General features: G+C 74.1%; 41 protein-coding genes and 2 pseudogenes (2 of these 43 running past the window's edge). 21 read left to right on the forward strand and 22 right to left on the reverse strand.

The genetic code is table 11. The features are described from left to right. Positions 1-155, reverse strand: the 5' portion of a protein-coding gene (locus AB0J21_RS07035) for a transposase (protein WP_363144812.1). It extends 133 nt beyond the left edge of the window; the window shows 155 of its 288 coding nt (coding positions 1-155); the start codon lies at positions 153-155; the stop codon falls past the left edge of the window. A 436-nt stretch (positions 156-591) separates the two neighbouring features. Then, a complete protein-coding gene (locus tag AB0J21_RS07040; protein ID WP_363144813.1) occupies positions 592-1,380 on the reverse strand; it encodes a class I SAM-dependent methyltransferase in 789 nt (262 codons plus the stop codon). Positions 1,381-1,711: 331 nt separating this feature from the next. Between AB0J21_RS07040 and AB0J21_RS07045 the strand changes: the two are divergent. Both AB0J21_RS07045 and AB0J21_RS07050 read left to right on the forward strand, forming a co-directional pair. After that, positions 1,712-2,466, forward strand: a pseudogene (locus AB0J21_RS07045) (transposase family protein). Between the two features lie 366 nt (positions 2,467-2,832). Further along, positions 2,833-3,003: pseudogene (locus AB0J21_RS07050) on the forward strand (methyltransferase); the annotation flags it as partial. 21 nt (positions 3,004-3,024) lie between these two features. Here AB0J21_RS07050 and AB0J21_RS07055 read toward each other — a convergent pair. Further along, positions 3,025-4,500, reverse strand: a complete 1,476-nt coding sequence (locus AB0J21_RS07055; RefSeq protein ID WP_363144814.1) for a hypothetical protein — start codon at positions 4,498-4,500, stop codon at positions 3,025-3,027. Between the two features lie 241 nt (positions 4,501-4,741). Between AB0J21_RS07055 and AB0J21_RS07060 the strand changes: the two genes are divergently transcribed. After that, positions 4,742-6,187 (forward strand): S28 family serine protease, encoded by a 1,446-nt coding sequence (locus AB0J21_RS07060; protein WP_363144815.1) that lies wholly within the window; start codon positions 4,742-4,744, stop codon positions 6,185-6,187. Between the two features lie 107 nt (positions 6,188-6,294). On the opposite strand, the gene AB0J21_RS07065 is transcribed toward AB0J21_RS07060, so the two are convergent. After that, a complete protein-coding gene (locus AB0J21_RS07065) occupies positions 6,295-7,887 on the reverse strand; it encodes a hypothetical protein (protein WP_363144816.1) in 1,593 nt (530 codons plus the stop codon). A 172-nt stretch (positions 7,888-8,059) separates the two neighbouring features. Continuing rightward, positions 8,060-10,117, reverse strand: a complete 2,058-nt coding sequence (locus tag AB0J21_RS07070) for a glycoside hydrolase family 3 protein (protein ID WP_363144817.1) — start codon at positions 10,115-10,117, stop codon at positions 8,060-8,062. 271 nt (positions 10,118-10,388) lie between these two features. Between AB0J21_RS07070 and AB0J21_RS07075 the strand changes: the two genes are divergently transcribed. After that, positions 10,389-10,934 (forward strand): NADPH-dependent FMN reductase, encoded by a 546-nt coding sequence (locus AB0J21_RS07075; protein WP_363144818.1) that lies wholly within the window; start codon positions 10,389-10,391, stop codon positions 10,932-10,934. Between the two features lie 78 nt (positions 10,935-11,012). Here AB0J21_RS07075 and AB0J21_RS07080 read toward each other — a convergent pair whose 3' ends face one another. Together AB0J21_RS07080 and AB0J21_RS07085 are read right to left on the reverse strand one after the other, a co-directional pair. Continuing rightward, a complete protein-coding gene (locus AB0J21_RS07080; protein ID WP_363144819.1) occupies positions 11,013-11,813 on the reverse strand; it encodes a sugar phosphate isomerase/epimerase family protein in 801 nt (266 codons plus the stop codon). 266 nt (positions 11,814-12,079) lie between these two features. Then, a complete protein-coding gene (locus tag AB0J21_RS07085; protein ID WP_363144820.1) occupies positions 12,080-13,189 on the reverse strand; it encodes a LacI family DNA-binding transcriptional regulator in 1,110 nt (369 codons plus the stop codon). A gap of 187 nt (positions 13,190-13,376) precedes the next feature. On the opposite strand from AB0J21_RS07085, the gene AB0J21_RS07090 reads away from it, so the two are divergent. Genes AB0J21_RS07090 through AB0J21_RS07100 form a run of 3 tightly spaced genes read left to right on the forward strand, consistent with a single transcriptional unit; the run spans position 13,377 to position 16,578 of the window. Continuing rightward, positions 13,377-14,528 (forward strand): Gfo/Idh/MocA family oxidoreductase, encoded by a 1,152-nt coding sequence (locus AB0J21_RS07090; protein WP_363144821.1) that lies wholly within the window; start codon positions 13,377-13,379, stop codon positions 14,526-14,528. Further along, positions 14,525-15,721, forward strand: coding sequence for a dihydrodipicolinate synthase family protein (locus AB0J21_RS07095; RefSeq protein WP_363144822.1), 1,197 nt, complete (start codon positions 14,525-14,527; stop codon positions 15,719-15,721). The genes AB0J21_RS07090 and AB0J21_RS07095 overlap by 4 nt, the downstream gene beginning before the upstream one ends. Then, the gene (locus tag AB0J21_RS07100) at positions 15,718-16,578 is read left to right on the forward strand and encodes a sugar phosphate isomerase/epimerase family protein (protein WP_363144823.1); all 861 of its coding nucleotides are present in this window, start codon (positions 15,718-15,720) and stop codon (positions 16,576-16,578) included. Before AB0J21_RS07095 ends, AB0J21_RS07100 begins: the two co-directional genes overlap by 4 nt. Positions 16,579-16,770: 192 nt before the next feature. Here the strand turns inward: AB0J21_RS07100 and AB0J21_RS07105 are convergent, their stop codons facing one another. Together AB0J21_RS07105 and AB0J21_RS07110 are read right to left on the reverse strand one after the other, a co-directional pair. After that, positions 16,771-17,310, reverse strand: a complete 540-nt coding sequence (locus AB0J21_RS07105; protein WP_363144824.1) for a GNAT family N-acetyltransferase — start codon at positions 17,308-17,310, stop codon at positions 16,771-16,773. Between the two features lie 91 nt (positions 17,311-17,401). Beyond that, positions 17,402-18,838 (reverse strand): ATP-binding protein, encoded by a 1,437-nt coding sequence (locus tag AB0J21_RS07110; protein WP_363144825.1) that lies wholly within the window; start codon positions 18,836-18,838, stop codon positions 17,402-17,404. A 195-nt stretch (positions 18,839-19,033) separates the two neighbouring features. On the opposite strand from AB0J21_RS07110, the gene AB0J21_RS07115 reads away from it, so the two are divergent. Then, positions 19,034-21,304, forward strand: coding sequence for an ATP-dependent RecD-like DNA helicase (locus AB0J21_RS07115; protein ID WP_363144826.1), 2,271 nt, complete (start codon positions 19,034-19,036; stop codon positions 21,302-21,304). A 271-nt stretch (positions 21,305-21,575) separates the two neighbouring features. After that, positions 21,576-22,889: a citrate synthase gene (locus AB0J21_RS07120; protein WP_363144827.1), complete on the forward strand. Its 1,314-nt coding sequence runs from the start codon at positions 21,576-21,578 to the stop codon at positions 22,887-22,889. A gap of 815 nt (positions 22,890-23,704) precedes the next feature. Here AB0J21_RS07120 and AB0J21_RS07125 read toward each other — a convergent pair. Both AB0J21_RS07125 and AB0J21_RS07130 read right to left on the reverse strand, forming a co-directional pair. Beyond that, a complete protein-coding gene (locus tag AB0J21_RS07125) occupies positions 23,705-26,101 on the reverse strand; it encodes a heavy metal translocating P-type ATPase (protein ID WP_363144828.1) in 2,397 nt (798 codons plus the stop codon). Between the two features lie 112 nt (positions 26,102-26,213). Beyond that, the gene (locus AB0J21_RS07130; protein ID WP_363144829.1) at positions 26,214-26,459 is read right to left on the reverse strand and encodes a cation transporter; all 246 of its coding nucleotides are present in this window, start codon (positions 26,457-26,459) and stop codon (positions 26,214-26,216) included. 379 nt (positions 26,460-26,838) lie between these two features. On the opposite strand from AB0J21_RS07130, the gene AB0J21_RS07135 reads away from it, so the two are divergent. Further along, complete coding sequence (locus AB0J21_RS07135) at positions 26,839-27,867, forward strand: alcohol dehydrogenase catalytic domain-containing protein (protein ID WP_363144830.1); 1,029 nt, start codon at positions 26,839-26,841, stop codon at positions 27,865-27,867. Positions 27,868-27,873: 6 nt separating this feature from the next. Here the strand turns inward: AB0J21_RS07135 and AB0J21_RS07140 are convergent, their stop codons facing one another. Together AB0J21_RS07140 and AB0J21_RS07145 are read right to left on the reverse strand one after the other, a co-directional pair. Next, on the reverse strand, positions 27,874-28,071 hold the full coding sequence (locus tag AB0J21_RS07140) for a MerR family transcriptional regulator (RefSeq protein WP_363144831.1): 198 nt from the start codon (positions 28,069-28,071) through the stop codon (positions 27,874-27,876). A 383-nt stretch (positions 28,072-28,454) separates the two neighbouring features. Continuing rightward, entirely contained in the window at positions 28,455-29,369 is a 915-nt protein-coding gene (locus AB0J21_RS07145) for a sugar phosphate isomerase/epimerase (RefSeq protein WP_363144832.1), read from the reverse strand. A 163-nt stretch (positions 29,370-29,532) separates the two neighbouring features. On the opposite strand from AB0J21_RS07145, the gene iolC reads away from it, so the two are divergent. From iolC to AB0J21_RS07180, 7 genes are all read left to right on the forward strand, one after another. Then, entirely contained in the window at positions 29,533-30,507 is a 975-nt protein-coding gene (gene iolC, locus AB0J21_RS07150) for a 5-dehydro-2-deoxygluconokinase (protein ID WP_363144833.1), read from the forward strand. Positions 30,508-30,538: 31 nt separating this feature from the next. Then, positions 30,539-31,510 (forward strand): deoxyribose-phosphate aldolase, encoded by a 972-nt coding sequence (locus AB0J21_RS07155; RefSeq protein WP_363144834.1) that lies wholly within the window; start codon positions 30,539-30,541, stop codon positions 31,508-31,510. After that, the gene (iolB, locus tag AB0J21_RS07160) at positions 31,507-32,412 is read left to right on the forward strand and encodes a 5-deoxy-glucuronate isomerase (RefSeq protein ID WP_363144835.1); all 906 of its coding nucleotides are present in this window, start codon (positions 31,507-31,509) and stop codon (positions 32,410-32,412) included. The genes AB0J21_RS07155 and iolB overlap by 4 nt, the downstream gene beginning before the upstream one ends. Continuing rightward, positions 32,409-34,385, forward strand: coding sequence for a 3D-(3,5/4)-trihydroxycyclohexane-1,2-dione acylhydrolase (decyclizing) (gene iolD, locus AB0J21_RS07165; RefSeq protein WP_363144836.1), 1,977 nt, complete (start codon positions 32,409-32,411; stop codon positions 34,383-34,385). The genes iolB and iolD overlap by 4 nt, the downstream gene beginning before the upstream one ends. Before the next feature lie 65 nt (positions 34,386-34,450). Further along, positions 34,451-35,950: a CoA-acylating methylmalonate-semialdehyde dehydrogenase gene (locus AB0J21_RS07170; RefSeq protein WP_363144837.1), complete on the forward strand. Its 1,500-nt coding sequence runs from the start codon at positions 34,451-34,453 to the stop codon at positions 35,948-35,950. Between the two features lie 213 nt (positions 35,951-36,163). Then, positions 36,164-38,962 (forward strand): alpha/beta fold hydrolase, encoded by a 2,799-nt coding sequence (locus AB0J21_RS07175; RefSeq protein WP_363144838.1) that lies wholly within the window; start codon positions 36,164-36,166, stop codon positions 38,960-38,962. Beyond that, positions 38,959-39,876, forward strand: coding sequence for an ABC transporter permease (locus AB0J21_RS07180; RefSeq protein ID WP_363144839.1), 918 nt, complete (start codon positions 38,959-38,961; stop codon positions 39,874-39,876). Before AB0J21_RS07175 ends, AB0J21_RS07180 begins: the two co-directional genes overlap by 4 nt. A gap of 43 nt (positions 39,877-39,919) precedes the next feature. On the opposite strand, the gene AB0J21_RS07185 is transcribed toward AB0J21_RS07180, so the two are convergent. The 3 genes from AB0J21_RS07185 to AB0J21_RS07195 all read right to left on the reverse strand — a co-directional run bounded on the left by AB0J21_RS07185 (position 39,920) and on the right by AB0J21_RS07195 (position 42,984). Then, entirely contained in the window at positions 39,920-41,305 is a 1,386-nt protein-coding gene (locus AB0J21_RS07185; protein ID WP_363144840.1) for an FAD-dependent monooxygenase, read from the reverse strand. Positions 41,306-41,482: 177 nt separating this feature from the next. After that, the gene (locus tag AB0J21_RS07190; RefSeq protein WP_363144841.1) at positions 41,483-42,229 is read right to left on the reverse strand and encodes a hypothetical protein; all 747 of its coding nucleotides are present in this window, start codon (positions 42,227-42,229) and stop codon (positions 41,483-41,485) included. Continuing rightward, complete coding sequence (locus AB0J21_RS07195; protein ID WP_363144842.1) at positions 42,226-42,984, reverse strand: sigma-70 family RNA polymerase sigma factor; 759 nt, start codon at positions 42,982-42,984, stop codon at positions 42,226-42,228. The genes AB0J21_RS07190 and AB0J21_RS07195 overlap by 4 nt, the downstream gene beginning before the upstream one ends. 254 nt (positions 42,985-43,238) lie before the next feature. Here AB0J21_RS07195 and AB0J21_RS07200 point away from each other — a divergent pair, with 254 nt between their 5' ends. After that, positions 43,239-44,057 carry an SAM-dependent methyltransferase gene (locus AB0J21_RS07200; protein ID WP_363144843.1) on the forward strand — a complete coding sequence of 273 codons (819 nt, stop codon included), beginning with the start codon at positions 43,239-43,241 and terminating at the stop codon, positions 44,055-44,057. A gap of 20 nt (positions 44,058-44,077) precedes the next feature. Here AB0J21_RS07200 and AB0J21_RS07205 read toward each other — a convergent pair whose 3' ends face one another. The 3 genes from AB0J21_RS07205 to AB0J21_RS07215 all read right to left on the reverse strand — a co-directional run bounded on the left by AB0J21_RS07205 (position 44,078) and on the right by AB0J21_RS07215 (position 48,665). Next, complete coding sequence (locus AB0J21_RS07205; RefSeq protein ID WP_363144844.1) at positions 44,078-44,332, reverse strand: HU family DNA-binding protein; 255 nt, start codon at positions 44,330-44,332, stop codon at positions 44,078-44,080. A gap of 157 nt (positions 44,333-44,489) precedes the next feature. Continuing rightward, positions 44,490-46,352 carry a hypothetical protein gene (locus AB0J21_RS07210; protein WP_363144845.1) on the reverse strand — a complete coding sequence of 621 codons (1,863 nt, stop codon included), beginning with the start codon at positions 46,350-46,352 and terminating at the stop codon, positions 44,490-44,492. Positions 46,353-46,496: 144 nt separating this feature from the next. Continuing rightward, positions 46,497-48,665 (reverse strand): NB-ARC domain-containing protein, encoded by a 2,169-nt coding sequence (locus tag AB0J21_RS07215; RefSeq protein WP_363144846.1) that lies wholly within the window; start codon positions 48,663-48,665, stop codon positions 46,497-46,499. Between the two features lie 200 nt (positions 48,666-48,865). Between AB0J21_RS07215 and AB0J21_RS07220 the strand changes: the two genes are divergently transcribed. Next, positions 48,866-50,986: a hypothetical protein gene (locus tag AB0J21_RS07220; protein WP_363144847.1), complete on the forward strand. Its 2,121-nt coding sequence runs from the start codon at positions 48,866-48,868 to the stop codon at positions 50,984-50,986. 65 nt (positions 50,987-51,051) lie between these two features. On the opposite strand, the gene AB0J21_RS07225 is transcribed toward AB0J21_RS07220, so the two are convergent. Then, complete coding sequence (locus AB0J21_RS07225) at positions 51,052-52,881, reverse strand: translation initiation factor 2 (protein ID WP_363144848.1); 1,830 nt, start codon at positions 52,879-52,881, stop codon at positions 51,052-51,054. Between the two features lie 85 nt (positions 52,882-52,966). Here AB0J21_RS07225 and AB0J21_RS07230 point away from each other — a divergent pair, with 85 nt between their 5' ends. Further along, entirely contained in the window at positions 52,967-53,425 is a 459-nt protein-coding gene (locus AB0J21_RS07230) for a hypothetical protein (protein WP_363144849.1), read from the forward strand. A 24-nt stretch (positions 53,426-53,449) separates the two neighbouring features. Here AB0J21_RS07230 and AB0J21_RS07235 read toward each other — a convergent pair whose 3' ends face one another. Both AB0J21_RS07235 and AB0J21_RS07240 read right to left on the reverse strand, forming a co-directional pair. Next, the gene (locus AB0J21_RS07235) at positions 53,450-54,853 is read right to left on the reverse strand and encodes an amino acid permease (protein WP_363145209.1); all 1,404 of its coding nucleotides are present in this window, start codon (positions 54,851-54,853) and stop codon (positions 53,450-53,452) included. A 364-nt stretch (positions 54,854-55,217) separates the two neighbouring features. Then, positions 55,218-56,738 (reverse strand): diaminopimelate decarboxylase, encoded by a 1,521-nt coding sequence (locus tag AB0J21_RS07240; RefSeq protein WP_363144850.1) that lies wholly within the window; start codon positions 56,736-56,738, stop codon positions 55,218-55,220. Positions 56,739-57,272: 534 nt separating this feature from the next. Between AB0J21_RS07240 and AB0J21_RS07245 the strand changes: the two genes are divergently transcribed. Continuing rightward, positions 57,273-57,671: the start of a glycoside hydrolase family 64 protein gene (locus tag AB0J21_RS07245; RefSeq protein WP_363144851.1), read on the forward strand. Its footprint extends 588 nt past the window's final position; 399 of the gene's 987 nt are visible here — the first part of the coding sequence; it begins with the start codon at positions 57,273-57,275; its stop codon lies beyond the right edge, outside the window.

The following is a 57,671-nucleotide window of genomic DNA, read 5'->3' on the forward strand; positions in this document are numbered from 1 at the left end:
GGGATGAACTGCGAGGCGGTCTTCGCTGGGCCGTAGATGTGGCAGAACGCCCGGTCCGCCGAGCACGGCGCTTCCGAGCTGAGCCACGGCGACACATCGACCGCCAGGACCAGCCAACTACCGTCGAAACGCGGCAGCGACAGGCCGGCCAGCACCGTCTACAGGCGGCCGGCATCGAGCCAGCCGTGTTCAGTCGCCGTACATCGCTCCGTGCCCACGACGATGCTCGGGCAACAGTGTCAGGTCCCCGTGCCGGCTCATCGAACGGCTCGCGGAGGGGATACAGGCACGTGGGTTGATCATGTCCGAACGTCGGGGCACTAGCCTTTCGGCGGATGTGATTGCTGACCTGGCGGCGCAATTGGGGCACATGCTCGACCCCGCCGGATGGGTCGAGCCGCGACCACAGAGGCCCGCCATCACGCGTCACCTTGCAGGTCTGGCACTGTGAGCTGTTTCCAACCTCAGCTTGAGCAGGTCAGATACAGGGTGAGGACCGCACCCGCAGCAACCGCTTCAAGCGCTTAACACTTCGCGAAGCGCTGCAGGCGGTCGCGAGCCGGCAGGTCGGCAACGATGACGAAAGGCGGATCAGCGCGCCGGCTCCGACGTGCCTTGCGCCTGGTCGCGGCCGGCGACCACCAGGTATCCATCGCTCTCGGGGTCGAAGGTGGTGGACTGCACCGTGAGCCCGACACTTCGCAACTGCGCCACGAGGTCCTCGTACCGGTAGGGCCAGATGGACAACCGCTCCGAGCAGGCTCGCACTGCCCCATCCGGCTCGATCTGGGCGACCACGATCTCGAGGAAGTGTTCCTCCTCCCAGCGCTGCTCGATCTGCCAGTAGTAGCTGACGACCGCATCGCGGTCGTTGCGGCGGATGAGTCGATCACGGACGTCTACCCGTGAGCCGGCGGAGCGCACGAGCTCCCAGTTGCGTGAGTGGAGCACAAGGCGTCCGCCCGGTTTCAGCAGCCGCGACATCGCTTCCAGTGCGGTCAGGCGCCCGGCTGCGCCCTCGGCGTGCCCGAGCGAGTTGCCGACGCAGAACACCAGATCGAACGTGGAGTCCTCCAGGTGGTCGGGCAGCTCGTCCCAGCTCGCGCGGAGGGCTCGAAGCGAGACACCCTGCTCGTCGGTGACCTTCTCGGTCCGGCGAACCATCCCACTGCTGGCATCTGCGGCGACCACGTCCAGGCCAAGACTCGCCAGCCCGACGGCGAGCTGGCCGGTTCCACATGCGCAGTCGAGGACACGCGCGTTGGGCGGCACAGAGCCCACGACATCGCTGTAGTAAACCGCGGCTGCCTCGGCGGGGGTCAACCTGTCGTCCCCGATCAGCCACTCGTATACGTCGGAAAGCGCCCCATAACCAGCCACCGCGAAACCTCCATCACTCGACGACACGCGGGCGAGACAGCGCTGCGATTCGGACCTTGCGCCTCGCGCTGTGCCGGGCCGTATCAGCGAAGCATTGAGCAGGACCCAACCACCTCCGGCCGCTGAGACTCCACCGGATTTCGTGGGAAACCGCGGCACGCCGCACCGACGCAGGTCCCCACTCCACCAGCACCCCATCGGCCACGATGGGGACAACGAACCCTTCTCAAGCTGCGGTGCCTGACCGCGAGTTGGACTGTCCTGCGCAACGACGAAGCTCCTGGTAGACGGGTTCTCGTCCAAGATCACCCTTATCCGCCAGGAGCTTCGCGTGCTTGTCTACCCGTCCTCGATTGATCTGTCCAGCCGCACCCTGCGGTTCCTGACCGGACAACTGACAGCCCGGCGGCAGGAGATCGGAACGCGGTGGCGGCGCCTTCCCGCCGCACGTCAGGCACTGCTCGCCCTGGCCCATCTACGGTGCGGTGACACCTACGCCCAGCTCGCTGCCGGGTTCGACATCGGGATCGCGACCGTCTACCGCTACATACGTGAAGCCGTCGAGGCCCTGGCCGCCCTCGCCCCGTCCCTGGCCGAGGCGATGAAGACGATCCGGACGAAGGCGTTCGTGATCCTCGACGGCACCCTGCTGCCGATCGACCGCATCGCCGTCGACACCCCGTACTACTCCGGGAAACACAAACGCCACGGCATGAACGTCCAGCTCCTCACCGATCCGTTCGGACGGCTGCTCTGGGCCTCGCCGGCTCTGCCCGGCTCGGCTCACGACCTGACGCCGCGCGGCAGCACGGCATCATCGAAGCCCTCGCCGATGCGGAACTCAAATGCTGGGTGGACAAGGCATATCAAGGCGCCGGCGGACCCGTCCGCGTACCGTTTCGGGGCCGCCGCCTCAAGCGATGGAAGCGTCGCCACAACACCACCCACGTCAAGATTCGCTGCCTCGGCGAGCGGGCCGTGGCCACCAACAAGGGCTGGCGCCTCCTGCGGAAGCTCCGCTGCAGCACCAACCGAATCACCGACGTGGTGAAGGCCGTCCTCGTCCTTCACCACGCATCAGCGTGAGGTTGGAAAAGGCTCCTTGCAGTACGAGAGGTCTTCGCGCAGGGAGCAGGCCAGGGCCCAGTCACTCTGCTGGTGGAAATCGGACTGGCCGCTCTGTTTGAGTGAGTCCCACAGCCGCTTGGCGATCGGATGCAAGTCGCGGTCAGCCGCTTCCTCGTATTGCTCTTCTCGCTCACTATCTGTGACTGCTTCCTCCGGGACTCTCCGACCCGGTATCAAGCTGTCCGGCCCACGGGGGGAATGTCAGCCTGACGGGAACGGATGGCTGGAGGGTGTGTACCGCGACGACACGCCGGTCACTCAACTGGACGGCCGGATCAGGCCCGAGGACGTGACAGAGAGGCACGTGACCGGTTCGCCCTCGTCGTCGTCCAGCGGGGCCCTGTCCGCCTGTGGGACCGGGTCGAACGGGCCTTGCGATGCTGGCAGGCCGTCGGCGAACCTCATCAGGAGGGGTTCGGCATCACCGTGTCGGCCGCTGGTCAGCGTGTGTGGATCGGTGCCGAGGACGGGCCGGGCTGGGACCTGCCGATCTGACGGGCAGTGACCCGGCTCAGCTCACCCACCCGCCCCCGGCCCCACCCACGCCGTCAGCCCCGTCCCCGGCACCCGGAGAGGGCGCCAGTCCCGGGCGTAGGGCGGGGGGCCGCTGCGGGTCGCGGCCAAGGCGGCTGTCGGGAGGCGGGCAGCCGTCGCGGTGAGCTGGGCGCCGGTCAGGTTGCGGTTGTTGCCCTCCAGGTTGCCCGAGGCGCAGCCCGCGTAGTAGCCGACCGGCGGGGCCTGTGCGCCCGTCACCAGGCAGGGGGCCGTGACGCCGTGCGCGTTCAGGGTGTCCGCGACCTTCGCGTAGCGGGCGGTCGTGTCCCGGGCCACGTGGAGGTTGTGCCAGAAAGGGTTGGCCTGGGTCGCCAGGTGCAGGCACAGGACGGCGGTCACCGCCCCGGCCGCGTACCGGGGGCGGCGGCCGGCCACCGCGTCCAGGAGGCCCGAGGCCAACGGCAGCGCCAGCAGGGCGTACGCGGGGAGGAAGAAGCGGGGCGCCGAGTAGCCCAGCGTCAGGAGGTACGGGGCGCTCAGGGCGGTGGCGCAACCGGCCGGGAGCCAGGTCGCGATCCGGCGGCCGCGCCGGGCCCGTACGCACACCGCCGCCGCGAGCAGGGGCAGCGCGAGCCACCACCACGTCAGCCACGGCTGGGTCAGCTCCACCGTGCACGGGCGGCACAACAGCGGCCCGTTGAGGCTGCGCCAGGCGTCGCCGCCCGCCCAGCGCAGGCCCATGTCGCCCTGCACCGCGCTCGACACCCGCAGCCGCTCGGCGATCCCGCCCCACCGCGCGTACGCCTCCACGACCCACGGCGTCGCACCCGCCGCGAGGCCGCCCGCCACGGCCGCGAACGGGCCCGGGGCGCGCAGTGGGCGGTGCAGGACGCTCGCGAGGAGGAGGGGCAGGGCCAGCCAGCAGCCGTCCGGGAAGCGCAGCAGTGTCGCTCCGGCCACCGTGCCCGCGACCCCGACCAGCAGCGCCCGGCGTGCCGGACCGGACGCGGCCGCCGCGCGCAGCAGGCAGCCCGAGGCCGCCACCGCGCACATGGCGACCCACAGGTTCGGCATCGCCTGCGGCCCGTACAGCAGCGTCGACCACACCGTCGCGAAGAGCCCCGCCGCCAGGGCGCAGCGCCCGGCGCCCAGCAACGGCCGCCACACCGCGAACGCGCCGTACAGCGCCGCCGCCGCGAGCACACCGAGCCACAGGTGGACGGCCGGCGGCCAGTGCGTGAGCCACAGCGCGGGAGCCGCGAGGTAGCTGATGCCGCGTGAGCGCGGGGCGCTGAAGTAGGCGGCGGGCCGGTGCGGGTCCACCTGCGACACGTACACCGTCTCGTCCCAGCCGAGCCCCAGCCACGGCACCACCCCGGCGAGCTGCGCGAGCCCGTACGCGAGTGCGACGAGCCCGAGCAGCGGCAGCGCGCGCGTGCGCGGAGGCGTCGCCGGGCGGGGGAGGGCGGGGGGAGTCAGGGCTGCGGGGACGGTCATCGGCGGACACTCCACAACGGCTCAGAGCTGGTCGTCCCCCGCCCGACCACCCTCACCCAGCCCCGGGCCGCCCTCCCGGACGACGCGCCGCAATGCCCGCGTACGAGGGGGTTTCGCGGTGAATTCACCCTTCGCACGTGGCCCTCTGGCGTCACCCCGTCCCGTCGGCTACGTTCCGTCCGTTGCCTGTCGCCGTGCGCGTGACGGACGGCGACCGGCCCGTCGACGACAAGGAGGCCCGGTGGTCGGGAAGACGCTCAGGGGGCTGCTCGCCCTGCTGTTGCTCGTGGTCGGGGCGGTGGGCCTGAGTACCAGCGCCGCCGTCGCCCAAGGGGGAGCGGCGCGAAACACGGCCGGCATCGCCGACATCAAGGAACGGCTGCTGTCCGTTCCCGGGGTGAGCCTCATCGAGGAGAAGCCGTACGACGGGTACCGCTACTTCGTCCTCGGCTACCGGCAGCCCGTGGACCACCGGCACCCCTCGCGGGGAAGCTTCACGCAGCGCTTCACCGTGCTGCACAAGGACACCGCGCGCCCCACCGTGTTCTACACCGGCGGCTACAACGTCTCCACCAGCCCGAGCCGCTCCGAGCCCACCCGCATCGTCGACGGCAACCAGGTCTCCCTGGAGTACCGGTACTTCACGCCCTCGCGGCCGGCCAACGCCGACTGGTCCAAGCTCGACATCTGGCAGGCCGCGAGCGACCAGCACCGCCTGTACGAGGCGCTCAAGCCGGTCTACGGCAGGAACTGGCTGGCCACCGGCGGTTCGAAGGGCGGCATGACCGCCACGTACTACGAGCGTTACTACCCGAAGGACATGGACGGCGTCGTGGCCTACGTCGCCCCCAACGACGTCGTGAACGGCGAGGACTCCGCGTACGACCGCTTCTTCGAGCACGTCGGCACCGCCGAGTGCCGCGACCGGCTCGACGCCGTGCAGCGCGAGGCGCTGATCCGCCGCGAGCCGCTGGAGCGCAAGTACGCCGGCCTCGCCGCCGAGCAGAAGTACACCTTCACGACCATCGGCAGCCTCGACAAGGCGTACGAGGCCGTCGTCCTCGACCTCGTGTGGGGCTTCTGGCAGTACTCCGGCGAGGCCGACTGCGCCGACGTGCCCGACGCGCGCACCGTGAGCGACCAGGACCTCTTCGCCTACGTCGACGAGATCTCCGGCTGGTCCTTCTACACCGACCAGGGCCTTGAGCCGTACACGCCGTACTACTACCAGGCCGGCACCCAGCTCGGCGCGCCCACCATCGCCCTCCCGCACCTCAAGGGCCTCACCCGCTACGGCTACCAGCCGCCCCGGAACTTCGTACCGCGCTCCATCCCCATGCGCTTCGACTCCAAGGCCGTCCCCCAGGTGGACAACTGGGTCAGGCACCAGGCCCGGCACATGCTCTTCGTCTACGGCGAGAACGACCCGTGGGGCGCGGAACGGTTCTCCGTCGGCCGGGGCGCGAAGGACTCGTACGTCTACACCGCGCCGGGCGCCAACCACGGGGCCAACGTGGCCGGACTCGTCCCCGCCGAACGCGACAAGGCCACCGCCCGCATCCTCGACTGGGCCGGGGTCGCCACCGCCGCGACGGCCGCCGACCCCTCGACCGCCACACCCCTCGCCCGCTACGACGCGACCCTCGACCGCGGCCACCTGGAGCGGGAGATGACGCTGCGGCCCTGAGCCCGGCCCGCACCCGGAACCCCCGCAGTCGCGTGTAAGGGCCCCGCCCGTACGGAATCCGTTCCGTACGGGCGGGGCCTTCGCAGCTGTCGCGGCGGTACGCGCGCTCAGCGGGTGTAGCGGCTGCTCCACAGACGGCGCAGGACGAGGAGCACCGCGCCCACGCCGAGGGCGAGCAGCGCCGCGAGCCACAGCGGGAGCGGGGACCTCGCGCCCGCGTCCGCCAGGGGCTCGGCCGAGGGCGAGGGCGTCGCCCTGCCTTCCGCGTGGGTGGCGCCCGGACCCGGATGACCGGCCGCCCCCGGCCCCTTCGCCCCGGACGCCGAGGGAGAGGGAGAAGGGGAGGGGGACACGGATGCCGACGGGGATGCGGAGGCGGAGGCCGAGGGGGACGCGCCCTCCGGGGCGGTCGCTTCGGCGGACTTCGCCTTGCCGTCCGCCGCGGCGTCCGTCCCGCCCTTCGTCCCGCCCTTCGTCACTTCCGTTCCGCCTTTCGCGGCGTCCGTTCCGCTGCCGGTCGCCGCCGGTGCCGCCTTCTGCCGCGAGCCCGTCGAGCCGGCCGAGCCCGCAGAGCCGGTCGAGCCCGCAGAGCCCGCGGAGCCGGTCGAGCCCGCCGAGCCCGCGGAGCCGGTCGAGCCCGCCGAGTCACCCGAGCCCTTCGGGGCCTCCGCGTCCGCCGTGCCCTTCGGTCCGCCGGGCGCGCCCGCCGACTGCCCCGGCTCGCTCTGCCGGTGCGCGCAGCTTCCGCCGGGCGCGGTGCGCCACGTGAGTTTCAGGAAGCCGTCGCCGGTGCGGGCGCCGCCCACGTAGTGCGTGCCCGCGGGGCCGGTGCTGGAGCCGCCGCCCCCGCCGCCTCCCGGGAGAGCGCCCGCCCCGCTCGGTCCCGCCCCGCCGCCCCCGCCGACGAGTCCCGCCCCGCCGCCTCCGCCGTTGCCGTGGCGCGGGGTGACGGGGCCCCAGCCCGCGTCGCCGCCGCGCAACCGGCTGCCGTCGCCGCCCGGGGTGCCGTACGGTCCGGCGGGCGAGGTGCCGGTGACGCCGCCCCGTCCGCCCTCCGCGCCGCCCCGTCCGCCCCGGCCGTCCGCCGCGTGGACGCCGGTACCGCCGGGGGAGCCCTTCCAGCCGCCGTTGCCGCCCGCGACCGCGCCGTCCCCGGCCGCGTTTCCGCCGCCCGCACCGCCCCCGCCGGCCGCGATCACGAGGGGCCGGGCGCCCCGGCCGAGGACCGTCGCGCCGCCGCCCCCGCCACCGAGGCGGCCCGCGCTCACGCCGTGCGGCGGGGTACCGGCGCCCCGGCCGCCGCCACCGTGGCCGCCCTTCCCCGCGGCCGTCCGGCCGGCGTCGCCGCCCCGGCCCGCGACGTCCACCGTCAGCACCTCGCCCGGAGTGACCCGTACGGGGGCGACGACCTCGGCGCCCCGGCCGCCCAGGACGTTCCCCGAGGCGGAGCGCGCGTGGCCGCCCTGCGCGCCGAACGCGTCCACGGCCAGCTCGCACACCCCCGCCGGGACGGTGAACCGCCGCGCGGAACCAGTGAACGGGAAGGCCGCCGAACCGGCCGAGGCCCGGGAAGGGGAGGTACTGGAGGTGAGCGGTGACGTCGACTGCGCGGGGCCGGACAGCGTCGCGACCAGGGCGCCGGCGGACACCAGCGTCACCGCGCAGCGCGCCGACAGTGTTCTGAGAGGCCCGAAGGTCATACATGCGGTCATAAGGGAAAAATTAACCGAGCATCATCGTATCTTCGGGTAGTTCTGTCACCCTGCGTGTTGCGTGCGTAGCCGGCCGGTGGACCTCGCTGACGCGACCTCAGTTCCGCCGTCTCCCGCGTCCGGACGGGGTGACGTCCGGGCGCGGGACGCGGACACGCGCTCAGCGTCCCCGGTACGTCAGCCCGTACCCGACCGGGTACAGCTCCTTCGCCGGGTCGTCGGCGCGCGCCACCGGGACCGGGAGCTTCCCGCGCGGGGCGGTGCGGCCGGCCAGGACCCGGGCCGCCGCCCGTACCTCGATGTCCGTCCAGCCGTACGAGGCGAGCAACGCGCCCACGCCGTCCGGGAGATGGGCGGCGTCGTACGGATTGCGCAGCGCCACCGCGACGACCGGGACGCCGCTCGCGACGAGCGCGGAGAGCAGGGCGCGCTGCGGGCTCGTCGCGGTCAGGTTGTACGTCCCCACCACCACGGCGTCCTTGCCGGAGGCGGCCGCGACCGCCGCGTCCACGGTCGCCTTGCCGGGGGCCGTCCCGGTCGCCAGCGCCTGGGTACGGAAACCGAGCCCGGCCAGTTCGGCGGCGAGGACCCGGGTCGGCGGGCCGTCCGAGCCCGAGGGCGAGGCCGCGTCCGCGCCGACCACCAGCAGCTCGCGGTGGGAGCGGCGCGAGAGCGGCAGCAGACCCTTCTCGTTGACGAGCAGTGTCGTGGTGCGCTCCGCGATCCGGTCGGCGGCGGCCAGGTGCGCGCGCGTGCCGACCACCCGGCCCACCGCCCGGTCCTGAACGTACGGATCGTCGAACAGGCCCCTTCTGCGCTTGAGTTCGAGGATGCGGGAGACCGAAGCGTCGATCCGCTCCTCGGTCAGCTCGCCGGAGCGGACCGCCGCGAGGACCGAACGGTGGGCCAGGCCGATGTCCGGCGGGTCGAGCAACTGGTCCACCCCCGCCTTCAGCGCGAGCACCGGCACCCGGTCGTCGCCGTACTTCGTGCGCACCCCCTCCATGCGCAGCGAGTCGGTCACCACCACGCCCTCGTAGCCGAGCTCCCCGCGCAGGACGCCCGTGACGATCGGCCGGGAGAGGGTGGCCGGATCGCCGGAGTCGTCGAGCGCGGGCACCATGATGTGCGCCGTCATGATGACGTCGATCCCGGCGGCCACGGCGGCCCGGAACGGCGGGGCGTCCAGCTGCTCCCACTGCGCGCGGGTGTGGCCGATGACGGGGAAGCCGTAGTGGCTGTCGGTCGCGGTGTCGCCGTGCCCGGGGAAGTGCTTCGCGGCCGAGGCGACGCCCGCGTCCTCCTGATAGCCCCTGACCTGCGCCGCGACCAAGCGTGCGACGGACTGCGGCTGCGAGCCGAAGGAGCGTACGCCGATCACCGGGTTGGCCGGGTTCACGTTGACGTCGGCGTCCGGCGCGTAGTCCTGCCGGATGCCGAGGGCGGCCAGCTCGGCGCCGGAGATGCGCGCCGCCTCCCGGGCGTCGGCGACCGAACCGCCCGCGCCGAGCGCCATCGCGCCCGGCAGCTGCGTGGCGGGCTTCCCGACCCGGGCGACCGCCCCGTGCTCCTGGTCGGTCGAGACGAGCAGCGGCACCGGGACGCGCAGGGCGAGGCCCGCGCGCTGGATGCCGTTGGAGAGGGCGGCGGTCTGCGCCGGATCGCGCACGTTGTGCGCCCACACGAAGTAGATGATCCCGCCGAGGTGGTACTTCGCGACCAGCTCGGCCGGCGTGCGGACGCCGATCTCCTTGAGGTTCGCGTCGATGTCCGCCTGGTCCGGGTCGGTCGCCGAATGGCCGTAGACCCGCATCACGAAGAGCTGGCCGACCTTCTCCTCCAGCGTCATCCGCTCCAGCAGCCGCCGCGTCGAGCTGTGCGGCCGGGGCGCCGCGCCGCTGCCCCGGGCCGGTGCCGCCGCCGCGTCCGTCCCCGGGGCTGCCGCCACCGCGTGCGTCCCCGGGGCTGCCGCCGCCGCGCTGCCGCCGAGCACGGCCTGCGCCCCGAGGACACCCGCCCCCGCCGCCCCGGCCACGAGCACCCGGCGTCGGGCCGGACCCGGACCGCCCTCCTCGCGTCCGTCCTGACGTCCGCCCCGCGCCTCGTCCGCTTCCTGCCGCCTTCTGCGCACCCGCGTTCCCTTCGTGTGCCTGCCGTGGCCGTCGTGGCCGTCGTGCCTGTCCGCGCCCTGCCGCTCGTAAGGTCGTCGCACCGTCATTCAGTACGTCCGTATGCCAGTACGCCTGTACTGCCGTCCGACGATCTGAAAATAACTTTCGAAGCCTTACGGATAACCTGAAGGTAATTACCAGTCAAGAGGGCGTGCGCGAGCGCGTCCGGACGGAGTACAAGCCGTCCACGGACGTGGGCGTGTGCGAGGGCGGGGGCTTGTGCGGGGGCGGGCGAGCGGCAGGGGGCGCCCGCTGTGGAAAGCCGGAGTCAAGTCCGGTCATCGTCAGGAAGGATCATCCGTCCGTACGATCGGGTCCGTGACGCGACGCGAGAACCTGGCACTGATCAGCGGCAGTACGCGGGCCGGCTCGACCAACACGGCCGTGGTGCTGACCCTGCCGGAACTGCTCGGGGACGCGGTCCGTCCCCTGCCGTACCTCGATCTGGGGAAGCTCCCGCACTTCAGCCCGGACGACGACGTCGAACCCCTGCCGCCCGAGGTCGCCCGGCTGCGCGCACTCGTCGCCGAGGCCCACGCCATCCTGTTCTGCACCCCGGAGTACGCGGGAGACCTGCCCGGCTCGTTCAAGAACCTGCTGGACTGGACGGTCGGCGGGACGGAGATCGTGGACAAGCCCGTCGGCTGGGTCAACGCCTCCTCGTCCCCGACGGGGGCCCAGGGCGCGCACCGGGCCCTGCGCACCGTCCTCGGGTACACCGGCGCCGCCGTCGTCGACGCCGCGTGCGTGCGCGTCCCGGTGCCCCGGTCCGCCGTCGACAGCGGCACCGGGAAGATCAGTGATCCCCTCGTGCGCGAGGGGATCACCGAAGCCGCCCGCACGCTCCTCGACGCGTGTCGGTGAGGCGCGTGCCGGTGAGGCGCGTGTCAGTGAGGCGCGTGCGGTGCGGAGCGTGCGGGCGGTGCCGGGCCCGGCCGTGCGTCAGGCCGACTCGCTGAGCAGCCGTCCCAGGTAGAACGCGCCCGCGGCCAACTGCTCGGGCAGCGCGACCGCCTGCGGGTACCAGCGCTTCTCGTACTCCCAGCACAGCCAGCCGTCCCAGCCCTCACGGGTCAGGGTCTCCACGACCTCGGTCAGCGGCAGCACGCCCGCGCCGAGGGCCAGCGGGGTCGTGTCCTGCGCCGAGGCGATGTCCTTGACCTGCACGTACCCCAGGTACGGGGCGAGCGCGAGATAGGAGTCTGCGGGCTGCTCGCCGCCGAGCCACGTGTGCATGACGTCCCACAGGGCGCCCGTCGACTTGTGGCCCACCGTGCCGAGGACGCGGGTGGCCGCCGCCCCCGTGCGGTGCGAGTCGTGCGTCTCCAGCAGGATGCGGACGCCGAGTTCCGCCGCGTACTCCGCGCCGACGCCCAGCCGCCGCGCCGCCGTCGCGTCCGCCTCCTCCTCGCTCTGCTCGGTACCGCCGCCGGGGAACACCCGGACGAAGGGGGCGCCCAGGTCCCGGGCCAGTTCGAGGAGGGCGCGCAGCTCCGCGATCCGGGGCGCGTCCTCGCCCGGCTCGGCCATCGCGACGTAGCCCGCGACGCCGACGATCTCGATCCCGGCCGCCGCGAACTCGCGGACGGCGGCGGCCCGTTCCTCCGCCCCGACGCCCGGGTGCAGCGGCTCCTCGGGGTGGGCGCGCAGCTCCACGCCGTGATAGCCGTTGTCGGCGGCCAGCCGGACCACCTCGGGAATCGGCATCCCGGGCACGCCCAGGGTGGAGAACGCCAGTTTCATGCCACAGCTCCTCGCTCGTTCCATGTCCTGCCGACCGATCTGCCGACCGATCTGCCGACCGATCTGCCGGCCGGCCTGTCGACTGAACCTGCCGACCGGCCTGCCGCCTGATCTGCTGACTACTGAACTACTGACCCGCCGGCCGGCTCGCCGACACCCGCCGGGCCCTTCCGGGGGCGTGCCGATTCCTTCCCGGGCCGCGCGCACGTCACCCTACGGGCAGGTCAGAAGCGTCCGGGCCGCACCGGGCCCGCCCGCTCCCCGTGTCAGTCCCCTGCCCTCGGGGCGGCCGTCGAACCGCGTACCGTCAGCTCACCCGCGGCCAGGGCGACTCCGCCCTCCGGCGGCGTCTCGCGGCCCGTCGCGATGCGGCCCGCCCGCGCCCCCGCCTCGTGCAGCGGCAGCCGTACGGTCGTGAGCGCCGGGACCGCGTCGACACTGAACGGCAGATCGTCGAAGCCCGCGACCGACACGTCCGCCGGGATGCGCAGCCCGCGCTCGCGCAGGGCCGCGCACGCGCCGAGCGCGACCGTGTCGTTGGCCGCGACGACCGCCGTCATCCGGTCCGTCCGGCCGGCCGCCGCCCCCTCCTGCGAACGGTCGAGCAGCTCCAGCGCCGCCCGGTGGCCCGAGGCGCGGTCGTACGGCCCGTGCAGCAGGAGCGCGGGATCGTCGGCGAGAGCGGCGGCGGCCAGCGCCTCGCGGTGGCCCTCAAGGCGGTGCCGCGTCGTCGTGCGCTCCCTCGGGCCCGCGATGTAGCCGATCCGCCGGTGCCCCAGACCGATCAGGTGTTCCGTGAGGGCGCGGGCCCCGTCCCGGTTGCCGAAGGTCAGTGCGGTCAGCAGCCCGGACGTCTCGGGCGCGCTCTCCTCCTCGGCGGCGGGCAGCGGCGGACGGCCCAGCAGCACCACGCGCGTCCCGGCCGCGACCAGTTTGCGCAGCTTCCCCGCCACGGCGTCCCCGTGCTCGGCGGACTCGACCGCGCCGCCCGTCAGCACGACCGCCGCCGCCCGCTGCCGCTGGAGCAGCGTCAGGTACGTCAGTTCGCGCTCGGGGGAGCCGCCCGTGTTGCACACCACGGCCAGCCGCTCGCCCCCGGCCCGGCCGCCCGGACCGCCGATCTCCGACTGCACCGCGCTCGCCAGGATGCCGAAGAACGGGTCGGCGATGTCGTTGACCAGCACCCCGACCAGGTCGGAGGTGGCCGCAGCCAAAGCACTCGCGGGCCCGTTGAGCACGTAGTCCAGCTCGTCCACCGCTCGCAGCACCCGGTCCCTGGTGCTCGCGGCGACCGGGTAATTCCCGTTCAGCACACGGGAGACGGTCGCGGGGGAGACCCGCGCGCGGGCCGCCACGTCCGACAGGGTCACGGTCATCTCGTCCTCCTGGCCATCAGGAGGCCAGTCATACCAGGCATCGCCGGGGGTGTTGCCCACGGAGCCGTCCAGAGGTTAGCTTCAAGGCGTCTAGAAAGCGCTTGCTATCACCTTCGGCGCACTCCAGTACGCCCCTGCCGCCCGGCCCGGAGACCGGCGGGCCCGGGGGCCCCGGGAAAGGACCTTCGTGGAACGCAGGACGGTGCACATCGCCATGAACGGGGTGACGGGGCGCATGGGCCACCGTCAGCACCTCGTCCGCTCGATCCTCGCGCTGCGCGAGCAGGGCGGGCTCGACCTCGGCAACGGCACGGTGCTGTGGCCCGAACCGGTGCTGGTGGGACGCCGCGAGGACGCCCTGCGCGCACTCGCCGAACGGCACGGCCTCACGCGCTGGTCGACCGACCTCGACGCGGTGCTCGCCGACGACAGCGTCGAGATCTACTTCGACGCGCAGGTCACCTCCGCCCGCGAGGAGGCCCTGAAGAAGGCGATCGCCGCCGGAAAGCACGTCTACACGGAGAAGCCCACGGCGACCGGCCTGGACGGAGCGCTCGAACTCGCGCGGCTCGCGCGGGCGGCCGGCATCCGGCACGGCGTCGTCCAGGACAAGCTGTTCCTGCCGGGCCTGCTCAAACTCAAACGGCTCCTCGACGGCGGTTTCTTCGGCCAGGTCCTGTCCGTACGCGGCGAGTTCGGCTACTGGGTGTTCGAGGGCGACTGGCAGTCCGCGCAGCGCCCGAGCTGGAACTACCGGCGCGAGGACGGCGGCGGCATCGTCGTCGACATGTTCCCGCACTGGGAGTACGTCCTGCACGAACTGTTCGGCCGCGTCACCTCCGTCCAGGCGCTCACCGCGACCCACCTGCCGCAGCGCTGGGACGAGCAGGGCAAGCCGTACACCGCGACCGCCGACGACGCCGCCTACGGCGTCTTCGAGCTGGAGGGCGGCGCGGTCGCCCAGATCAACTCCTCGTGGGCGGTGCGCGTCCACCGCGAGGAACTCGTCGAGTTCCAGGTCGACGGCACCGAGGGCTCCGCCGTCGCGGGGCTGCGCGAGTGCCGCACCCAGCACCGCTCGGCGACCCCGAAACCGGTGTGGAACCCGGACCTTCCCGCCACCGAGAGGTTCCGCGAGCAGTGGCAGAAGGTCCCGGACAACGGGGAGTTCGACAACGGCTTCAAGGCGCAGTGGGAACTCTTCCTGCGCCACGTCTACGCCGGGGCGCCCTACCACTGGGACCTGCTGGCCGGGGCGCGCGGCGTGCAGCTCGCCGAACTGGGCCTGCGCTCCTCCGCCGAGGGCCGCCGCCTCGCCGTACCGGAGGTGACGCTGTGACCGGCGCCGTCACCCCGCGCGTCCTCCACCTCCCGGGCGCGGACGGCGCGCTGCGCCCGCACACGCCGGGGGCCGGGGCGCGCACCGCCCCTCCCGCGCCGGGGGCGGCGCCGCTCGCCTCCCGCATCGTCTTCTCCGCCGCGCACGTCGTCGCCGACCCCTACGCGGACATCAGCGCCGACGACCCGGCCGCCGTCGACTGGGACGCGACCCTCGCCTTCCGCCGCCACCTGTGGGCGCAGGGCCTGTCGGTCGCCGAGGCCATGGACACCGCGCAGCGCGGCATGGGCCTGGACTGGCCGGCCGCCGCCGAACTCGTACGCCGCTCGGGCGCCGAGGCACGCGCGGTGGGCGGCCGGATCGCGGCCGGCGCCGGAACCGACCAACTCCCCTCCCAGCCCGGCAAGTCGCTGAGCCTGAACGAGATCCGGGCCGCGTACGAGGAACAGCTGGAGGTCGTGGAGGGGGCCGGCGCCCAGCCGATCCTGATGGCCTCGCGCGCCCTCGCGGCCGTCGCGAAGGGCCCGGAGGACTACCTGTCCACCTACGCCCACCTGCTGCGGCAGTCCACGGCGCCGGTGATCCTGCACTGGCTCGGCCCGATGTTCGACCCGGCGCTGAGCGGGTACTGGGGCGCCGACGACCTGGACGCGGCCACCGACACCTTCCTCCAGGTCGTCGCCGAGCACCCCGACAAGGTGGACGGCGTCAAGATCTCCCTGCTGGACGCGGACCGCGAGGTCGACGTACGGCGCCGGCTGCCGAGCGGGGTGCGCTGCTACACGGGCGACGACTTCCACTACCCCGAGCTGATCGCCGGGGACGCGCGCGGCTTCAGCCACGCCCTGCTCGGCGTCTTCGACCCGCTGGGGCCGCTCGCCGCCCAGGCCGTCCGGGTCCTGGACACGGGGGACGTCGACGGGTTCCGGGCCCTGCTCGACCCGACCGTCGCCCTCTCCCGGCACCTGTTCCAGCGCCCGACCCGCTTCTACAAGACCGGAGTGGTCTTCCTGGCCTGGCTCGCGGGACACCAGGAGCACTTCACGATGGTCGGCGGCCTCCAGTCGGCGCGCTCGCTGCCGCACCTGGCCCGCGCCTACGAACTCGCCGACGACCTCGGCCTGTTCCCCGATCCCGAGCGGGCCGCGTCCCGGATGCGCTCACTCCTCGACGTGTACGGGGTGGCGCGATGACGCGCGAGGCGACGGACGGCGCCCCGGCCCTGGCGCACGAGCGGTTCAGTATCAACCAGATGACCGTCAAGCAGCTCTCGCTCCCGCAACTCGTCGCCGAATGCGGTGCGTCGGGGGTGCGCGGGGTCGGACTGTGGCGCGAACCGGTCCAGGCGTACGGGGTCGAGGCGGCGGCGAAACTCGTACGGGACGCGGGACTTGAGGTCACGACCCTGTGCCGGGGCGGCTTCCTCACCGCGCGCGAGGACGGGGCCAGGAAGGCCGCGCTCGCCGACAACCGGGCGGCGATCGAGGAGGCCGCGACGCTCGGCACGAAGGTCCTCGTCCTGGTCAGCGGCGGACTGCCCGAAGGGGACAAGGACCTCACCGCGGCCCGACAGCGGATCGCCGAGTCCCTGGCCGAACTCGGCCCGTACGCGGCCCGGTTCGGGGTACGGCTCGCGATCGAACCGCTGCACCCCATGTTCGCCTCGGACCGCTGTGTCGTCTCGACCCTGACCCAGGCCCTGGACCTCGCCGCGCCCTTCCCGGCCGAACAGGTCGGCGTGTGCGTCGACACGTACCACGTGTGGTGGGACGACCGGGCGCCCGGCCAGATCGAGCGGGCCGGACGCGAGGGCCGGATCTGCACGTTCCAGCTCGCCGACTGGATCACCCCGCTGCCCGCCGGAGTCCTCAACGGACGCGGCCAGATCGGCGACGGCTCGATCGACATGCGCGCGTGGCGGCGACGTGTGGAGGCCGCCGGCTACACAGGACCGATCGAGGTCGAACTGTTCAACGACGAGCTGTGGGCCACGGACGGCCGCGAACTGCTCGCGACGACGGTAAAGCGGTTCGCGGAACACGTCTGGTAGCGCCCGGGGAATTTTCCTTCCGCCCGTACAACCCTTTGCCCACCAGCCCTGTCGTACTGGGTGTCGGCAGAGCTTCGGGGGGATTCCGGGGGGGATCTGGAAGCGCTGCCACGGGGGTGGGGGAACACCCGAAGGAGCCCGGTTCGGTGACGAACCGGGCTTTTTCACGTCGCGGCGACCACCCCGGGACGCTCAGGCGGACAGCTCGATCCGGTAGTACCGCACCCGCTCGTCACTCCGGACGAAGCGCAGCCCCGCCGCCTCCAGCACGTACCGGGAGGGCGCGTTGCCGTGGTCGGTGTCGGCCTCCACAGCCCGTACGCCCTGGCGCCCGGCCAGCTCCAGCAGCGCGCGCAGCGCCTCGGAGGCGTACCCGTGCCCGCGCGCGGCGGGCACCAGCCCGTAGCCGACACGGACGGTGCCGTGGGCGTCGGCGGGGCCGTGGAAGTCGATCCCGCCGATCGCCGTCAGGGGGCCGCCGGGCGAGGTCTCGCGCAGCCGGATCTCGTACGCCCCGAGCGGCCGGGGATCGCGCCCCCGCGTGCACAGACCGAGGAAACGCCGTGCGGCGGACAGGTCCCCGCCGCCCGGATAACCGCCGTCCACCGCCTCCCCACCCTCCAGAAGACGTGTCGCCTCCTGAGGAGTGAGCGGGTGCAGCGCGAGGCGACGTGTCGTCAGGTCGACGGCTCGGGCGGGCAGGTGCGGGAGGTGGCGCTCGGTGTCGGACACGGGAAGCAGTGTGCCTTCGGGACGGGACCGCTCGCGAGCCGTTTCGGCGCCCGGGTGGGCGGGGGCCTCGCGGCCGGCGTCTCGTCCCGCCTCACCCCGACGTCCAGGCTCCCAGAAGCTCCTGCGGGCCCAGGTGGCGGACGTCGCCACCGGCAACGCACCCGCTGCGGGCCACGGCCAGCAGCGGCGTCGTGTCGTCCGCCCCGGGCAGCTGGGCGCGATGGGCCACCAGGCGCGAGAGATCGCGCCCGTCGAAGGGTTTGTCCTCCAGCCACTTCACCGAGCCGACCACACTGATCCTCTTCGCCACGGGGGAGCGGTCCGCGCCCACGAGGTCGATCTCCGGATCGTTGGTACGGGTCCAGTACCCGCCGACCACGTCGGTCCCTGGGGGCAGGAGCCCGTCATCCGCACCGAGGCGCCACAGGGCCTCCCGGACGACCGGCTCCACGGCCCGGCCCCGCCACGAGGTCCAGCCGGCGCGGACGGTGTTCAGGACGCGGTCGCCCCTGCCCCGCTCGACGGCCGGGATGCCCGGTCCGACGAAGGAGAGCCAGAAGCGCAGGTACGAGTCCTCGATGCGGTAGCGGGTCTCCCTGCTGGGACGGGTGGACAGGGGCAGTTCGGCCGCCACCAGGCGGCGGTCGGTCAGCGTGCCGAGGGACCGGGTCAGCGAGGTGGCCGGTATGTCACCGGCCGCTCGCCTGATCAGCGTGAAGGTGCGCTCTCCGTTGCCGATGGCGCCCAGCACCCCGCGGGCCTGGGTCTCGCCCGGGAACTCGGCCGCCAGCGCGCGCTCACCGCTGACCAGCAGGGCGGAGGTGGGCCTGCGCAGCGCCTGGCCGAGGTAGTCCCACAGCCCCGTCCCCGGCTCCCACTCCTCCAGCACCAGCGGAAGCCCGCCGGAGACGAGGTACGCGTCGAACGCCTCGGCGGCGGGGAGGCGCAGCATCGCGGAGACGTCGGCCGGGTTCAGCGGTGGCACCACCATCTCGGTGCCCCGCTGGTAGAAGGGGCGGCCATAGGTGTTGAGCTTCTCCATCATCGCGAGGTCCGAGCCGATGAGCACGAGAAGCACGGGCAGTCTGGACAGCGTCCGGTCGAAGACCTTCTGGAGAGCCCCCTCGAAAGCCGGGTCGTCCCGCACGAGACAGGGCATCTCGTCCAGCACGACGACACTCGGCCTGTCCGTGGGCAGTGCGGAGGCCACCAGGTCGAGAGCCGCGTCCCAGGTCCGGGGCGTGGGGAAGTCCTGTAGACGCGCGGCTTCCGGCAACGCGGAGCGGGACGCCTCCGCCAGGAAACCCGCCAGGTCCTCGCCCCTGGAGCCGCCCACCGCGGTGAAGAACAGGTGCGGGACCCCGGCCCGCCCCACGAACTCCTCGATGAGCCGGGACTTGCCGACCCGCCGCCGCCCCCGCACCAGGACCGCCCGGCCCGGCCGCCCCGTCCGTCCACCCGCCCGCACGGTGGAGAGCAGATCCCTCAACAGGCCCAACTCGTGATCACGCCCGATGAACCCGTTCACGGCACCCCTCCCTCGGTACGTGGTCATACCTGGCCGATCGAAGACGGATCGGATGGTATCACTGAGGATACTATCCTCGATGATAGTCTCCTGCGGGAACCGGAACGGTCCGCACTCGGCGTTCCGCTCCCCGGCGCTCTCCCGCACTCTCCGGCCGTGTCCCGCGCTGTCACCCCCCGGCGATACCGTCGCCCCATGGCCAGTACCGACACCTCCGGGACCTCCGGGCAGTCCGCCGGGTCCGCTCTCGCCGTGCTCGAAGCGACGCTGGAGCGGATCACGTACGCGAACGAGGAGACCGGGTACACCGTCGCGCGCGTCGACACCGGGCGCGGCGGCGGGGATCTGCTGACCGTCGTGGGGGCGCTGCTCGGGGCGCAGCCGGGGGAGTCCCTGCGGATGCGTGGACGCTGGGGCTCGCACCCGCAGTACGGGCGGCAGTTCGTCGTGGAGAACTACACCACCGTGCTGCCCGCGACCATCCAGGGCATCCGGCGCTACCTCGGCTCCGGGCTGGTCAAGGGGATCGGGCCGGTGTTCGCCGACCGGATCACCCGGCACTTCGGCACCGACACCCTCGACATCATCGAGCAGGAGCCGAAACGGCTCATCGAGGTGCCCGGGCTCGGGCCCAAGCGGACCGCGAAGATCACCGCGGCCTGGGAGGAGCAGAAGGCCATCAAGGAGGTCATGGTCTTCCTCCAGAGCGTCGAGGTGTCGACCTCCATCGCCGTGCGGATCTACAAGAAGTACGGGGACGCCTCCGTCGCCGTCGTCAAGAGCGAGCCCTACCGGCTGGCCGCCGACGTGTGGGGCATCGGCTTCCTCACCGCCGACCGCATCGCGCAGGCCGTCGGCATCCCGCAGGACAGCCCGGAGCGCGTCAAGGCGGGCCTCCAGTACGCCCTTTCGCAGTCCGCCGACCAGGGCCACTGCTACCTCCCCGAGGAACGGCTCATCAGCGACGCGGTGAAGCTCCTCGCCGTCGACACCGGTCTCGTCATCGACTGCCTCGGTGAACTGGCCGCCGATCCCGAGGGCGTCGTACGCGAACAGGTGCCGCCGGACACCGAGGACGGGGAGCCCGTGACCGGGGTGTTCCTCGTGCCCTTCCACCGCGCCGAACTCTCGCTCAGCGGGCAGCTGCGCCGGCTGCTCGACGCGGACACCGACCGGCTCGCCGCCTTCCAGGGCGTCGACTGGAGCGCCGCCCTCGGCTGGCTCGCCCGGCGTACCGGCGCCTCGCTCGCCCCCGAGCAGGAGGCCGCCGTGCGGCTCGCGCTGACCCGCAAGGTCGCCGTCCTCACCGGCGGCCCCGGCTGCGGGAAGTCCTTCACCGTGCGCTCCGTCGTGGAACTCGCCCGCGCCCGCCAGGCCAAGGTCGTGCTCGCCGCGCCCACCGGGCGGGCCGCGAAACGGCTGTCCGAACTGACCGGCGCCGAAGCCTCCACCGTGCACCGGCTGCTGGAGCTGAAGCCCGGCGGAGACGCCGCCTACGACCGGGACCGCCCGCTCGACGCCGACCTCGTCGTCGTCGACGAGGCGTCGATGCTCGATCTGCTGCTCGCCAACAAACTCGTCAAGGCGGTCGCGCCCGGCGCCCACCTGCTGCTCGTCGGCGACGTCGACCAACTGCCCTCCGTGGGCGCCGGGGAGGTCCTGTCCGATCTGCTCGCCGAGGGCTCCCCGGTACCCGCCGTCCGGCTGACCCAGATCTTCCGGCAGGCCCGGCAGTCCGGCGTCGTCACCAACGCCCACCGCATCAACTCTGGTGCGCAGCCGCTCACTCAGGGCCTGGACGACTTCTTCCTCTTCGTCGAGGACGACACCGAGGAGGCGGGCCGCCTCACTGTGGACGTGGCCGCGCGGCGGGTCCCCGCGAAGTTCGGGCTCGACCCGCGCCGCGACATCCAGGTGCTCGCCCCCATGCACCGCGGCCCGGCCGGAGCGGGAGCCCTCAACGGGCTGCTCCAGCAGGCCATCACCCCCGCCCGGCCCGGACTGCCCGAGAAGCGCTTCGGCGGCCGGGTCTTCCGCGTCGGCGACAAGGTCACCCAGATCAGGAACAACTACGAGAAGGGCGCCAACGGGGTCTTCAACGGGACCGTCGGCGTCGTCACCGGCCTCGACCCGGAGGAGCAGCGGCTCACCGTCCTGACCGACGAGGACGAGGAGATCCCCTACGAGTTCGACGAACTGGACGAGCTGTCCCACGCCTACGCCGTGACCATCCACCGCTCCCAGGGCAGCGAGTACCCGGCCGTCGTCGTCCCCGTCACCACGAGCGCCTGGATGATGCTCCAGCGCAATCTTCTGTATACGGCCGTCACCCGCGCGAAGCGGCTCGTCGTGCTGGTCGGCTCGCGCCGCGCCCTGGCCCAGGCGGTCCGGACGGTTTCCGCAGGCCGCAGGCACACCGCCCTCGATCACCGACTCGCCGGACGGCCGCTGACCGGCCTACGGTGAGGGAGTGTCGTGAAGATTCCGGGGCCCTGGGCGGGGGCTGCCGCGACCCCGCCGTGACCTCGCCGGACATCGTACGGAAAAATGATCGATCAAAGCGGTGGGAAACATCACCCCGCCCTTCCGCAACCGGAGACCAAGCGGCAGTATGGCAAGGCTCGACGGCACTGAGTGCCGCCAATAGGGCCAATGGTCGGCCCCGAGTGCACTTTCCTCGGCCATATGGGGGAAGGTAGAGACAGTCAGGGCACCTCGAAGAAGAGGCACTACGTCGGTGAGGGATGACGTGAGCGAGAAACGCGACAACGACGCGGTAGTACTGCGGTACGGCGACGGCGAGTACACCTACCCGGTGGTCAACAGCACCGTCGGCGACAAGGGCTTCGACATCGGGAAGCTCCGCGCCCAGACCGGTCTGGTGACCCTGGACAGCGGATACGGCAACACCGCCGCGTACAAGTCCGCGATCACCTATCTGGACGGTGAGGAGGGCATCCTCCGCTATCGCGGATACCCCATCGAGCAGCTGGCCGAGCACAGCAGCTTCCTTGAGGTGGCGTACCTGCTCATCAACGGTGAGCTTCCGCAGGTCGACGAGTTGTCGACCTTCAAGAACGACATCACGCAGCACACCCTGCTGCACGAGGACGTCAAGCGGTTCTTCGACGGCTTCCCGCGCGACGCCCACCCGATGGCCATGCTGTCCTCCGTGGTCAGCGCGCTGTCGACCTTCTACCAGGACAGCCACAACCCGTTCGACGAGCAGCAGCGCAACCTGTCGACGATCCGGCTCCTGGCCAAGCTTCCGACGATCGCCGCCTACGCGTACAAGAAGTCCGTGGGCCACCCGTTCGTCTACCCGCGCAACGACCTCGGCTACGTCGAGAACTTCCTGCGCATGACGTTCTCCGTGCCGGCCCAGGAGTACGAGCTCGACCCGGTCGTGGTCTCGGCGCTCGACAAGCTGCTCATCCTGCACGCGGACCACGAGCAGAACTGCTCGACCTCCACCGTGCGGCTGGTCGGCTCCTCGCAGGCGAACATGTTCGCCTCGATCTCCGCCGGCATCAACGCGCTGTGGGGCCCGCTGCACGGCGGCGCCAACCAGTCGGTGCTGGAGATGCTGGAAGGCATCAAGGAGTCCGGCGGCGACGTCGACACCTTCATCCGCAAGGTGAAGAACAAGGAAGACGGTGTGAAGCTCATGGGCTTCGGACACCGTGTCTACAAGAACTTCGACCCCCGGGCGAAGATCATCAAGTCCGCGGCGCACGACGTGCTCTCCGCGCTCGGCAAGTCCGACGAGCTGCTGGACATCGCGCTCAAGCTGGAGGAGCACGCGCTGGCCGACGACTACTTCGTCGAGCGCAAGCTCTACCCGAACGTGGACTTCTACACCGGTCTGATCTACCGGGCGATGGGCTTCCCCACCGAGATGTTCACCGTGCTGTTCGCGCTGGGCCGCCTGCCGGGCTGGATCGCGCAGTGGCACGAGATGATCAAGGAGCCGGGGTCGCGCATCGGGCGTCCGCGGCAGATCTACACGGGTGTCGTCGAGCGCGACTTCGTGCCGGTCGAGCAGCGCTGAGCGGGGTTTCCCCGCGGTAGTGAGGCGGCGTCGTTTCTCCCCTGGCGGGGGGGAGCGGCGCCGTTGGCGTTTCCCGGGTGATCGGCCCTCCGGGCCTCGTCCTCAATCGCCGGACGGGCTCCATGAATGGCCTTCGGCCTCGTCCTCAAACGCCGGACCGGCTTGATGAACGGCCTTCGGCCTCGTCCTCAAACGCCGGACCGGCTCCATGAACGGCCTTCGGCCTCGTCCTCAAGCGCCGGACCGGCTTGATGAACGGCCTTCGGCCTCGTCCTCAAACGCCGGACCGGCTTGATGAACGGCCTTCGGCCTCGTCCTCAAGCGCCGGACGGGCTCAATGGGTGACCGCCGTCCCTATCGAGCCCGTCCGGCGATTGAGGACACGCGGCCCGCAGGGCCAGGCGCGCCTCCGGGCCCGCGCGACAAGCGAAAGGCGCCTCGCCACTGGTCCCCCCACGGGCCAATGGTCGAGGCGCCTTCCCTGTGCCCCGGGATCGGATTCCCCCCACGGGATCCGGCCGGGCGTTTATGGGGTGCGGTCCGCCGGGACGCGTACGCGCGGGAGGGCCGCTCAAGCTCCCCGGCGGCACGTCGCCCCGGCTTGTCGCTGTCGAGAACGTCCCCCAAGACGTTCCCGGCCGCCGGAACACGCCCCCCAAGACGTCTTCCGGCATGCAGTTAGACCCATGAGCACGGCCCATGGTTACCTATGGATCTGTGTGATCTGCGTCTCTCTCCCTTCCGGGCGCGCGGCCTGAACCACGCGAAGACCCGGACCGTGAGATCCGGGCCTTAGCGTAAGGGGGTTGCGGGGGCTATGTGAAGGTCCTGAGGCGAAGACTGTTGGTCACTACGAAGACCGAGGAGAAGGCCATGGCGGCCCCGGCGATCATGGGGTTCAGCAGTCCGGCCGCCGCGAGCGGGATCGCCGCGACGTTGTAGCCGAAGGCCCAGAACAGATTGCCCTTGATCGTCCCGAGTGTCCGGCGGGACAGGCGGATCGCGTCCGCCGCGACCCGCAGGTCGCCCCGGACCAGCGTCAGGTCGCCGGCCTCGATCGCCGCGTCCGTGCCCGTGCCCATCGCGAGCCCCAGGTCGGCCGTGGCGAGCGCCGCCGCGTCGTTGACGCCGTCGCCCACCATCGCCACCGAGCGCCCCTGCGACTGGAGCCGGCGCACGACGTCCACCTTGTCCTCGGGCAGGACGTCGGCGACGACCTCCTCGATGCCGACCTCACGGGCCACGGCCTCGGCGACCGCCCTGTTGTCCCCCGTCAGCAGCACCGGGCGCAGGCCGAGCGCCCGCAGCCGCGTCACGGCCTCCGCGCTCGTCTCCTTCACCGCGTCCGCGACCGTCAGCAGCCCGCGTACGGTCTCCTTCTCCCCGTCCGGGGCGTCCGGGGCGGCCCAGGCCACGAGGACCGCCGTGGCGCCCCGGGCCTCCGCCGCCGCCTTCGCCGCGGCCACCGGCGCCGGGAGGTCCAGGTCCGCCATCAGACGGTCCCGGCCGACCCGTACGCGACGCCCCTCGACCGTGCCGCGCACCCCGCGACCGGCCAGGTTCTCGAACCCCTCCACGGGCGGCAGCGCGCCCACCCGCAGCTCGGCGCCCTCCGCCACCGCGCGCGCCACCGGGTGCTCCGAGGCGTGCTCCAGGGCGCCCGCGAGGCGCAGCAGTTCGTCCTCGTCCACGCCGGGGGCGGGCAGCACGGCCAGCAGCCGCATCCGGCCCGTCGTCACGGTGCCCGTCTTGTCGAGGACGACGGTGTCCACCGCCCGCGTCGACTCCAGGACCTCGGGGCCCTTGATGAGGATGCCGAGCTGGGCGCCGCGCCCCGTACCGACCATGAGGGCCGTCGGCGTCGCGAGGCCCAGGGCGCACGGGCAGGCGATGATCAGGACCGCCACGGCGGCGGCGAACGCGGCCGTCACGTCGTCCGTAGCGAGCAGTCGGCCCACGAGCGTGCCGAGGGCGATCACGAGGACCACCGGGACGAAGACCCCGGCCACCCGGTCGGCGAGCCGCTGGACCCGCGCCTTGCCGTTCTGCGCGTCCTCGACCAGCCGGGCCATGCGCGAGAGCTGGGTGTCCGAGCCGACCCGGGTCGCGCGGACCACGAGGCGGCCCGAGGTGTTGACGGTCGCCCCGGTGACCGCCGAGCCGGGCGCCACGTCCACCGGCACCGACTCGCCGGTGAGCATCGAGGCGTCGACCGCCGAGGCGCCCTCCTCCACGGTGCCGTCGGTGGCGATCTTCTCGCCGGGCCGTACGACGAAGCGGTCGCCGGTCCGCAGCGCCCCGACGGGGACCCGTACCTCGCGGCCCTCCCGCAGTACGCCGACGTCCTTGGCGCCCATCTCCAGGAGCGCCCGCAGCGCCGCCCCCGCGCTGCGCTTGGAGCGGGCCTCCAGGTAACGGCCGAGCAGGATGAAGGTCACGACCCCGGCCGCGACCTCCAGGTAGACCGTCGAGGAGCCGTCCGAGGGGCTCGCCGTGAAGTCGAAGCCGTGCCGCATCCCCGGCATCCCCGCGTGGCCGAGGAACAGCGCCCACAGCGACCAGCAGAAGGCGGCGAGGGTGCCGACCGAGACCAGGGTGTCCATCGTGGCCGCGCCGTGCCGCGCGGTGGTCCACGCGGCCCGGTGGAACGGCAGCCCGCCCCATACGACGACGGGCGCGGCCAGGGTCAGGGACAGCCACTGCCAGTTGTCGAACTGGAGCGGGGGGACCATCGAGAGCAGGACCACGGGGACGGACAGGACCGCCGAGACCGTGAGCCGCTGCCGCAGGGCCGCGAGCCGCGCCTCGGCGGGAGAGGCGGGCGCCTCGGGCGAAGCGGGCGCGTCGGCGGCCGGTGCGGTCCGGTCGGCCTGTGTCGCGGCCCCCGTCGCCGCGCCCCGCTCCGGCTCCGGCTCCGGTTCACGCTCCGGCTCGGGGCGCCGGACCGGCTCGGCGGTGTAGCCGGTCCTGACCACGGTGGCGATCAGGTCGTCCACGGCCGTCCCGGCGGGGTAGGAGACCTTCGCCTTCTCGGTCGCGTAGTTGACCGAGGCGACGACGCCGTCCATCCGGTTGAGCTTCTTCTCGACGCGCGCCGCGCACGCGGCGCAGGTCATCCCGCCGACGGTCAGTTCCACCTCGGCCACGGGGGTGCCCGGTCCTCCGGGCGGCGCTATGCCCGGCTGCTCGGTGTTCCTGAGCGACGTGCTCATGAGGCCGCCTTCCACTGGCGAGTCCGGAGACAATCGTTTGACAGGGGTACGGGGGAGGGGTATGCCGAACCGGAGGGGCGACCCGGTGTCGGCCGCCCCTGTCCGGGTCCCGTCAGACCGTGCCGGCCAGCTCGTAGCCGGCCTCGTCGACGGCGGCGCGCACGGCTGCCTCGTCCAGCGGGGCGGCCGAGTCCACCGCGACCTCGCCGGTCGCGGCCGAGGCGCGCACCCCGGTGACCCCGGCCAGCTCCTTCAGCTCCGCGGTGACCGCCCCCTCGCAGTGCCCGCAGGACATCCCGGTGACCTGGTAGACGGTGGTGACGGAGGCGGTGGTGTCGGCGGCTGACTGGGCGGTCATGGTGTGTCTCCTCGTCGGGCGGAGGCGGGGCGCGGGCCCCGCGCGGGAACGGCGTAGCGTGCCGGGAGTGACCCCTGGGGTACCCGGGATGTCCCCCGACACTCACCACACTATACCCCTAGGGGGTATCGATCCAGCGGCTGGGTGCCGCCGCGCGGTCCGGGAGCCGGGGCTGAGTCACCTCCGCCGAGGCCGGGAGACGAAGCGGGCGGCTGTGGCTGTTCCGGGGCGTTACGGGCGTGTGCCCGGATCTTAGGGCGGTCCGGGCGCCGGGTCCGGCCCCCTCGGCCCGCGCCGCGCCGTCGGGTTACGGTCGCGTCCCAGGAGCCCGGGACCCACGTGCGGACGGGCGGGCGAGGACAGGGACGGGCGGGAAGTCATGCGGGCAGTCGTGTTCGAGCGGTTCGGGGAGCCGGCGCGGGTGCGGACGGTCCCCGATCCCGCGCCCGCCCCGCTCGGCGTCGTGGTGCGCGTCGAGGCGAGCGGGCTGTGCCGCAGCGACTGGCACGGCTGGCAGGGCCACGACCCGGACATCCGGCTCCCGCACGTCCCCGGCCACGAACTCGCCGGTGTCGTGGCGGCCGTGGGCTCCGGCGTGGAGCGGTGGCGGGCCGGCGACCGGGTCACCGTGCCCTTCGTGTGCGCGTGCGGCACCTGCCCGTCCTGCGTCGCAGGGCGGCAGGAGGTGTGCGAACGGCAGAGCCAGCCCGGCTTCACGCACTGGGGCTCCTTCGCCGAGTACGTCGCCCTCGACCACGCCGACGTCAACCTCGTCGCCGTCCCCGAGGACCTGTCCTTTGCGACGGCGGCCTCGCTCGGCTGCCGCTTCGCGACCGCCTACCGCGCGGTGCTCGCGCGCGGCAGGACCGCGCCGGGGGAGTGGGTCGCCGTGCACGGCTGCGGCGGCCTCGGGCTGTCCGCCGTGATGATCGCCGCGGCGGCCGGCGCCCGGGTCGTCGCCGTCGACGTGTCCGGGGAGGCGCTGCGGCTCGCCGCCGCCTGCGGGGCCGCCGTGTGCGTCGACGCGCGCACGGGCGACCCGGCCGAGGCCGTGCGCGAGGCGACCGGGGGCGGCGCCCACGTCTCCCTCGACGCGCTCGGCTCCGCCGCGACCTGCGCCGCTTCGGTGCGCGGTCTGCGCCGCCGGGGCCGGCACGTCCAGGTCGGGCTGCTGCCCGAGGACCCCGCCGTCCCCCTGGGGCGCGCGCTCGCCCTGGAACTCGAACTCCTCGGCAGCCACGGCATGGCCGCGCACGCCTACCCGCCGATGCTCGACCTCGTACGCTCCGGACGGCTGCGCCCCGGGCTGCTCGTCACGGACACGATCCCGCTGGAGGCGGCCCCCGCCGCGCTCGCCGCGATGGGGGCGCCGGGCGGTCCGGGCGGGGTCCGCGTCGTCCTTCCGTAGGCTCGGTCAGCGCGAGCGGTGCCGGTTGCCGGGCCGGTTCGCGACCCACGTCCGGATGGTGTCGGGGTACCAGTACGGCCGCCCGCCGATCGTGCGGTCCGGCGGGGGCAGCACGCCCTGTGCGCGGTAGGAGCGCACCGTGTCGGGGCGCACCTGGATGTGCGCGGCGATCTCGTGGTACGACCAGAGGTCCGGGCCGGCCATGCGGGCACCTCCCTGCGTACGCCTCAGTGGCGGTCCGGGTCGAGCCGCCGGGGGACTGGGCGTGTGACGAGCAGCCAGCCTGGGCCGAACGGGTGGCCCGGGGCGCGGGCCCGGCGCGGCCGTGTGCGGGTCGTGGCCGAATCCGGATGCTCCCGGGACGGATGTGACACAAGCGGTTCTTTTGTCGTACGACCGTGACGGAGCGGGCGTATCGACTGATTATCCGCTCCGTCCGGGCCCAGGGGAACACCCGGGACGCCGCTCACCACGGACACCGGCGAGGCGCGCGCCCCCGCCCGCCCGCGGCAGACGCACCGGCGGCCCGGAACCCGGGCGCCGAATCCCGCGCGCCGAATCCCGCGCGCCGGGCGGACCGCGCACCGTCAGGCGCCGCAGGACCGCAGGAAGGCCCGGGTCCGCGCGGCCACCGGGAGCGGGCGGTCCGGCGGGCACGGGTACATGTCCTGCTCGACGATCGCGAACAGGTCGACGTCCAGCGCCCGCACCGCCTCCAGCACGGGCTCCAGCGCGGGCACCCCGAGCGGCGGCTCGCACATGACCCCGCGCCCCACCGCCGGGCCGAACGGCAGGTCCTCGGCGCGCACCGCCGCGAGCACCTCCGGGTCGACCTGCTTGAGGTGCAGATAGCCGATCCGCTCCCCGTACGTCTCGACGAGCTTGACGCTGTCCCCGCCGCAGTACGCGTAGTGACCCGTGTCCAGGCACAGCGAGACGAGGTCGGGCTCGGTCGCGTCGAGGAACCGCGCGACGTTCTCCTCGGTGTCGATGTGCGTGTCCGCGTGCGGGTGCACCACGACGCGCAGGCCGAAACGGGTCCGCACCTCGTGCGCCAGCCGCTCCGTCTGCCGCGCCAGGTCGTGCCACTGGGTCGCCGTCAGCGTCCGGTCCTCCAGGACCCGGCCCGTCTTGTCGTCCCGCCAGAAGGACGGGATGACCACGAGGTGAGAGGCGTTCAGGTCCCGGGCCAGGGCGGCGATCCGCTCGACGTGCTCCCACGTCGACTCCCACACGGCGGGCCCGTGGTGCAGGCCCGTGAAGACCGTTCCGGCCGAGACCTTCAGGCCGCGCGCCTGCGTCTCCCGCGCCAACAGGGCGGGATCGGTCGGCAGATAGCCGTACGGGCCCAGCTCGATCCACTCGTACCCGGCGACGGCCACCTCGTCGAGGAACCGGGTCCACGGCACCTGGTGCTCGTCCTCGGGAAACCACACCCCCCACGAGTCGGGGGCGGAACCGATCCGGAGACGGGACTGCGGGGGCACCTCGGTGTCTGCCATGCGGTCCACCTTCCCCAGCGCGCCGAAAACGTGTCAAGAACGGGGCGTACGGGGCCCCGGCGGGGCCGGGCGCCGCGTCCAGGTCCGTATGTCCGGACAAAAGGTTGACACGCCGCACCCGTGGCGGCTAGACCTGGGACCGGGCGAACCGAAGGGGTCATGGATGGAGCCCGAGCCGTACGAGCTGATCACCATGGGCCGCATCGGCGTGGACCTCTACCCGCTCCAGAGCGGGGTCCCGCTCTCCCGGGTCGAGACCTTCGGCAAGTTCCTCGGCGGCTCCGCGACCAACGTCGCCGTCGCCGCCGCCCGGCTCGGCCGGCGCGCCGCCGTCGTCAGCCGCACCGGTGACGACCCGTTCGGCGCGTACGTCCACGAGCAGCTGCGCCGCTTCGGTGTCGACGACCGCTGGGTCACCCCCGTCCCCGGGCTGCCCACCCCCGTCACCTTCTGCGAACTCTTCCCGCCCGACGACTTCCCGCTGTACTTCTACCGCCGCCCCAAGGCCCCCGACCTGGAGCTGCACCCCCACGAACTCGACCTCGACGCGCTGCGCCGCGCACGGATCTTCTGGATGACCGGCACCGGACTGAGCGAGGAACCCAGCCGTACCACGACCCTCGAAGCGCTCGCCGCCCGTTCGGCCGGGCCGCCCGGAGCGCGGCGCACCGCGACCGTCTTCGACCTCGACTGGCGCCCCGTGTTCTGGTCCGAGCCCGAGAGCGCCCGCCCGCACTACGCCGCCGCCCTCGCCCACGCCACCGTCGCCGTCGGCAACCTGACGGAGTGCGAGGTCGCCACCGGCGAGAGCGAACCGCGCGCCGCCGCCGAGGCGCTGCTCGCCGCCGGAGTCGAACTCGCCGTCGTCAAACGCGGCCCCGAAGGCGTCCTCGCCGTCCACCGCGACGGCACCGTGGTGGACGCCGCCGCCGTCGAGGTCGAGGTCGTCAACGGGCTCGGCGCCGGGGACGCCTTCGGCGGGGCGCTGTGCCACGGGCTGCTCGACGGGCTGCCCTTGGAGGAGACCGTGCGGTACGCGGGCGCCGCCGGGGCCATCGTCGCCTCCCGGCTGGAGTGCTCCTCCGCGATGCCCTTCCCGCACGAGGTCGCCGAGGCCCTCGACGGCGCCCGCCCGTGAGCCGCCGACCGGCCCCGGCGGGGGGACGCCCGTGACCGGGGTCGACCTCGCCGAGCTGGCCCGCGTGCGCGCCGAGCACCCCGAGGCGGTCGCCGAGGCCGCCGCGCGCCGGGTGCGCCGCCCCCTCGTCCTGCCGGGGCGCCGGCTGCTCGTCGTGGCCGCCGACCACCCGGCGCGCGGGGCGCTCGGCGTGGGCGAGGACCCCTTCGCGATGGCCAGCCGCCGCGAACTCCTCGGCCGGCTGTGCGTCGCCCTCGCCCACCCCGCAGTGGACGGCGTCCTCGGGACCGCCGACGTCCTGGACGACCTGCTGCTGCTCGGCGCCCTCGACGGGAAGGTCGTCATCGGCTCCATGAACCGGGGCGGCCTCGCCGGTTCCGTCTTCGAGGCCGACGACCGCTTCACCGGCCACCGCCCCGCCGACCTCGTCCGCTCCGGCTTCGACGCCGGGAAGATCCTGCTGCGCGTCGACCCCGCCGACCCCGGGACGCTGCGCACCCTGCACACGGCGGCCCGCACCGTGGACGAGATGGCGCGGGCGCGGCTGCCCGTGTTCCTCGAACCCTTCCTGTGCCGGCGCGAGGGCGGCGTCCTGCGCAACGACCTCGGCGCGGGCGCCGTCACCCGCTCCATCGCCGTCGCCTCCGGACTCGGCGGGACCTCCGCCTACACGTGGCTCAAGGTCCCCGTCACCGAGGACCCCGCCGACATGGAGCGCGTCATGGAGACCTCCGCGCTGCCCGCCGTCCTCCTCGGCGGGGAGAGCGCGACAACCCCGGCGGAGCAGGAACGCGCGTACGACAGGTGGCGGCGGGCGCTGCGGCTGCCGACCGTGCGCGGCCTCGTCGTCGGCCGTGCGCTGCTCTACCCGGCGGACGGGGACGTGGCCGGGGCGGTCGACACCGCGGCCGGTCTGCTCGCCTCCGCCTCCGGCGGGGTAGGGGCACCGCACGGGCCCGTCGGGGCCCGTGGTGTGCCCGGACGGCAGAAAGGCCCCGTATGACGACCAGCAGCGGCGGCGGACCACCCCTCAGTCCTCACGTGCCCGCAGGGGCTACCGCCGGGCAGGGGTACGCCCTCGACCTCGGACCGGGACGCACCGGGCTGCGCCACACCGCGCTGCGCGTCCTCGACCTGCCGCCGGGCGGACGTCACGAACTGTCCACCGGCGCGTACGAATGGGTACTCCTGCCGCTCACCGGCGGGGGTACCGTTCGCGTGGACGGGGAGGACTTCACCCTGCGCGGCCGCACCAGCGTGTTCGACGGGGTCAGCGACTTCGTCTATCTGCCGCGTGCGGCACACGCCCAGATCTCCTCCGGCGCGGGAGGCCGTTTCGCTTTGGCAGGAGCGAACTGCGGGCGAAGACTCCCCGCCCGTTACGGCCCCGCGCCGGAGGTCCCCGTCGAACTGCGCGGCGCCGGACCGTGCAGCCGCCAGGTCAACAACTTCGCCGCCGCCGGGGTCTTCGACTGCGACGCGCTCATCGCCGTCGAGGTCCTCACCCCCGGCGGCAACTGGTCCTCGTACCCCCCGCACAAGCACGACGAGGAGAAGCCGGGCCGCGAGAGCGAGCTGGAGGAGATCTACTACTACGAGATCGCCGGACCCGGCGGCCACGCCTACCAGCAGGTCACGCCCTCACGGCCCGGCGGCACCTCGCTGCTGACCGAGATCCACGACGGCGACACCGTGCTCATCCCCGACGGCTGGCACGGCCCCTCGGTCGCCGCACCCGGACACGACCTCTACTACCTCAACGTCATGGCCGGCCCCGGCGCCGCGCGCGAGTGGCTGATCAGCGACCACCCGGGGCACGCCGCGATCCGCGACACCTGGACCGGGCAGCCCCTCGACCCGAGACTCCCGCTCACCACCGCACCCGAAGCGGAGACCCCGGCATGAGCAGCAGCCCCGCACCCGAAGAGCCCGGCACCACCCCGCAGAAGCCCCGCGGGACCCGGCGGCTGACCGTCGCCCAGGCCCTCGTCGTCTTCCTGTCCCGGCAGTTCACCGAACGGGACGGCACCCGGCAGCGGCTCATCGAGGGCATGTGGGGGATCTTCGGCCACGGCAACGTCGCGGGCCTCGGCCAGGCCCTCGTGCAGTACGCCGCCTCGGAGTCCGCCGAGTACCCCCTGCCGTTCCACCAGGGCCGCAACGAGCAGGCCATGGTGCACGCCGCGACCGGCTTCGCGCGGCACCGCAGGCGGCTGTCCACGATGGCCGTCACGACCTCGATCGGGCCCGGCGCCACCAACCTCGTCACCGGCGCCGCGCTCGCCACCATCAACCGGCTGCCCGTCCTGCTGCTGCCCGGCGACGGCTTCGCCCGCCACCCCGCCGACCCCGTCCTCCAGCAGCTCGAACACCCGGGCGCCGGGGACATCACCGTCAACGACTGCCTGCGGCCCGTCTCCCGCTGGTTCGACCGCGTCAACCGGCCCGAGGCGCTGATCCCCGCCGCGCTCCAGGCCGTGCGGGTGCTCGCCGACCCCGCCGAGACCGGCGCCGTGACCCTCGCCCTCCCGCAGGACGTCCAGGCCGAGGCGTACGACTGGCCCGAGGAGTTCTTCGCCGAGCGCACCTGGCACGTGCGCAGGCCGCAGCCCGAAACCGCCGAACTCGACGCCGCCGCCGAGGCGATCCGCGCCGCGCGCCGCCCCCTGCTGATCGCGGGCGGCGGAGTGCGCTACAGCGCGGCCGAGGAGGCGCTGCGCGCCCTCGCCGACGCCACCGGCATCCCCGTCGCCTCGACCCAGGCCGGGAAGGGCGCCCTGCGCCACGACCACCCCGCCGACGTCGGCGGCATCGGCCACACCGGCACCGCGACCGCCGACGAACTCGCGCGCGCCGCCGACCTCGTGATCGGCGTCGGCACCCGCTACACCGACTTCACGACCGCCTCCGGGACCCTGTTCGAGGGCGGCGCCCGCACCGGCGGCGACGGGGTGCGCTTCGTCAACCTCAACATCACGGGCTTCGACAGCCACAAACTGGGCGCCCTGCCGCTGGTCGCCGACGCCCGCGCCGGACTCGAAGCGCTCACCGCACGGCTTGGCGACTACCGCGTGGACGAGGCCGAGATCGCCCAGTACACCCTCGACAAGGCGCTGTGGGAGGAGCGCGTCGACGGCTACACCCAGCCGCAGAGCGGGGACGTCTCCGACCTCGTACGCCCCAGCCAGGCGCATGTCGTCGGCGCGCTCCAGTCCGTCGTCGACGACACCGACGTCATCGTCAACGCGGCCGGCTCCCTCCCCGGCGACCTGCACAAACTGTGGCGGACCAGGTCCCCGCTCCAGTACCACGTCGAGTACGGCTACTCCTGCATGGGCTACGAGATCCCCGCCGCCCTCGGTATCGCGCTCGCCGCCCCCGGCACCCCCGTGTGGGCCCTCGTCGGCGACGGCACCTACCTCATGATGCCGACCGAACTGGTCACCGCCGTCCAGGAGAACATCCCGGTCAAACTCGTCGTCCTCCAGAACCACGGCTACGCCTCGATCGGCGGCCTCTCCCGCGCGGTCGGCGCCGAGGGCTTCGCCACCGCCTACCGCTACCGGCGCACCGACGGCTCCTACACCGGGGCCCCGCTGCCCGTCGACCTCGCCGCGAACGCCGAGAGCCTCGGCATGCGGGTGCTGCGGGTACGGACCGTGCGGGAGACCCGCGAGGCGCTCGCCGAGGCGCGCGAGGCGGACCGCCCCACATGTGTCTATGTCGAGACCGAAACGGCAGACAGAGTGTCCGGGGTGCCCACGGCCCAGGCGTGGTGGGATGTGCCCGTGGCCGAGACCGCGACCCTCCCGTCGACGGTCCGGGCCCGGAAGGAGTACGAACGGCACAGCGCCGACCGCCGCCGCCACCACCTGTAGTACGGGGTGCGGGCGCGGCTCCTCCGGCGCGCCGGCCGGCCCCGCTCGTCAGAAAGGTGACCGCAATGAAGACCGTCCACCACTGGATCGGCGGCAAGTCCGTCGAGGGGACCTCGGGCCACTCCGGGCCGGTGACCGACCCGGCCACCGGGGCCGTCACCACCCGCGTCGACTTCGCCTCGGCCGACGAGGTGGACACCGCCGTCGCCGCCGCCAGGTCCGCGTACGCGACCTGGGGCACCTCCTCGCTCGCGCAGCGCACGAGCGTCATGTTCCGCTTCCGCGCCCTGCTCGACGAGCACCGAGAGGAGATCGCCGCGCTCATCACCGCCGAGCACGGCAAGGTGCACTCCGACGCCCTCGGCGAGGTCGCGCGCGGACTGGAGATCGTCGACCTGGCCTGCGGGATCACGACGCAGCTCAAGGGCGAGCTGTCCACCGAGGTCTCCAGCCGCGTGGACGTCGCCTCGATCCGGCAGTCCCTCGGCGTCGTCGCCGGCATCACGCCGTTCAACTTCCCGGCGATGGTCCCGATGTGGATGTTCCCCCTGGCCATCGCCTGCGGCAACACCTTCGTCCTCAAGCCCTCCGAGAAGGACCCCTCGGCCTCCGTGAGGCTCGCCGAGCTTTTCGCCGAGGCCGGACTGCCCGACGGCGTCCTCAACGTCGTGCACGGTGACAAGGTGGCCGTCGACCGGCTCCTGGAGCACCCGGACGTCGCCGCCGTCTCCTTCGTCGGCTCGACCCCGATCGCCCGTCACATCCACCGCACCGCCACCGGGCACGGCAAGCGCGTGCAGGCGCTCGGCGGCGCCAAGAACCACATGCTGGTGCTGCCCGACGCGGACCTCGACGCCGCCGCCGACGCCGCCGTCTCCGCCGCGTACGGCTCCGCCGGGGAGCGCTGCATGGCGATCTCCGCCGTCGTCGCGGTCGGCGCGAGCGGCGACGCGCTGGTCGCGAAGATCAAGGAGCGCGCCGAGCGCATCACCATCGGCCCCGGCACCGACCCCGCCTCCGAGATGGGCCCGCTCATCACGAAGGCGCACCGCGACAAGGTCGCCTCCTACGTGAGCGGCGCCGCCGCCCAGGGCAGCGAGGTCGTCCTCGACGGCACCGGGTTCACCGTCGAGGGGTACGAGGACGGGCACTGGATCGGCCTGTCCCTGCTCGACAAGGTGCCCACGGACTCCGACGCCTACCGCGACGAGATCTTCGGCCCGGTCCTCGTCGTCCTGCGCGCCGAGACCTACGAGGAGGGCCTCGCGATCGTCAACGCCTCGCCCTACGGCAACGGCACCGCGATCTTCACGCGCGACGGGGGCGCCGCCCGCCGCTTCCAGCTGGAGGTCGAGGCCGGGATGGTCGGCGTCAACGTGCCGATCCCGGTCCCGGTCGGCTACCACTCCTTCGGCGGCTGGAAGGACTCGCTCTTCGGCGACCACCACGTCTACGGCAACGACGGCGTGCACTTCTACACGCGCGGCAAGGTCGTCACGACGCGCTGGCCCGACCCGGCCGACGCGCCCGCCGGAGTCGACCTCGGGTTCCCGAGCAACCGCTGAGGACCGGCGCCCGCCCGCCCCCGCGCGCCGGAACGTCCCGCCGCCCGGTGTGAGCCTTCGCACGCCGGGGCGGTGCGTACGGCCCGGCGGCACGGGCAGGCGGGTGCTGTCGCAGTACCCCCTGCACTCGTACGGGTGTACGGCGTGCGGGCCGGGGACGCGTTGTCCACAGGCGGTGCGGGGCTGTCCGGCGCGGCCCGTACCGTGGGCGCCATGGATCTGAGACCGCCCTGGCGGGGCGGGCCCCGGGCCGGTGGTGCGCCCCTGAAGCGGGGCCGCACCGCACGCCTGACGACCTGTCTGCTCGCCGCCCTCCTCACCCTCGCCGGAACGCTGCTGCCGACGGCGCCCGCCGCCGCCGACTCCGGCGTGCACCGCGTCGACGCGTTCCGGTCGATGCCGGGCGGGGTGCGGATCGACACCTCGTACTTCACCGCCGGGGACCCGGGCCACAAGCGGCCCGCCGTGCTGCTCGCGCACGGCTTCGGCGGCAGCAAGGCCGAGCTGCGCCCAGAGGCCGAGAAACTGGCCCGCGCGGGCTACGCGGTGCTCACCTGGTCGGCGCGCGGCTTCGGGAGGTCCACCGGCCGTATCGGCCTCGACGACCCGAAGGGCGAGGTCGCCGACGTCTCGCGGCTCATCGACTGGCTCGCGAAGCGCCCCGAGGTGCAGCTCGACGCGAAGGGCGACCCCCGGGTCGGCGTGACCGGCGCCTCCTACGGCGGCGCGGTCTCGCTGCTCGCGGCCGGCCACGACCGGCGCGTCGACGCGATCGCCCCGCAGATCACCTGGTGGGACCTGCGCGAGGCCCTGTTCCCGAACGGCGTGTTCAAGAAGCTGTGGGCCGGGATCTTCTTCACCTCAGGCTCCGCCGACATCGGCTCCCGCCCCAGCGCCGTCGGCATCGGCTGCGGGCGCTTCGAGGACGAGCTGTGCGCGATGTACCGCAGGGTCGCGGTCGCCGGGAAACCGGACGCCGCCGCCCTCAGGCTCCTCAAGGAACGCAGCCCCGTCGCGGTCGGCAAGAACATCAAGGTGCCCACGTTCATCGCGCAGGGCCAGAGCGACTCGCTGTTCCCCCTCGGCCAGGCCGACGAGATGGCCCGGCGGATCAAGGCCAACGGCGCCCCCGTGGCCGTCGACTGGATCGCGGGCGGCCACGACGGCGGCGACATGGAGGTCCCGCGCGTCTCCGACCGCATCGCCCACTGGTTCGACCGCTACCTGAAGAAGGACACCTCGGTCGACACCGGGCCCGCCTTCCGCATCTCCCGCAGCGGCGGCGTCGACGCGACGGACGGCGCCTCCCGGCTCAGCGGCGTCGACAGCCCGAAGTACCCGGGCCTGACCGGCGGCGTACCGGCCCGGAGCACCGGCGAGAGCGAGCAGGACACCCCGGGCGAGGCCGCGACCGGGCGGGAGACCGCGAGCGGCACCGGACTGCGCGAGCGGCGGATCAGGCTCGGCACGGCCCGCGAGGTCTTCACCAACCCGCCGGGCGGCTCCCCGCCCGCCATCTCCGCCGTCCCCGGCCTCGGCGGTTCGCTCGCCGAACTCGCCGACCGCGCCGGGCAGGGCCTCGCGCTCGACTTCCCCGGCCAGTTCGCCCGCTTCAACTCCGCGCCCCTGAAGGAGAACCTGCACATCACCGGGACCCCGACGGTGCGCGCCCGCGTGCAGTCCGGCACCGGCGAGGCCGTGCTCTTCGCGAAGCTCTACGACGTGAGCGCGGACGGGAAGCAGCAGGTGCTGCCCTCCCAGCTCGTCACCCCGCTGCGCGTCGAGAACGCCAAGGCGGGCCGGACGGTCGACATCACCCTGCCCGCAGTCGACCACGAGGTGCAGCGCGGCCACACCCTGCGCCTCGTCCTGTCCGCGACCGACCTCGGCTACGCCTCCCCGGACGCCCCCGCGACGTACGCGGTCACCCCGCTGAGCGCGCTGAGCGTGCCGAGCCTGCCCGACACCGAGACCGACGCGGCACCGCTGCCCGCCTGGGTGTGGGCGCTGCCCCTGGCCGGAGCCGTGATCGCCCTCGCCGTCCTGCTGCTCGGGCGCCGCCGCACCGCCGCGCCCGCGCCCGATCCGGCGCTCGCCGGGGTGCCGCTGCGCATCACCGGGCTGAGCAAGCGGTACGCGCGCTCCGCCGACCGGTACGCGGTGCGCGAGCTGTCCTTCGAGGTCCGGCGCGGCCAGGTGCTGGGCCTGCTCGGGCCGAACGGCGCGGGCAAGACGACGACGCTGCGCATGCTCATGGGCCTCATCACGCCCGACGAGGGCGAGATCCGGGTCTTCGGGCACGCGGTGCGGCCGGGCTCCGCCGTGCTCTCGCGGGTCGGCTCCTTCGTGGAGGGCGCGGGCTTCCTGCCGCACCTCAGCGGCCGGGAGAACCTGGAGCTGTACTGGCAGGCGACCGGGCGCCCCGCCGAGGACGCGCACCTGGACGAGGCGCTGGAGATCGCCGGTCTCGGCGACGCACTCAAACGCGCCGTGCGCACCTACTCGCAGGGCATGCGCCAGCGCCTCGCCATCGCCCAGGCCATGCTGGGCCTGCCCGACCTGCTGATCCTCGACGAACCGACCAACGGCCTCGACCCGCCCCAGATCCGCGAGATGCGCGAGGTCATGATCCGGTACGCGGCGGCCGGGCGCACCGTGATCGTCTCCAGCCACCTGCTGTCCGAGGTCGAGCAGTCCTGCACGCACCTCGTGGTCATGGACCGGGGCCGACTGGTCCAGGCCGGGCCCGTCGAGGAGATCACCGGCTCCGGGGACACGCTGTTCGTGGGCCTGGCCGGGGAGATCCCGGACGCGCTGGTGGAGAAGGTCGCGGCCGTCCCCGGCGTCGCCTCCGTGGCCCGCGCCGAGGGCGGACTGCTCGTCACGCTCGCCGGGACGAGCGCCGCCGCCCTCGTCCCCGAACTCGTACGGCTCGACGTGCCGGTGGCCTCGGTGGGGCCGCACCGGCGCCTGGAGGACGCCTTCATGCATCTGATCGGAGCACGGGCATGAGTGAGGTCACCGAGCTGCCAGGAGGCGCGGCACCCGGCGGCGGCGCCTCTCCCGCCCCCGCGCCCGCCGCCGCACCCGGCTACCGGGCACGGCACACGCTGCCGCTGCGCGTCGAGGCGCGACGGCAGGTGAAGAGACGGCGGACCTACGTGGTCGCGGCGGTGCTCCTGCTGCTGCCCTTCGTGCTGGCCGTCGCCTTCGCGGTCGGCGGCACCCCCGGCGGCGGGGAGAGCGGCTCGACCCGCATCAACCTGATGGACACGGCGACCAGCTCCGGGGCGAACTTCGCCGCCGTGTGCCTGTTCGTGTCCGCCGGGTTCCTGCTCGTCGTGCCCGTCGCCCTGTTCTGCGGGGACACGGTCGCCTCGGAGGCCGGCTGGTCCTCCCTGCGCTACCTGCTCGCCGCCCCCATGCCCCGGGCCCGGCTGCTGCTCAGCAAACTCGTGGTCGCGCTGACCTTCAGCCTCGCCGCGATCGTGCTGCTGCCGCTCGTGGGCCTGGTGCTGGGCGGGCTCCTGTACGGCTGGGGGCCGCTGGAGCTGCCGACCGGGGGCGCGCTGACCGGCTCGGCCGCCGTGGGGCGGCTCGGGATCGCCGTCGCATACCTCTTCGTCTCCCAACTGGTCACCGCCGGCCTCGCGTTCTGGCTGTCCACCCGGACGGACGCGGCGCTCGGCGCGGTGGGCGGAGCGGTCGGGCTGACCATCATCGGCAACGTCCTGGACGCCGTCACCGCCCTCGGCCACTGGCGCGAGTTCCTGCCCGCGCACTGGCAGTTCGCGTGGGTCGACGCCCTCCAGCCGGACCTGTCCTGGGACGGCATGGCGAAGGGCGCCTCGGTCTCCGTGGCCTACACGCTCGTACTCCTCGCCTTCGCGGTACGGGGGTTCGCGCGCAAGGACATCGTGTCCTGAGCCCAGGGGTGGGGGGTCTCGCCCCCCACCCCCGCTCCCGCCGCTACTCCGGCCCCGTGAACGGCGGTTCGGCCGGGGTCGGTCCGATGGAGGGCCGCAGGGCGCGGACCGCGACGCGCGGGTGGAAGAAGTACGCGGGCGGGGCCTGGAGCGTCAGCACCCTGCGGTAGGCGTCGCCGAGGGCGCGGTCACCGGGCACGCGCTGCTGGATACGGGCGAGATAGCGGCCGGTGAGCGCGTCCAGCGGGCCCTGCCGGGTGCCCGACAGTTCGGCACCGGGCACCGCGCGGTCCGCGCCCGCCGAGATGTCCCACGCCGGGCCCGCGACCGCCGCCAGGGCGCGCTGGACCCTGCGGGTGCTCGGCACCCGGGAGGGGTCCGCGAGCGCGTCGCGCAGCGCGAGGGCGCCGAGCGCGGCGACCGCCATGCCCTGACCGTAGATCGGGTTGAAGGTGCACAGCGCGTCCCCCATGGCGAGGAAACCCGCCGGGGTGCCGCCCTCGGCGTAGTGGCGGCGGACGTTCGCGGTGCGGCGCGCCCCGTGGACGGGGGAGTCGGGCACCGCCCTGCTGATCCAGTCGCGCAGATGCGGGTGCGGGTAGCGGGACGCGAAGTTGAGGAGCCCCGCCTCGTCCGTCGGGGGACGGCTGCCGCGCGGCCCGGCGAGGCTCGCGAACCAGCGGCCGTCCTCGACGCGCAGCACCACGCCCGTCAGCGGCTGCCGCGCGTCCGGCAGTACGTAGAGACAGTCGTAGGACGGATCGGGCTGACCCTCCGGGATCCGGAACACACGGCTCGCATAGGCGAGTCCGGTGTCGATGGACTCCTCGCGCGGGCGGTCGGCGCCCAGTTCGGCGAGCCAGTCCGGGGCCGGGGAGGACCGGCCGGAGGCGTCCACGACGAGGTCGGCGGCCAGTTCGCGGACGGGGGCGTCCGCCGTGCCCCGGGCGCGCAGCCGGACCCCGGTGACCCGGCGCGCGTCCCCGAGGAGGCCGACGACCTGGGTGCCTTCGAGCACGTCCACGCCGCCCGCCGCGCCGACCTGTTCCCGCACGGTCGCGTCCAGCAGCGTGCGGGTACAGGCGAACAGGTGGGTACTGGCCGGGAATCGCCGGTACCAGCGGCCCGACTGCCACTGCACCATGTCCTGCGGCATGCCGACGAGGTGGGCGCCCCGCTCCCGCAGCAGCGCGATCGTGCCGGGCAGCAGCTCCTCGACCGCCCGCCTGCCGCTGGGCAGGAGCACGTGCACGTGCCGGGACTGCGGGAGGCCGGGGCGGGGCGCCGGGACGCTCGGCCAGTGGTCGCGCTCCACCAGGGTCACCCGGTCCGCGTGCCGGCTGAGCACCCGGGCCGCGAGCATCCCCGCCATACCGCCCCCGATGACGACGGCGTGCCGCCGCCCCGGTCCGTTCTGGTTACCTGCCATGCGCGGAGTGTAAGGGGCCGGGGGTGCCCGCCACGAGCACCGGCCGCGCGGATCGCACAGGTTCCGGCCACGGCGCGACGGGCCCGGACCGACACCACCGGACGCGTCAACTCCGCACCAGGCGGGCCTCATCGGCAGCAACGCGGCGCGCGCCCCTGCTGCGGGGCGGCCCGCCCCTCAGGGGCACGAAGGGGTGGAAGGGGCGGAGGGGGTGGCCGAAGCGGGACCCGGAGAGGTGAGCAGCCGGTTCAGGGACGCGTCGGGGCGCGGCACCACCCCGTACTCCTCGTCGGCCGGGGCGGTCGGCAGCCGGTTGACGACGCTCTCCAGGGCGGCCGGCAGCGAGGGATGGCGCCGCTCCCTGCACTGGGCGAGCAGCCGGTTGCGCACCTCCTCCGACAGTCCGGGCGGCGCGCCCCGGCCCGCCACCGCGGGCCGGCGCGAGCCCGGGGCCGGGGGCGCCGTCCGCCGGGAGCGCTCGCGCCACTGCTCGGCGTCCCGGAACTCGGCGCGCGAGCGGTGCAGCAGGGCCAGGCAGAACGCGGCCGTACGGCTCCCGCCCTCCGCCGCGAATCGCCACCAGTAGGCCGCCGCGTCCCCCGCCCGCGTCAGATGCAGCAGCGCACCGAAGACCAGGGCGCCGTGCGGGTCGCCGCCCTCCGTGTCCAGCAGCCGGCCCAGACTCGGCGCCGCCGCGGGCGCGTCCACGACCAGCGCCACCGCGAGATCCAGATCGTGCGCGGCCTGCTCGTGCGCCGAGGGGTACAGGTCGGGGGCCGGGCGGACGGCCGAGGCGGGCGGGGGCGGCGGCACCGGTGCGCCGCTCAGCCTGCGCCGGGCCTCGGCCGCCGGGTACGCCCCGTGCAACACCTCGGCGCCCGCGAGCAGTTCGTCCACCTCCGCGCGGCCCCGCAGCCCGCTCATCGCCCCGCCCCGCCCTCCGCGTGCGGACGTCCGGGCCCGGTGTCCCGGTCGTCGCGCGCGGGCATGCCCAGGTCGGTGGCGATACGGCGCCGGGCCCGCCGGGCCTGGATGCGCACCGTCGCCACCTCCGCGCCCAGATAGTCGGCGACGTCCTCGACCGGGGCCCGCAGCACGTACAGCAGGACCACCAGGTCGTACTGGCGCTCCGGGAGCCGCGCGATCACCCGGTACAGGCCGAGCGCGTCCTCCAGGGCGTCGAAGGGCTCCTGCCACTCCTCGCGCACGAGCCCGTCGACGGCGCTCAGGAAGGCCGAGGTGTGCACGAACGCCGGTTCCCGCTCGTGCAGTTCGAGCCAGGCGTGGATCTCGGCCTTCAGCACCCGCCAGGCGTAGCGGGACACCGAATCCTGGCCGAGGACATGCGTCCAGTTCGCCCGCAGCCGCGCGCAGACCGAGCGCACCACGTGGTCCGCGTCCGCCTCGCCGACCTGCGTGTGCGCGTACCGCAGCCACAGCGACAGATGCGAGTCGGCGAAGGCGTCGAAGGTCAGGTCGGGGCGGCGCGGCTCCAGCAGGGCCCGCAGTTCGTCCAGGACGCGGGCGCGGTCCTTGACCGCCTGGCCGCCACCGCGAGCGGGTGGGACCGGGCCGGGAGCGGCCACGGCGGGCCCGGGCAGGACGGGACCGGCCAGGGCGGCGTCGGCCGCCTGGGGCCCGCCCCTCACGGGCCGGCCCGTGGGCTGTTCACAGTTCACCGGCGTGACGCTCCGTTCGCCTGCGGGGCCTCGCCGGGGGTGGGGCGAGGATCTCGGCTCATTCAGTTGCCTCGGGTACCCGTATTTCTCTCGCGGTCCGGCCTCCGAGGGAAGTACCGGCCTGCCGGTACCACCCCTCGACATCCTGTCCGGTTCCGCCAACTTCCCTCACACGCAGAGGTGGTGACCGCCCGTGCGGACGGGCAGACTGAGGGCGACCAGCTTAGGCCGTACGGGTGAAGGAGGGGGCACAATTGCCGGAGAACTACGCGGTCGACCTCGAACTGGACCGGGCGCACTCCGCCCGGATGTACGACTACTACCTCGGCGGGACGACCAACTTCCCGGCCGACCGGGAGGGCGCGGGCCGCGCGATGTCCGCCTTTCCCTCGATTCTCGCGACCGCCAGGATCAACCGCAGCTTCATGCACCGCTCGGTGCGCCTGCTCGCCCGTTCGGGGATGGAACAGTTCCTCGACATCGGCACCGGCATCCCGACCTCCCCGAACCTGCACGAGGTCGCCCAGGCCGAACGGCCCGCCGCCCGCGTCGTCTACAGCGACAACGACCCGATCGTGCTGGCCCACGCGCGCGCCCTGCTGCACAGCACCCCGCAGGGCCGCACCGCCTACGTGCAGGCGGAGGCCACCGACCCGGCCGGGCTGCTCGCCGACCCCGGACTGCTCGCCACGCTCGACCTGGGGCGGCCCGTCGCGCTGAGCCTCAACGCGCTGCTGCACTTCGTGCCCGAGGACAAGGAGGCGTACGCGCTGGTCGAGCACCTCAAGTCGGCGCTCGCGCCCGGCAGTACGCTCGCGATCAGCCATGTCACCCCCGAGTTCGACCCTGAGGGCATCGCCCGGCTCACCGAGGCGTACGCCGCCTCCGGCACCCCCGGGAAGGCCCGCAGCCGCGAGGAGATCACCGCTCTCTTCGACGGCTGGGACCTCCTCGACCCCGGGCTGGTGCCGAGCCACGAGTGGCGCCCGGAGCAGGGCGACAGCTTCTCGTCCTTCGGTGAGGTCAGCGCCAAGGAGGCGGCCTGCTACGCGGGGGTGGCGCGCAAACCCTGAGCCCGCGCGGGCCGTTCGCCTCAGCCGACCTCGTCGTGCAGGAACTCCTCCAGCGCCCGGCCCGGCCGCAGGGCCGCCGCGCCGTCCTCGGACGCGAAGGCGCCGAACCCGACGAGGGTCACCGTGTGGCCCGCCTTCAGCGCCTGGGCGATCGCACCGGACCGCTCGACCGTGCCGAACAGGGCGTCGACGACGGCGCCGATCTGCCCGGGCGAGGGCGCGCCCTCGCCCGCCGTCCCGCGCGCGACCGCCTCGATCAGCCCGGACCTGTCCATACGACCCACCCACTCTTCCCGACGACTCGGAGCGAGGCGCCCGCGGCCCGTGCGGGCCCGCCGCCGCACGACGCCCTCAGCCTGGCATCCGCCCGCCGGGTCGGCACGCCGCAGGGGGCCGGGCGGGCGCCGCCGGGCGCGGGGGCCCAGGGCCGGCTCAGCGCGGGTTCTCGTCCGGGCTCTCCTGCGGCGGGGCAGTGAACTCGACGGTCAGGCGGGGGCCGGGGCCGGGACCGGCGCCGTCCTCCGGGCCCGCGCACCGCACCCGCAGCCCCTCGGCGAGCAGCCGGGCGGTCGGGTCCGGTTCGACGTCCCGTGAAGTGTCGTACATCCAGGCCAGGTTGACCGCCGAGCCGAGCAGGACCGGGTCGAGTGCGGGCACCGGCTCGCCCCAGTGGCGTACCGCCCGGGCCTCCAGGAGCCGGCCGCCCCGCAGCCGTACCAGACAGCGGTCGCGGTCCAGACGGGACACCAGGACGTTCAGGTGCGGGTGTGCGAGGGCCTTCGCGGCGAGCCAGGCCACGGGCGACAGCTCGCCCTCCAGCACGGTCCGCGCCATGACCTCCCAGCTGTTCGGGCGCAGGGTGTGCCGGTCCAGGTCGGTCACCGCGAAGAAGCCGTCCTCCGCGTCCTGCCAGTCGCCGAACGCCGGGAACCTGCGCACCGTCACCGCGCCCCCGGGCAGGACCGCGCCCGTCACCGCGTACGCCACCGGCTCCCGGCGCGGGAGCTCGGGGGGCGGCGGGACCGGACGCGGCTCGGGCGGCGCGGCGGGGGCCGGGAGCCCGCACGGCGCGAGGAAGGCGTACATGCGGCGCCGCAGCAGCGTCCCCGCCTCGCCCGGCGCGCCGAGCTGCGAGGCGGCCACCGCGCGCAGGGCCGTCCGCGGATCGCCGGGGCCCCCCGCCGGCCCCGGGACGGCCGGGCCCTCCGCCGTCCGGGCGTCCGCTTCCCGGCCGCCCGTCTCGAAACGGTCGAAGGCCGCCGTGATCTGCGCGAGCGGGTCCGCGTCCGGATCGAGCCGGGGCGCCGCCCCGCCGAACGCGAAGGCCGGTGACCGGGGGTCGAGTTCCTCGGCGCCGGTCGCCGCGAGCAGCGTCACACGGTCCAGCGCGGAGCCGTAGAAACTCGTACTGCCGTGGTCGCCCACCACGACGTCCCCGGCGATGATCGTGGCCCGCCAGCCCTCGTCCGGCGGAATCAGCGTCAGGCCCGCGTCCACCTCCTCGGCCAGGCGCCGGAACACGGCGTACCTGCCCGCCCGCGCCCACACGTTGGGGTGCAGCACGGCGGCCACCGCGTACTCGTCCACGGGCAGCGCGGACAGCAGCCGCCGGGGCAGTTCCGGGCAGCGGCCCAGCAGCGAGTGCTCGCCCCACGTCGAGTGCAGGACGACCAGCCGGCGCGAGCCGACACCGAGCCGCTCCCGGAAGACGTCGCGCAGCGGGAGGCTCGCCCGGACCCGGTCGAAGCACCAGTCGCCGACCACGAGGGCCCGCCCCGCGGCGGGCGGGCAGGAGCCGGCCAGTCGCCGCAGCTGCTCCTCGTGCGAGACCCCGATGGCTGCCGGGACCACCTGGCCCCGGTGCGTCAGTTCACGCCTGGACAGCCCGGCGGGCGAGGCCCCGTCACCCGTGCTCTCGCGCACCAGCCGGTTGTAGCCCGCGCCGTGCGGCAGCACCATGAGCGGCCCCCGCACCCTGCGCATCGAGGGGTGCACGGCGCAGGCCAGCGCGAGGTCCCAGCGGCGGCGCACCGCCTCCTCCCACGGCACGACCGGCACCCCCAGCTCGGCGAAGTACGCGGGCAGCCCGTCGGCGAAGACCGAGCCGGGGTTGACCGTGCAGGACACCTCGATGCCGTCCGCCGGGTCCAGCAGCGTCAGGACGTCCATGAGCCGGGTCGCCGAGGTCAGGGTCCGCGCGATCCCCAGGACCCGCGCGCGCGGCGGGGACCAGGTGTGCCAGCGCGGCGAGGCGGCGCGCCGCGCACCGCGGAAGAGGGAGGAGGCCAGGGCCATGAGGCAGGAATCCCGGACGGACGATCGGGCCCCGGAGGGCGGCGGACAGGGGCGCGTGGAATCGTACTCAGCCCGGACGCGCGGAGGGCGCCCGCACGCGCGGGTCACCGCCCGTAAGCCCCCGGCGGGCCGCGCCGGGGGCGGTCACGCGGGCCCCCCGGGCGTGCCGGAGCCGCCGGCCCGGCTGCCTTGCCCACCGGCCCCGCTGCCTTCCCCACCGGACGCGCTGCCCTGCCCACCGGCCCCGCCCACCTCGCCGTCGGCGGACGGGCCGCGCACCGGGTCCAGCGCGGCGCGGCACCTGGCGAGCAGGTCCGGATCGGCCGTCTCCTCGGCGAGAGCGGCGAGTTCGGCGAGGAAGCGGAGGATCTGGTCGAGTTTGGCCCGCTGTTCCAGCTCCGAGGCCAGCTCCTTGGCCTCCAGCGCGTACGTGAGCGCCGACTCCACCTCGCCGAGCGCGCGGTACGCGGCGGCCTCGGTCAGCCGCAGCCGCATCAGCAGCGCCCGCTCGCCCTGCGCCTGGGCGGCGAGCGCCGCGCCCGCCAGCGTCTCCAGGGCCTCCGTGGGCCGCCCGGCCCGGGTCAGGGCCGCCGCGAGCTGGTTGCGCTGCACGAGTTCGCCGCGCGGATCGCCCTCGTTGGCGGCCAGCGCGCGGCGCAGCAGCTCCACCGCCTCCGCGTGACGCCCCTGCGCCCCGTGCAGCAGCGCCTGCGACTCCCACACGACGCCCCGCACCTGACGGTCCCCGACCAGGGGCAGGACCTGTTCGGCCCGCTCCAGCTCCGCCCGCGCCTCCTCGAACTCGCCCAGGTCCAGGTGGGCGCGGGAGAGCTGATTGCGCATCCGCACCTCGACGTCGGGGCGTGCGAGGTGCTGCGCGGCCACCACGCCGAGCCGGTGCGCCTCGATCCAGTCGCCGTAGTGCTTGAGGCTGTGGTAGAGCGCCCACAGCGACTCGCACAGCCACCACACCTGCTCGTACCGGTCGCGGGCCGCCGCCTCGCGCACCACGGCGAGCAGGTTGGCCCGCTCGGCGTCGAGCCACGCGAGGGCCTGGGCCGCGCCGGTGAAGGGCTGCGGACCGGCGGGCGGCGGCTGGAGGCGCAGGCGGCGGGCGCCGAGCACCATCCGGTCGGCGTGCGCCGCGCGCTCCACGTAGAAGTCCAGCAGGCCGTCGTCGACTTCGGCGCGCAGACCGGCCCCGGCCCGTCCCCGGGCCCAGGCCCGCGCGTGCGCGCGCACCACGTCGTGCAGGCGGTACCGGGGGCCGTCCGGGTCCCCGGCCGCCGTGCCGTCCGTGCCGTTCCCGCGCGTCGCCGGGGCCACCGCCGTCGCGAGATGCCCCACGAGCAGGTCCCGCAGGCCCGGCGCCGCGTTCGGGGCGCCGCTCGCGGTGGCCGTCGCACCGGTGAACGCCTCGCACGGGGAACAGCCGAGCCGCAGGTACAGATCGGCGGTCGCGGGGGCGAACTCGGCGACCACCCGGTCCAGTACGGCGTCCGCGCCCGCCTCGGCGCCCTCCAGTTCCGCCACCAGGTCCTCCAGGGGACGGTGATCCGCGTCCAGCAGGCGTTGCGCCACCAGCCGCAGCGCGAGCGGCAGTCCGCCGCACAGCCGCACCAGCCGCCGCGCGGTGTCCTCGTCGGCCCGCTCGTCCCACCGGCGCAGCAGGGCCGTGCCCGCCCGTTCGTCCAGCGGGTCGACGGTGATCAGGTCCGCCCCGTCCAGCCGCAGCGCCCGCAGTTCGCGGCGGCTGATGACGAAGACCTGGGTGCCCAGTTCGAGGAAGGGCCGCGCCTCCGGGGCGTGCCGCACGTTGTCCAGGAAGACGACGGGGCGCCGCTGCCGCATCAGCGACCGCAACCGGGCCGCGCGCGCCGCGTCCGAGGCGGGCACCTGCTCGCCCGGCACCCCCAGCTCCCCGAGGAAGTCCCCGAGGACCGCGCCCACGTTCGCGGCGCCGTCGCGGCGGTCCGCGTCCAGGTCCGCGTAGAGGATGCCGTCCGGGAAGGACTCGGCGTGCAGGTCGGCGAACCGGGCGAGCAACTGGGTCTTGCCGACCCCGCCGGGCCCCGACAGGGCGATGTGCCCGCGACCGGGGAACAGCCCTTCCAGCCGGGCCAGTTCACTCACCCGGTTCTCGAAGCCGGGCAGCGGCGCCGGGCAGCCCCACGGGACGGGCGGGGGCGGGGCGGCGGCCGGCAGGACCTCGAAGCGCTCGATCGCGATGCGGTCGGCCTGGAACACGTTCCCGTTCACGACGGCCCGCCCGGCCAGGGAGTTCCGCGTTCCCGTGTCCAGCCGCTCCTCCACCGGTCCCCCTCGCCTCGTGGCGGCCAGGGATGCCGCCCGGCGGCCAGCGTATGCCGCGCCGGGCCGCGCGGGGAGCGGAACGGGCCGATGCGCCCCCGTGTGCTTCGGCGTGCCGCGTCCCGCGGGTACACCGCGCGCCGCGCGGTGTCTAGGGTTGGTACGACGTCACCAAGCTGCCGCCGACCAGGGAGCCAGGGCCCGTGATCTACCGCATTCCCGCCGCGCCGGCGCACTTCGTGGACCGCGAGAAACAGACGACGCAGGCCCGGCTCGCGGTGACCCAGTGGGCCAAGCCCTTCGCCCCGCTGTGCCTCGCGCTCACCGGGCCCTGGGGCATCGGCCGCACCGAACTCGCCAACACCCTGGCCCGTACCGCGTGCGCCTCCGGCCGCTATCCGGACGGGGCGCTGCGCATCGACCTGGACGACCTGCGCCGGGAGGGGAGCGTCGCCTCGCAGGACGTGCTCGCCCACCTGCTGCGCTCCCTCGGGGTGAGCGCGGGCGAGTGGGTCGAACTGTCGCTCGCGGGCCGCGAGGGGCAGTACTGGCAGCAGACCAGGGACAAACGCTTCGTCCTGGTCGTCGACAACGCCCGCACGGCCGCCGAGGTCAGACCCCTGCTGCCGCCCACCGGCGGCTGCCTCGTCATCGTCACCAGCCGCGCCCCGTTGTACGACTTCATGGACGGCACGGCGCTGACCATGCCGCTGCCGCCGCTCCCGGACCACGAGGCGAGCCGGCTGCTGGAACTGCTGAGCGCCGACGAACGCCTCGCCCACGAACCCGAGGAGCTGGCCCGGCTGCTGACCGTGTGCTCGGGGCGGCCCGCCCTCGTCCACGACCTCGCCAAGCGGCTGCGGCGCCACCGCAACCGGCCGCTGTCCCGCCTGCTGCCCGACTTCCGGGCCGCCCTGAAGGACGGAGACCTCGACGTGCTCACCCGCCTGCACGACGAGTCCTACGCCGAACTCGGCCCCGACGCGGCCCTCCTGTACCGCCTGCTGCCGCTGGCCCCGGGACCCTCGGTCTCCGCCGCCGCGTGCACGGCGCTGCTCGGCCGCGGCCCCTGGGCGGGCGGTGAGGCACTCGACGAACTCGCCGAGAAGGGCCTGGTCACCCCGCTGGACGAGCCGCAGGAACCGGTCGCCGCCCGGCTCGTGACCCTCACCGGGACCCGGGTGCGCCTCGACGAGGTGCTGCGCGCGCACGCCGAACGCTGGGCCGACCGGGAGGGCGCCGCCGACGACCGGGACGCCGCCCGGGCCCGGCTGACGCGCTGGCTGCTGCGCCAGGCCCAGCACGCCCGCCTGCTGTTCGCGGGGCGGACCCTCACCCGCGCCCCCGCCACGCCCGCCCTGCCCGGGGTGCCCGACCTCGACTTCGAGAAGGCCGCCGCCGCCGGGACGGGCGAGGAGGTCAGGACCTCGGTGTCCGACTGGTTCTGGGCGGAGGCCCCCGTCCTGTACCGCACCGTCGAGACGGCGTACGCGCACGGCCTGGACGCCGAGTGCTGGGCGCTGTGCGAGCCGCTGTGGACCTTCCACTTCGACCGCCCCAGCCCCGTCGAGACCCTGTCCGCCTTCGCCACCGGGGCCGCCGCCGCGCTGCGCAGCGGCGACGTACGGGCCCTCGCCCGGCTGCTGTCCATGGCGGCCCGCATCCACTGGGAGCAGGGCGAGTTCGCGGCGGCCGACACCGAACTCGGCCGGGCCGAGGGCGCGGTGGGCGCACTCGAAGCGGCGGGCCCGGACGCCGAGGGCGAGGACCGCAAACTGCTCGCCTCCGTGCGCGAGGCGCGCGGCATGTGGCACGGCGCCCTCGGCAGGGCCGCCGCCGCCCAGGGCCGCGAGGAGGAACGGGCCCGGCAGTGGCGGTCCGCGTTCGGCAGGTTCGAGGAGGCCCGGCTCCTGCACGCCACCATCCCGAACGACTACGGCGTCCACCTCCAGACCTACCGGGAGGGCGAGGCCCTGCTGCACCTCGGCGACCACGCGGGCGCCGCCGCACGCCTGACCCGGGCGCACGCGTGGATGCGGGAGGACAACCGGCTGCGGCTCACCGGCCGGACGGCCTTCGCGCTCGCGGGCGCCGAACGCGGCCTCGGGCACCGCGCCGAGGCCGAACGCCTCTACAGCGAGGCGCTGGCCAACGCGGGGCTGCGCAACGCGGGTCGTGAACAGGAGGAGGCCCTGCTCGCCCTCGCCGCGCTGGCCGAGGAGTCGGGGGAGCCGGGGCGGGCCGCCTCCTACCGTGAGCGCGCCCGCGACCTGCGCCGCAGCAACGGCGGACTGCTTCCCGAGGAGGACACGGCGGCGGGCTGATCCGGGCGGCGGTGCGGCGGGACCGTCCCCGTCCCCACCCGGCTTCCGGCTCCCGGCTCCCCGGCTCAGGCCGGGCGCCGCGCGTCCTCGGTGGTGGCCGGGGAGAGGCGGACCTCGTAGGCCCATTCGCCCAGAACGCAGTCGAAGCGGTCGGCCGTCAGACCGGGCCGCTCGGCGAGCCGCGCGTGCACCGCGCACAGCACGGCGGCCGGATCGGCGCGCACGACGCGGGTGCCGTGCCTGCCCCGTGCGAACTCGGCGCGCAGCAGGGGGCCGCCGCGCCGCCGGACGAGACACAGCGCGCCGGACACGACGACGGCCGCCGTCATACAGCCCGGGTACTCGCGGAGCAGCCGCTCCGTCCAGCCCTCGGCGGTCCAGGTCGCCTGCGTACCGGCGGGCTCCCCGGCGCCCGGCCGCCGCATCAGCAGTCCGGCGCTCTGCGCGTGCCGCTCGTTCGCCGAGCCGTGCTCGGCGCCGAGGAAGTGCACGGGGACCTCGGTGCGCACCGGGTACCGCTCGACGCGTACGCCGGGCAGCGCGCCGCCGTCCGTCCCCCGCGCCCCGTCCGCGCCGTACGGCTCGACGCGGACCGCGAAGGCGGCGGGCGCGGGTCCCGGCGCGGCGGGGGCGGGCAGGGGGCGCGGTTCGACGGGTTCGGGCGGCGGGACGAGACCGAGCTGTTTGTACAGCTCGTCCCGGAGCAGTTCCAGGGCCCGGCCGCGTTCGGCGAAGGCGGGGGCGGCGAGCGCCCTCCCGTCGCCCGCGCGGTGCTCGCGCAGCGCCGAGGAGATGCTGTGCGCGCCCTCCAGCCGGGGGACCGAGGCGAGCAGCCGGGCCATCGGGGAGCCCGCGAGCAGTTCGCTGCCGCCGTCGTGCGCGGACAGCAGCGGACGGTCCAGGGCCGCCGCGTACAGCGCGGCCGAACCGTGGTCGCACACCACGAGGTCGGCGGCCAGCAGGACCGCCGCCCACTCCTCGTAGGGCCGGGCCAGGACGAGCCCGGCGGCGAGGGCGGGCGCGAGCCGTTCGGCGAGTTCGAAACCGCCGAGCCGGCTGTACTCGTTGGGGTGCACGAGCAGGGCGAGCTGGTACTCGTCCCGCGGCAGGCGTGCGACGAGTTCCGCCGCGAGCCGGGGGCGGCGCCGCAGCAGCGACTCGGGGCCCCACGTCGAACTGAGGACGACGAGCCGGCGCGCCCCCGTGCCGAGCGCCGCGCGGAACCGCTCGCGGTGACCGGCGGAGGCGAGGATGCGGTCGAGGGTGGGATCGCCGACGACCCCGGCGCGGTGCGCGGCGCGGCCCGAGACGGCGGCGAGCCGGTCGATCTGCTCGGGGTGGGCCAGCGCGTGGAAGGCGGCGAGCGGCTGCCCCTCGTGCAGCAGGAAGACCGGGTCGAGACCGGAGGCCGTCTGCTCCGAGCCCTCCCCGCGCACCGTCTTCCCGAAGCCCGCCCCGTGCGGCAGCAGCACGAGCGGGCCGTTCAGCCGGGCCAGACCGCCCTTGGGGCTCGCGGCGAGCACCAGGTCGAAGGCGCCCCGGACGGCCTCGGACCACGGCACGGTGCGCGCGTGGAGCTGTTCGAGCGCGGAGAGCGCCTCGATGTCGAAGTCGGAGCCGGGCACCAGGGTGAAGAAGCGCCGCACCCGGCTGTCCCCCGCGAAGACCGGCAGCGTGTCGAGGAGACGGTGCAGGGCCGCCGCCGAACGCACGGCGAACAGCACCGACTTCACGCCCTCGGGCCGGTCCTCCCGCCACGGGTACGGGAGCGCGCGGTCGCCGTACGCGCCGTACGCCTCGTGGACGTCGTCCGGCTCGTGGACGTCGTGCGCCCCGTGCGCGTCGCACGCGGGAAGGCGCGTGCCGCGCGGGGTGGCGTCCTCGTCCTGCGGCATGCCGGAATCGTACCCGTGGCACCGCGCGGGGCGGGATGTGCGCGACCGGCGGACGGGCGGGGGCGCCCCCGGCCACAATGCGGCCATGGGTGAATGGGGAATCGCACTGATCGCGGCGGGCGCCGCGCTCCTCGGCAGCGTCGTCACCGGCTGGTACACGCGCGGCGCGGGCGACCGGCAGGCCGAGGCGGCCCGGCACGCCGGGGACCGGCAGGCCGACGCGCTGCTCGACACCGTGCGGGCCACCCTCGACGAGCAGCGCGCGGCCCGCCTCCTCGGCAACCGGCGCGAGACCTACGTCCGGTTCGTGACGGCCGTCGAGAGCGTGCACACGGCCGCCCGCACGGGCGCGGGCTCCCCGGCCGACGGGCCGGAACTGCGCCGCGCCCTCGCCGCCGTGTCCCTCGAAGGGCCGCCCGAGGTGCACCGCCTCGCCCGCGCCCTCGCCCAGAGCCTGGACGACAGGGAGGGGCTGCGCGCGTACCCCGAACGCGAGGAGCGCTTCCTGCGGGCCGCGCGGGAGGCGCTGGCCGAACGTCCCTGAACCCCGCGCGGACCGGCCGCGTGCTCAGTCCTCGGCGCCGCCGCGCTGCCTCGGCACCCCGCCGAGCGGGGCCGCACCGGAGGCGGCCGCGATCCGCCGCTCCTCGGCCACCGCCGCGACCCGGCCGCGTACGAGGTACCAGCCGCCCCACAGCCCGAGCGCGATGAGCGGGACGCAGGACACCGTCCACGTACCGATGTCCCCGTCGCAGGCCATGAGCACCACGACGAGCAGCAGGAAGGCGAGCGTCAGGTACGAGGTGAAGGGCGCGCCCGGCAGCCGGAAGCCGCCGCTGACGGCGCGGCCGTCCTTGACGCGGCGGCGCAGCGCGAGCTGGCACAGCATGATCATGGCCCAGGTCGCGATCATGGTGATCGCGGAGAAGTTGAGCACGATCGAGAAGGCGCGGTCCGGGACGACGTAGTTGAGCACGATGCCCAGCACGTAGCAGGAGGCGGTCAGCAGGATGCCGCCGAAGGGCACGTGCCGCTTGTTCATCCGCGTCGTGAAGCGCGGCGCCGAACCCGCCAGACCCATCGAGCGCAGCGTGCGGCCCGTCGAGTAAAGGCCCGAGTTGCACGAGGACAGCGCGGCCGTCAGCACCACGAAGTTCATGATCTGGTCGGCGCCGGGGATGCCGACCTTGCCCATCAGCGTCACGAACGGCGACTCGCTGCCGCTGTACGCCGTCCACGGCAGCAGCAGGACCAGCAGCAGCACCGAGCACACGTAGAACACGACGATCCGCCAGGACACCGAGTTGATGGCCTTCGGGATGACCTCGCGCGGGTTCTCCGTCTCCCCGGCGGTGATGCCGACCATCTCGATCGCCGCGTACGAGAACACGACGCCCTGCGTGATGACGACCGCCGCGAGGAAACCGTGCGGCAGCATCCCGCCGTGGTCGGTGATCAGCTGCGGGCCGCCGGCCTGACCGGCGACCGGGTGGCGGCTGGCCAGCAGCCAGCAGCCGACCGCGAGGAACGCGACGATCGCGGCGACCTTGATGATCGCGAACCAGAACTCGAACTCGCCGAACCAGCGCACCGAGATCAGGTTCGCGCCCAGCACGACGAGCAGCGCGAACAGCGCGAGCGTCCACTGCGGGATGTCGCGCAGCGCGCTCCAGTAGTGCAGGTACACGGCGACGGCGGTGATCTCCGCGATCCCGCTGCACACCCAGTGCAGGAAGTAGATCCAGCCCGCGAGGAACGCGGCCTTCTCGCCGCCGAGCAGCTCGCGGGAGTACGACACGAAGGAGCCCGAGGTGGGCCGGTGCATGACCAGCTCACCCATCGCGCGGGCGATGAAGAACGCGAACAGGCCGGTGATCGCGAACACGACCACGAGGGAGGGACCGGCCGAGTTCAGCCGCTCGCCCGCGCCGAGGAACAGGCCGGTGCCGATCGCTCCGCCCACCGCGATCATCTGGACCTGCCGCCGTCGCAGGCCCGAGGAATAGCCGTCCTCGCTCACCGGCCCTGCGGCGCGGGTGGTGGACGACTGAGCCGCCGGCACCACCGTTTCCTCGGGGACTGAGTGCTTCATGGGGGAATCTCCGTACTGCGGTGCTTGAGGGCACACGCCGCCGCAGGTGCCGCAGGGCACACCGGCCGCGCGCCGTACGGGGCGCCGGGGCCGGCCTGAGGGGGAGGCGGGGGCGGTGCGGGGACGGGCTGGTCGTACTCCGTGGGGGGGGAGGTGGGGGGTGGGTCCCGCCGCCGTGGGTGCGGCCGGCGGGACCGGGGGAACAGGGGGAAACGGAATGCCTCACTCCGAAACCCGGGGCAGCCTACCGGGAGGTAGCGGCCGTATGCACACGGATGGGCTGACGGACGGGCTGAGCGGGCACCTCACCCAGGGGGTCCGGGCCCGCTCCGGTGCCGGGTTCCCTGGGTTCCGGGCCCGCTCCGGTGCCGGTCAGCGCGCCGCGCTGGCGCGAACCGCTCTCCACGAGCACCTCCGCCAGGCTCTGCGCCGGGCGCACCAGCGCGAAGCGGACCTGCCCGGTCTCCTCGTCCGTCCAGTAGCCGTGCACGGCGGGCCGGGGCAGGCTGTTGTAGCCGAAGGGCGTCGAGAAGTAGTACGCGCCGGTGTCCCACAGCGCGACGAGGTCCCCGGGCTCCAGCTCGGGCAGCGCGCGCCCGCGCGCCACCAGGTCGCCCGCGAAGCAGCAGGGCCCCGCGACGTCCTGGACCAGGCCGGGCCCCGTCTTCGGCTCGCCGTCCGGGCCGAACGCGGCGACCCGCAGCGGCCAGGACTCGGGCGCGAACACCGTACGGGTCGCGACCTGCGCGCCCGCGTGGCCGACCGCGATCCGGCGGCCCCCCGAGGTCTTCGTGTACTCGACGAGCGCCGCGACGAACCCCTGCTTCGCGAGCAGGGAACGCCCGAACTCGGTGACGATCGTGTACCGCCCGTCGAACAGGCCGGGCACGGTCGCGCGCAGCAGGTCCGCGTACGCCGAGAACGGCGGGTCGGTCTCCTCGCCCGCGAAGTTCACCGGCAGCCCGCCGCCGATGTCGATCGTGTCGACCTGCTGACGCCCCGCCTCCCGGTTGATCCGCTCGGCCAGCGCGTACACGATCCGCACCGACTCGGCCATCAGCTCCAGCGCCACGCCCTGCGAACCGGTGTGGGTGTGCAGCCGGGTCAGCCAGGGCCGGTCGAGGAAGGAGTCGACGATCCAGTCCTCGACGCCCTCGTCGCGCAGCGCGATCCCGAACTTCGAGGTCGCGGTCGCCGTCGACATCGCGCCGATCGTGCCGGTGCCGACCTGCGGGTTGATCCGCATGCCGAGCGGGGCGCCCGGCGCGAGACCCGCCGCGGCCCGCTCGCTCACCAGCGCGTCGATCCTCGCGAGTTCCTGCGCGTTGTCCGCGTTGACCGCGACCCCGGTCGCGAGCGCGTCCCGCAGCTCCTCGAAGGTCTTGGCGGGCGAGTCGAGGACGGTACGGGAGGCGGGCACCCCGGCGGCGCGGGCCAGCTCCAGTTCCCCGGGGCTCGCGACCTCGCAGCCGACGCCCTCCTCGTTCAGCAGCTCAAGGACGGGCACGAGCGAGGCCGCCTTGACCGCGAAGGTGTGCAGAACGGGAGCGTCCCCGTCGAAGGCGGCGTGCAGCTCGCGCGCGGCGGCCCGGATGCCCGCGACGTCCAGCAGCCCCGCGACCGGGGCGGCCGGACCGACCAGCCCCGCGCGGGCCGCCGCCCGGATCGCCGCGTGCCTGCGGGCGAGGGATGCGTGCCCGCGCGCCTCGGAGCCCTGCCCGCCCGGCGCGTGATCCTGCCCGCTCGGCGTGGAGTCGAGAACCATTCCGGTGCCTCCTCGTCGGTCCCCCGTGGGACCAGCAGTGGGTGACGGCGTCGTCCGCGCGCCGTACGTGGGACCACTGTGCGGGGCCGCGCGGCCCCCCGTCTGCGGCGAGCAGGCCGAAGCCGGGCCCCCGCCGGTGGTGCGGCGGGACAAGGCGCGGGGCCGGTGCGGCGGCGTGTTGTGCGCCCGTACCAGAAGATCCGGGTTCCGTTGTCCGGACGGACAAGAGGCGGTCCCGGGTGTGGGGGAGCCGCGGGGGCGTCCACACGCCCGGACGCCCGTGTGGTCACTACATCTTGACAAGGACATGCAGCCCGCACAACGCTACGAGAGAGCGCTCCCACCCCCACCCGACCGGAGGGCGCTCGCCTGCGTTTCCGTGAACTCGCGTGCTCATGCGTGGACTTGCGCACGAGTCCGCAGACTTGCCTGCGCGCTTGCGCGGACTCGTGTGCGCTTCCGCAGAACGGACGGGGCCGCCACCTGGCCGGCGGCCCCAGCTGTCCGCCCCCCGACCGGGCCAGGGAGGAACCCATGCCCCCCACAGCAGCATCCGTGTTCCACCGCCGCCGCCCCGCGTATCTGCTCGCCGCAGCCGCCGCCGCGCTCCTGGTGACGGGCGCGATGGCCACGGGCTCGCCCGCGGCCCACGCTTCGAGCGCTCCGGCCACCCCCGCGACCCGTCTCGCCGCCGGTGAGCAGCCGCCGGACTCGTTCTGGGGAGACACCAGCGGCATCCCCGAGGCGAAGAACGTCCTCACCGTGAAGATCCTCAACAAGACGAACGGGCAGTACCCCGACGACCAGGTCTACTGGACCTTCGGCGACGAGACGCACTCGATCGCGGAGCAGCCGTACCTGGACATGCCCGCGAACTCCGCGGGCCGGATGACCTTCCATCTCGGCGCCCCGGACGGCAAGTACTCCGACTTC

Origin of the sequence: Streptomyces sp. NPDC049954, from assembly GCF_040656295.1 — a bacterium.
GTDB lineage: Bacteria > Actinomycetota > Actinomycetes > Streptomycetales > Streptomycetaceae > Streptomyces.

Bases quoted from the DNA above. Each gene is read 5' to 3' on its own strand.
- AB0J21_RS07115 (WP_363144826.1), top strand. From the start codon at position 19,034: ATGGCCAGTACCGACACCTCCGGGACCTCCGGGCAGTCCGCCGGGTCC.
- AB0J21_RS07210 (WP_363144845.1), bottom strand. From the start codon at position 46,352: ATGGCCCTGGCCTCCTCCCTCTTCCGCGGTGCGCGGCGCGCCGCCTCG.
- AB0J21_RS07130 (WP_363144829.1), bottom strand. From the start codon at position 26,459: ATGACCGCCCAGTCAGCCGCCGACACCACCGCCTCCGTCACCACCGTC.
- AB0J21_RS07240 (WP_363144850.1), bottom strand. From the start codon at position 56,738: ATGGTTCTCGACTCCACGCCGAGCGGGCAGGATCACGCGCCGGGCGGG.
- AB0J21_RS07235 (WP_363145209.1), bottom strand. From the start codon at position 54,853: ATGATCGCGGTGGGCGGAGCGATCGGCACCGGCCTGTTCCTCGGCGCG.
- AB0J21_RS07225 (WP_363144848.1), bottom strand. From the start codon at position 52,881: ATGCCGCAGGACGAGGACGCCACCCCGCGCGGCACGCGCCTTCCCGCG.
- AB0J21_RS07080 (WP_363144819.1), bottom strand. From the start codon at position 11,813: ATGAAACTGGCGTTCTCCACCCTGGGCGTGCCCGGGATGCCGATTCCC.
- AB0J21_RS07230 (WP_363144849.1), top strand. From the start codon at position 52,967: ATGGGTGAATGGGGAATCGCACTGATCGCGGCGGGCGCCGCGCTCCTC.
- AB0J21_RS07175 (WP_363144838.1), top strand. From the start codon at position 36,164: ATGGATCTGAGACCGCCCTGGCGGGGCGGGCCCCGGGCCGGTGGTGCG.
- AB0J21_RS07185 (WP_363144840.1), bottom strand. From the start codon at position 41,305: ATGGCAGGTAACCAGAACGGACCGGGGCGGCGGCACGCCGTCGTCATC.
- AB0J21_RS07170 (WP_363144837.1), top strand. From the start codon at position 34,451: ATGAAGACCGTCCACCACTGGATCGGCGGCAAGTCCGTCGAGGGGACC.
- AB0J21_RS07100 (WP_363144823.1), top strand. From the start codon at position 15,718: ATGACGCGCGAGGCGACGGACGGCGCCCCGGCCCTGGCGCACGAGCGG.
- AB0J21_RS07125 (WP_363144828.1), bottom strand. From the start codon at position 26,101: ATGAGCACGTCGCTCAGGAACACCGAGCAGCCGGGCATAGCGCCGCCC.
- iolD (WP_363144836.1), top strand. From the start codon at position 32,409: ATGAGCAGCAGCCCCGCACCCGAAGAGCCCGGCACCACCCCGCAGAAG.
- AB0J21_RS07180 (WP_363144839.1), top strand. From the start codon at position 38,959: ATGAGTGAGGTCACCGAGCTGCCAGGAGGCGCGGCACCCGGCGGCGGC.
- AB0J21_RS07205 (WP_363144844.1), bottom strand. From the start codon at position 44,332: ATGGACAGGTCCGGGCTGATCGAGGCGGTCGCGCGCGGGACGGCGGGC.
- AB0J21_RS07085 (WP_363144820.1), bottom strand. From the start codon at position 13,189: ATGACCGTGACCCTGTCGGACGTGGCGGCCCGCGCGCGGGTCTCCCCC.
- AB0J21_RS07065 (WP_363144816.1), bottom strand. From the start codon at position 7,887: ATGACCTTCGGGCCTCTCAGAACACTGTCGGCGCGCTGCGCGGTGACG.
- AB0J21_RS07070 (WP_363144817.1), bottom strand. From the start codon at position 10,117: ATGACGGTGCGACGACCTTACGAGCGGCAGGGCGCGGACAGGCACGAC.
- iolB (WP_363144835.1), top strand. From the start codon at position 31,507: ATGACGACCAGCAGCGGCGGCGGACCACCCCTCAGTCCTCACGTGCCC.
- iolC (WP_363144833.1), top strand. From the start codon at position 29,533: ATGGAGCCCGAGCCGTACGAGCTGATCACCATGGGCCGCATCGGCGTG.
- AB0J21_RS07055 (WP_363144814.1), bottom strand. From the start codon at position 4,500: ATGACCGTCCCCGCAGCCCTGACTCCCCCCGCCCTCCCCCGCCCGGCG.
- AB0J21_RS07135 (WP_363144830.1), top strand. From the start codon at position 26,839: ATGCGGGCAGTCGTGTTCGAGCGGTTCGGGGAGCCGGCGCGGGTGCGG.
- AB0J21_RS07145 (WP_363144832.1), bottom strand. From the start codon at position 29,369: ATGGCAGACACCGAGGTGCCCCCGCAGTCCCGTCTCCGGATCGGTTCC.
- AB0J21_RS07190 (WP_363144841.1), bottom strand. From the start codon at position 42,229: ATGAGCGGGCTGCGGGGCCGCGCGGAGGTGGACGAACTGCTCGCGGGC.
- AB0J21_RS07140 (WP_363144831.1), bottom strand. From the start codon at position 28,071: ATGGCCGGCCCGGACCTCTGGTCGTACCACGAGATCGCCGCGCACATC.